Source organism: Streptococcus suis (genome assembly GCF_002960625.1).
GTDB lineage: Bacteria > Bacillota > Bacilli > Lactobacillales > Streptococcaceae > Streptococcus > Streptococcus suis_T.
In genome coordinates this window covers 1-53,605 of the sequence record NZ_POJH01000013.1, presented here as the reverse complement: position 1 = coordinate 53,605, position 53,605 = coordinate 1, and the positions used below count along the sequence as shown (strand labels likewise).

Below are 53,605 nucleotides of genomic sequence, written 5' to 3'. Positions count from 1 at the left end.
AGTAATTATAGCACTAACCTGAACGAAGTTCAGCGAACGTCTTTAGACGTCGCTGGAGAGAAACGGCTTATAGCCGGTGTACAAGCCACCCGTTTTCACGGGTGGTTATGACTGGAAAAAGATTATTTCCGTGAGCTCTTAGAACGAGTTCGTTCTATCCGTGCTAGTGAACGACGAATTTGGTTACAAATCACAGATATTTTTGCAGAGATTGCGATTGATTATGACGCTAATAGCTTGATGACTAAGCAATTCTATGCTCATGTGCAAAATAAATTTCATTATGCGATTACAGGTAAAACAGCTGCAGAAATTATTTATGAAAAGGCAGACCACACCAAAGCGAACATGGGGTTGGTAACCTGGAAGCACTCTCCTGACGGACGTATTTTGCAATCGGACGCTCTTGTGGCTAAAAATTATCTGAGCGAAAAGGAAATTCGTTCGCTGGAACGTAGTATTTCAGGCTACTTTGACTATCTGGAGCGACAAATTGAGCAAGGAAAAACTCAGACCATGCAAGATTTGGCAGATAGTATTGACCGATTTTTAGCCTTTCAAGATTATGAGCTTTTAGAGGGGCATGGTCAAATTACAAGGCAGGTAGCCAAGGAGAAAGCTCGGTCAGAATATGCAATTTTTAATAAGACCCAAAAGATAAATTCTGATTTTGAAAAATTACTAGAAGATTTATCTTCAAAATAAGTACTCGAAAGGAAAACACATGAAAATCCGTGGATTCGAACTGGTCAGCCAGTTTACTGATGAAAACTTATTGCCAAAACGTGAGACAGCCCACGCAGCAGGTTACGACCTGAAGGCTGCGGAGAGGGTCAGCTTAGAGCCAGGTGAGATTAAGCTGGTGCCAACAGGTGTCAAGGCCTATATGCAGGCTAATGAGGTTCTCTATCTCTACGACCGTTCGTCTAACCCTCGCAAGAAGGGGCTGGTTTTGATTAACTCGGTTGGGGTTATCGACGGCGATTACTATGGCAATCCAGCCAATGAAGGTCATATCTTTGCCCAGATGCGAAATATCACAGAAGAAACTGTCGTGGTGGAAGCTGGGGAACGAATCGTACAGGCTGTTTTTGCACCCTTCCTCTTGGCTGACGGCGACCAGGCCGATGGCGTTCGGACGGGCGGATTTGGTTCGACGGGGAAATAGGAGGAAATCATCATCGCTAAGAAAAAAACAACCTTTGTCTGTCAATCCTGCGAGTACCACTCGCCCAAGTATCTGGGCCGTTGTCCCAACTGTGGCTCCTGGTCTTCCTTTGTCGAGGAAGTGGAAGTCGCTGAAGTTAAGAACGAGCGGGTCAGCCTGACAGGTGAGAAGACCCGTCCGATGAAGCTCAATGAAGTGTCGTCCATTCAAGTGGCCCGCACCAAGACCAACATGGAGGAGTTTAACCGCGTCCTTGGTGGCGGCGTGGTGCCGGGCAGTCTAGTTCTCATTGGAGGCGATCCAGGGATTGGCAAGTCCACCTTGCTCCTGCAAGTATCCACTCAGCTGTCCACCATCGGCACCGTTCTCTATGTGTCGGGGGAAGAGTCTGCCCAGCAGATTAAGCTCCGTGCCGAGCGTTTGGGCGACATTGACAGCGAGTTCTATCTCTATGCGGAGACCAATATGCAGAGCATTCGGACCGAGATTGAGAAGATAAAACCAGATTTCCTGATTATCGACTCTATCCAGACCATTATGAGCCCTGACATCTCCAGCGTGCAAGGATCTGTCAGTCAGGTCCGTGAAGTGACCAATGAGCTCATGCAGATTGCCAAGACTAACAATATTGCAACCTTTATCGTCGGCCACATGACCAAGGAAGGTACTCTGGCTGGACCGCGGACCTTGGAGCATATGGTAGATACCGTTCTTTATTTTGAGGGCGAGCGGCAACACACCTTCCGTATCTTGCGGGCGGTCAAAAACCGCTTTGGCTCTACCAACGAAATCGGCATTTTTGAAATGCAGTCGCAGGGCTTGGTCGAAGTTCTCAATCCAAGTGAGGTCTTTCTGGAAGAGCGTCTGGACGGAGCGACAGGCTCTGCTATTGTCGTGACCATGGAGGGCACTCGCCCCATTCTTGCGGAAGTGCAGGCTCTGGTGACGCCGACCATGTTTGGCAATGCCAAGCGGACCACGACAGGCTTGGATTTCAACCGTGCCAGCTTGATTATGGCGGTTTTGGAAAAACGGGCAGGCCTGCTCCTCCAAAACCAAGATGCCTATCTCAAGTCAGCAGGTGGAGTCAAACTGGATGAGCCAGCTATTGACCTAGCAGTCGCAGTTGCCCTTGCCTCCAGTTACAAGGACAAGCCAACCAACCCACAAGAGTGCTTTATAGGCGAAATCGGTCTGACAGGGGAAATCCGCCGCGTCAATCGGATTGAACAACGGATTAACGAAGCCGCCAAATTAGGCTTTACCAAGGTCTATGCCCCAAAAAATTCCCTGACAGGCATCAAGGTGCCCAAGGAAATCACCGTTATCGGCGTGACTACCATTGGCGAAGTCTTGCAGAAAGTGTTTTAGCTAACTGTGTATAGCTGGATTTAAATAAAAAAGATAATAACCTTCGAAAATCAAAAGCAGACCTTGTTGACTTGATTTGATGAGTGAAAGGCTCCAGTGGAGTCTTTCAGCCTGTTACCTTGAAATAAAATAGTAACAGGGTTCTATCTGTATAAGTAGAAACGAACTACGTTCGCCTATCTCCAACCTCCAAAGGTTCCCCAAACCTTTGGAGCTAGTCTATTTTGGATTTTCATTGAGTATAAATGTGAGAGTTTGCAATGAGACTCTCATATTTTTTTATAAAAATACTTGACACTGTTGTTTTTTAGGTGTAGAATTGTGTTATAAAAATAATACAAAAAGAAGTTGAAAATGATTTGGTTTATTTTAGCTTGTTTTTGGTTTATTATGGCTATCCTGTGGTTAACAGGAACTTTTCGTAAAAAATAGGAGGCAACTATGTCAGACAATCGGATGAAATATACTATCGACAGCAATATGCAATTTCCTTTGGTGGAAATCGCCTTAGAAGCTGGTGAGTCAGCTTATATCCAGCAGGGAAGCATGGTTTACCATACACCAAGCGTGACCTTAAATACCAAGCTCAATGCCCGTGGTGGTTCTGGTTTTGGCAAGCTCATGGGGGCCATTGGTCGTTCCATGGTATCAGGTGAGTCTATGTTTATCACGCAAGCCATTTCCAATAGTGACGATGGCAAAATTGCGCTTGCGCCTTCAACGCCAGGTCAGGTTATTGCCTTGGAACTGGGTGCAGAGCAATACCGCCTCAATGATGGTGCTTTTCTTGCCCTAGATGGTTCTGCTCAATATAAGATGGAGCGCCAGAGTGTCGGTCGGGCCTTCTTTGGTGGTCAGGGTGGTCTCTTTGTGATGACGACGGAAGGAAGAGGAACTCTATTGGCAAATGCCTTCGGTTCGATTAAGAAGATTGAACTGGATGGTGGGAGCATTACCATTGATAATGCCCATGTGGTAGCCTGGAGCCGTGACCTCAACTACGATATTCACATGGAAAATGGATTCTTGCAATCGATCGGTACAGGGGAAGGCATTGTGAATACCTTCTCAGGCTACGGGGAAATCTATGTACAAAGTTTGAATATTGAAACCTTTGCCCAAGTAATCGGTAATCATATTGTTGGTGCTGGTGGCGATGGTGGCGGTGGCAGTTCCTCTCTGCTTGACGCGATTTTTTAATACTCAACCAGCTACGGCTGGTTTTTTATATGCCTGATGTTACCACTTACCCTCTCATTTTTACCACTTACTGAAATGCCCTTGCAAAATTCGAGTAAGTTGATATAATAAAACCAGAAAAAGCAAAGGAGGTCTTATGAAAGTTCGGATTGAATTAGATGACAGCTTAGAACAAGTCGAAGTGATTATCAGAAGCAGTCAGTTGGGGCCTGAGTTGGAACAAATCCAGCAAGCTTTGAGTCGCCTGAGCCGTCCTAGCCTGGTCTTTTACAAGGGCACTAGTGAGTATTTCTTGAAACTGGAAGACCTGCTCTTTTTTGAAACCGATGGGACCAAGCTGATGGGGCATACTAGAGATGACGCCTATGAAGTCAAGATGAAGCTCTATGAACTGGAAGATTGTCTCCCTGCTCATTTTTGCCGGGTTTCCAAGTCTACCATTGCCAATGCCAAAGCCATCTATTCGCTGGACAAGTCCTTTTCAGGGACTAGCCGGATTTCCTTTTATAAGACCCACAAGGAAGTCCATGTGTCGCGGCATTATTACCATTTATTAAAAGAAAAGTTACAGGAAATGAGGTAGGAAGATGAAAAAAAACGGTTTAGGGATAGCTCTGCTGGTCTTGGCGGGTCTGGTCTTGTTTCAAGACTACTTGCCAGTTATGAAGTTTCCTCTTTGGAAATTAGCGCTGGTAGTTGGATGGAGTTATCTCTTTTTCAAAGCAATGATAAAAAAACAGTTGGTCACAAGCTTTATCTGGGGAACCTTGGTCTTTATTATGCTAAACAATCATTTTGATTGGCTGGAAATTGATACCTGGACCTTGATTTTAGGTGCAATACTGGCATGTGCAGGTTTGAAGATGCTGATTAAACCTAAGATGAGCAGGAATGCCATTGACACAAAAGGTTTTGGTACAGGGGTGATTGGCGACAAGGGTAGGGAAATAGCTTTTGGTTCCTCTACTCGTTATATTCATGAGGAGAATTTTATCCAGGATAGTGTGGAGGTGGCCTTTGGCTCCAGTATGGTTTACTTTGATCAGGCGGTTATTCTGGGAGATACGGCTGAATTTCATATCGATGCGGCCTTCGCGTCAGTTGATCTGTATCTGCCTGCTAACTGGCAAGCTGTTGTACAAGTAGACAGCGCCTTGTCAACCACTAATAATTATGCATCTGAGCCAAAAGAAAAGATTCTTTTGGTAACAGGTGACCTAGCCTTCTCAAGCTTAACCATTTATTCTATATAAAGGATGAAGAGGAAAGTCTTTCCAGGCTCCTCTGTAAGATAAAAAGTCGGAATATTCTGGAAATTACTCAAAAGAAAGGGATTATCATGAAAAAGATTTTGAAAAATGCGACTTACCTCTGGGTACTGACTGCGGATATGCTGTCCAATTTTGGCGATGTGGTCTATTATCTTGCCCTGATGAACTATGTCTTGCTGGTGCCCAACAGCCGTCTGGCGCTGGCGATTGTGACCTTCTCGGAAATCTTTCCTAGCTTTATGGGCCTCTTCACAGGCTATCTGGCAGACAAGACAGTCAACAAGATTGGCACTATCAAGCTGACCCTCCTCTTTCGTGTGGCCCTCTACCTCATCCTCGGTTTCTGCATGGGCTTTGAGCCAGCCCTCTGGATTGTCGTGATGGCTGCAAGCTTCAATGTCTTTGCAGACTTCGCTGGCTTCTATGAAAATGGCCTCTATACACCTCTGGGATTGCGCGTAGCGCCCAAGGAAGAGCGGGAGCAGTACTCGGCCTTTCGCCAGACCGTGACCAGCCTCCTCAACATCGCCTCTCAGGCCCTTTCTGCCCTCTTGGTCGGCCTCCTCTCCTACCAAAACCTGGCCTTTCTCAACGCCTGCACCTTTTTGGCCGCCCTCCTCATCATGCAGCTGCTGACGCCAGCCTTTCGCAAACTCCTGATGGAGCAGCCTTTGAAAATAGCAGAGCAGCCGAGCCAGCCCAAGCCGGAAACCAAGGGGCCGGGCATTCTAGCTTCTTTCAAGCAAGCCATCGTGGAGCTGCGCAAGATCCCCGAGTTCCGACTGGTCCTGATTACCAGCCCCATAATCAACGCCTGTGGAGCGATTCTCTATCCTATTTTGGTCCTGCTGATTAGCGAAGACCCAGACCCCGTTTTCCTCAATGTTGAGACCACCCTTGCCCTGACCATTTTGATTTTCTTTGTCGGCAACATCTTGGGTTCGACCTTGGTCTTTACTCTCTTCAAAAAGACCAGCATGGTGACGCTTGAAGTGGCTGCCACTTTCTCTCTACTGGGAGTGTTTGTCGGAATGTTGTTTCATCAACTGCCAATTATTTTCTTCTTCCTTACTACAATGGGAATTAGTTCTGGAGCTAGCGGTCCCAAGTTTAATGCCAAGTTTGTCAATTCCATGCCAGAGGAGCAGTTGGCGACCATTGGTGGAGCGGTATCGACCTATTTTATGCTAGGTCAAGCTTTTACTCGACTACTGGTATCAGGTCTGGTCTTGGTATTGACTGTCAATCAGATTAGCGGACTTTTCCTAGCGGCAACAGGCTTCTTGGTCCTCTATGTCCTCTACTGGCTGGCTAGTAATCAAAAAACACCTCAAAATCAGTCTATCTAGGCTGATTTTTTCTATCTTCTTATGCTTATCTATGCTATAATGTTCTTGATTGCTACTCTTCGAAAATCAAATTCAGACGTCGTTGACTTGGCTTGATGAACTTCAGTTCTATCTTCGTCTGCATCGCCTAGTCTGATTTCGATTTTCATTGAGTATGAAAATTTTACAGGAGAGAAACATGACTAAACCAATTCGTGTGCGTTACGCACCAAGTCCAACGGGACTGTTGCATATCGGAAATGCCCGTACAGCATTGTTCAACTATCTTTTTGCCCGTCATCACGGCGGTACTTTCCTTATTCGTATCGAAGACACAGACCGCAAGCGCCATGTGGAAGACGGCGAGCGTTCTCAGCTTGAAAACCTGCGTTGGTTGGGTATTGACTGGGATGAAAGCCCAGAAACCCATGAGCAATACCGTCAATCAGAGCGTTTAGATATTTACCAAAAGTATGTTGACCAACTCTTGGCAGAAGGTAAGGCCTATAAGTCTTACGTGACAGAAGAAGAATTGGCGACAGAGCGTGAGCGCCAGGAAGCTGCGGGCGAAACACCTCGCTACATCAATGAATACCTTGGCATGTCTGAAGATGAAAAAGCAGCCTACGTTGCAGAGCGTGAGGCGGCTGGTATTGTCCCAACTGTTCGCTTGGCTGTCAATGAAGCTGGTATTTACAAGTGGAATGACATGGTTAAGGGCGAAATCGAGTTTGAAGGTGGCAACATCGGTGGCGACTGGGTTATCCAAAAACGTGACGGCTATCCAACCTATAACTTTGCCGTGGTTATTGACGATCATCTCATGGAAATCTCGCACGTTATCCGTGGGGACGATCACATTGCCAATACACCCAAGCAACTCATGGTCTATGAAGCACTTGGTTGGGAAGCGCCAGAATTTGGTCACATGACCTTGATTATCAACTCTGAGACTGGTAAAAAACTGTCCAAACGTGATACCAACACCCTTCAGTTTATCGAAGATTACCGTCGTAAAGGGTACATGCCTGAAGCTGTTTTCAACTTTATCGGTCTCTTGGGTTGGAACCCTGGTGGTGAAGAGGAAATCTTCTCCCGTGAGCAATTTATCCAACTCTTCGATGAAAATCGTCTCAGCAAGTCACCAGCAGCATTTGACCAGAAGAAAATGGACTGGATGAGCAATGAGTACATCAAAAATGCTGATCTGGAAACTATTTTCAACCTTGCTAAGCCATTCTTGGAAGAAGCGGGTCGCTTGACAGACAAGGCAGAGAAATTAGTGGAACTTTACAAGCCACAAATGTCATCTGCGGATGAAATCGTTGGTTTGACAGACCTTTTCTTCTCTGATTTCCCAGAATTGACAGACGAGGAAAAAGAAGTCATGGCAGGCGAAACGGTACCGACTGTCCTCAATGCCCTCAAGGAAAAATTGGAAGCCATGACGGACGAAGAGTTCCAACCAGATAATATCTTCCCACAAATCAAGGCTGTTCAAAAAGAAACAGGCATCAAGGGCAAAAACCTCTTCATGCCTATCCGTATCGCCGTTTCAGGCGAAATGCACGGACCAGAGTTACCAAATACCATTTACCTCCTCGGCCGTGAAAAATCTATCCAGCATATTGATAATATGTTGAAATCTTTGTAAGATAAAAAATCCCCGCTGTCCTGTGACGGTGGGGATTTGTCATAGTTTGAAACTATAGCGCTTGCATTGAAAACGGTATAACGATTTTCTGAAAAACTGTGTTATCATAAATAAATCATTACTATTTAGGAGAGTTTATGGAAAATCATAATTTTGAAAATCAAGGCACCTTTAACCGTGAAATGAACAGCCGTCATTTGCAGATGTTGTCCATCGGTGGGGTAATTGGTACAGGTTTGTTCCTGAGTTCAGGCTATACTATTGCACAGGCTGGACCATTTGGAGCTATTGCAGCTTATCTTTTTGGAGCTGTTATGGTTTATTTGGTCATGTTCTCTCTAGGGGAGCTTTCCGTAGCCATGCCAGTGACTGGGTCTTTCCATACTTATGCGACTAAGTTCATCAGTCCCGGAACAGGTTTTATGGTGGCCTGGATGTATTGGCTTTGCTGGGTAGTCGCTCTGGCATCACAGTTCGTAGGAGCAGCTCAACTCATGCAACGTTGGCTTCCTAGTGTGCCAATTTGGATTTTTGCAACGATTTTTGCGGTCATTGTCTTTGGGTTGAACACGTTGTCTGTTGGCTGGTTTGCTCGAGCAGAGGACGCACTTTCCTCTGTCAAAGTCTATGCCATTGCAGCCTTTATCGTACTCGGGACTCTTGCTATTTTTGGCGTCTTGCCTTTTGAAGGAACCAATGCAGCGCCGTTATTTAACAATATCACAAGTGACGGTTTGCTCCCTAACGGACTAGTTGGATTTATCTCGGTCATGCTATCCGTCAACTATGCCTTTTCAGGTGTGGAAATGATTGGAATTGCCGCTGGGGAAACAGACAATCCCAAGAAGGCAGTGCCGCAAGCCATTAAATCGACCATCGGTCTCTTGGTTATCTTCTTTGTTTTGACCATCGTGGTCTTAGCAGCTTTGCTTCCCATGTCAGAGGCAGGTGTGACGGAAGCACCGTTTGTGCTTGTCTTGGACAAGATTGGCTTCCCTTACGCAGCGGACATTATGAACTTCATCATTTTGACAGCTATCTTATCAGCCTCAACTTCAGGACTTTACGCTTCAAGTCGTATGCTTTGGTCCTTGGTCAATGAGGGCATGATTAGCAAGGAATTGGTAAAAATCAACAAGCATGGTGTTCCAATGCGTGGCATGATTTTGTCCATGGTTGGTGTTGTTATAGCCTTGATTGCCTCAATTTATGCAGAAGATACTATTTTCTTGGCCTTGGTTTCCATCGCTGGTTTTGCGGTTGTCATTGCTTGGTTGGCTATTCCGCTTGCACAAATCGGTTTCCGACGTGAATTTTTGAAGAATCATAGCGAAGATGAATTGGAATACAAGACGCCATTTTCACCGACTTTGCCATGGATTACAGTTGTTTTGCTGGTTATTTCCATCATCGGCATCGGTTGGGATCCTTCTCAGCGTGCAGGTCTTTACTTTGGTGTACCTTTTATGATTGGTTGTTATGTGTATCATTACATTCGCTTTAAAAAGTGGTAAGGAGAAACTCGTATGGGTCGTTTTAAGGAACTATTAGAAAATCAAGAGTTTGTCATTTTACATGGTGCTCTTGGGACGGAATTGGAATTTCGAGGTCATGATGTATCAGGTAAGCTCTGGTCTGCCAAGTATCTGTTGGAGAATCCCCAGCTAATCAAGGACATTCACAAGGATTACATTCGTGCAGGTGCGGACTTGGTTACGACATCAACCTATCAGGCGACTTTTGAAGGTTTGGCGGAAGCTGGTTTGTCACAGGCTGAGGCTGAAAAGTTGATTCGTCTGACAGTTGATTTGGCTAAGGAGGCTCGAGACGAGGTCTGGGCTGACTTGTCGGAAACTGAAAAAACAAGTCGCACTTATCCACTTATTTCAGGCGATGTTGGTCCCTATGCAGCTTATTTAGCCAATGGCGCAGAATATACAGGTGATTATGGCAACATTAGTTTGGAGGAGCTGAAGGCTTTTCACCGTCGTCGGATGGAGCTCCTCTTAGAACAGGGGGCTGAACTCTTGGCCTTGGAGACCATTCCTAATTTTCTTGAAACACAAGCCTTGGTAGAGTTGCTGGCAGAGGATTTTCCAGAGGTAGAGGCCTATATTAGCTTCACTTCACAGGACGGACAGTCGATTTCTGACGGGACAGCTATTGAGAAAATAGCAGAGCTGGTCAACAGCAGCGAGCAGATTTTGGCGGTTGGTCTCAACTGTACAGCTCCTTCTCTCTACCCAGCCTTTCTCAGTCAGTTGAGAGAGAAAACGGATAAACCATTTGTCACCTATCCAAATTCGGGTGAGGTCTATGATGGAGCCACTCAAACTTGGAAAGAAGAAGCTGACCATAGCCACAGCCTTTTGGATAATACTCTTGAATGGCACGAACTGGGTGCCAAGGTAGTTGGAGGCTGCTGTCGTACTCGACCAGCCGATATTGCCGACCTAGTGGCAGGTTTGAAATAAATGAATCCCCGCTATCCTGTGATAGCGGGGATTTGTCTGTTAGGGGAATTTAGCTTTCTAAAAACAAGCTTTCCACATAGTCCTTCTGCCTTGGAATGACTAGCTCTGTTTCCAGGAAATCTTTCAAATTTTCTTGTGGGACCCAGATGTAGTTGCTAGTTTCTTCGGCTTGGAGTTGGATAGCAGCTTTGTCCCAGTCGGTTTCAGCCCAGTAGCAGTGGAAAATGCACTGGTCATCATGGGCGACAAAGTGTGTATGGTGGCGGAGTTGGTCAGCTGACAGCTCAATGCCTGTCTCTTCGCGGACTTCGCGCAAAATGGCCTGCTCTGCTATTTCCCCAAACAAAGCTGAACCTCCTGCTGTCGCTTCATAATAGTCAGGGTAGGAGGGCTTGGTGCTGTCGCGTTTCATGAAGAGGGTGCTGCCGTCGCGGTGGCGGATGATACAATCGACGACCAGGTGGTAGAGGCCGTTGGGAATGGTTTCTCCGCGTGTGAGAGTGTGTTCGGTCAAGTGACCGTCGGCTGTGTAGGCGTTCCAGATTTCCATATTTTGCTCCTTTTCTAGATTGGTTATTCATTATAGCACATCTGTAAGTGCAAGGCAACGTGTTTTATTTTTGTACGGACAAATGTTATACTGGGGCTACTAACTCAAAGGAGAAATCAATGCAAACCATTATTCCACATCTCTGGTACGATACAGAGGCAAAAGAAGTGGTAGCTTTCTATGTAGAACTCTTCGGTGGCAATGTTGACTGGACCTACACCATTACGGATACGCCTTCGGGTGATTCGGATTTGATTCAGTTTCAACTGGGCGATATGACCTTGGCGGCTATTAGTGCGGGTCCATACTTTAAGCTCAATGAGTCCATGTCCCTCATGGTCAATGTAGCCAGCAAGGATGAAGTGACACGTTTGTACCAAGCCTTGTCAGAAGGCGGTCGTATTCTCATGCCTTTGGGAGAATATCCTTTCAGCCCTTGCTATGTCTGGTTGGAAGACCGCTTTGGTCTGTCTTGGCAACTATCTTATGCACCCGACTTGGACAAGCCTTATCAGTTTGACATCTGCCTGCTCTTCTCACAGGACCAGGTCGGTTTGGCCCAGCCTATGTTGGACTACTATAAGGACAAGCTCCCTCAGGCTAGTGTCGGTCAAGTTTCCTACTACGGCGAAGGGGAGGCTGCTGTTGAGGCTGCCAAACTGAACTATGCAGAACTTCTTGTCGGTGGACAGAAAATGATTGTTATGGACCACGGTTACGGTGGCGAAGCTACATTCAACGAAGCCTTCTCGCTCATGGTCTATGTGGATAGTCAGGACGAACTCAATTTCTATTATGACCTCCTGTCAGCAGTGCCAGAGGCGGAAATGTGCGGTTGGGTCAAGGACCAGTTTGGGATTTCTTGGCAGGTTGTACCGCGGATTTTGATGGAAGCATACGATACGGCTAGTCCAGAAACCGTCAAGGCTGTTAATGATGCCGTTCTGCAAATGCGTCGTCTGGATTTTGACCAGATTAAAGAGATTTTATCCTAAAAGGCTGACTTCGGTCAGTTTTTTTCCTTGTGAACAGTCAACAGAGAAGTTCTTTCAAATGCGACTGAGTTGGCAGATTATTCGGCCAGCAAGGGAATGCCCTTCCGCCAGGCTCATGAAATTGTCGGAAAACTGGTCTTGGAATGCAGCAAGGCAGGCTACTATTAACAAGATGTGCCTTTGGAACACTACCAAGAAATTTCTCATTTGATTGAATTGGTCATCTACACGGTCCTTCAATCAAAAACAGCAGTCCACCGTGTCAATCGCTTGGCGGGACAGTTTTTACATAAATTTATCTGCAAATGCAACAAGCAAAAGAAAATGCAGCAGTATCAAAAAGCCTCTAAAGACACGACAGATGCATGAAGAACATTTTGTTTTCAGAAATCATGTTTTCAAGGCATCGTCAGTTTTTGGAAAAAATGTGATATAAGACCTCGGAAATGAGGGATTAACTTCGCTGAAGTGTAAGTTTTTTGAAAATATTTTGAAAAAACGTATGTAACCTGAAAATAGTTACATACATTTTCTTTCTGTGTATGACCTGCCTATAAACGTGATGTTTATTGGCTTTTTTGAATTTTATGGTATAATAGAGGTAATTTTGAAAGATGGAGTGACGGTTTGAAGAAAAGCTATCGTGTCAAGCGTGAACGAGATTTTAATGACATTTTTACAAAAGGAAAGAATGTAGCCAATCGGAAGTTTGTGGTTTACTGCTTACCCAAGGACCAGGCTCATTTCCGAGTAGGCCTATCTGTCAGCAAAAAATTGGGAAACGCTGTCATGAGAAATCGCATTAAGCGAAGACTTCGCCATGTCCTGATAGAATGCCAGCAAGAGTTGGTGACGGATGACTTTGTAATCATCGCTCGTAAAGGAGTTGAAGAGCTGTCCTATCAGGAAATCAAGAAAAACCTCATCCATGTTTTGAAACTAGCTAAATTATACCAGGAAGGTGTTGCGATTGAAAAAGAATCTTAAGTGGGCTGGGCTACTGACCACAACTCTACTCGTGCTAACCGCTTGTGGAACAGGAACAGCCTCCAGTCAGTCTTCGGGCGCATGGAATGGATTGATTCATTGGTTTGCTAGCATTATTCAATTCTTGTCCATCAACGGTCAGATTGGTATCGGGATTATTCTCTTTACGATTATCATTCGGACTATCTTATTGCCTTTGTTCCAAATTCAAATGAATTCTTCGCGTAAGATGCAGGAACTTCAACCCCAGCTACGTGCTTTACAGGAAGAGTATGCTGGAAGTGATATGGATACTCGTCAGAAATTATATGAGGAAACAAGAAAACTCTATAAAGAGAACGGTGTCAGCATGACCTCATCCATGTGGCCACTCTTAATTCAGATGCCGATTTTGATAGCTCTCTATCAAGCTCTGATAACGGAGGAAGCTCTCAAGGTTGGACAGTTCCTCTGGGTAAATCTTGGTGAAGCTGACCCCTATTTTATCTTTCCAGTTTTAGCAGCAGCCTTCACCTTCTTAAGTACTTGGTTGGCCAATAAGGCAGCCATTGAGAAAAATGGTGCCATTACAGCTATGATGTACATCATGCCAGTACTGATTTTCTTCTTTGCTGTTACAGCCGCTAGTGGTGTGGCCTTGTACTGGACGGTATCTAACGCTTATCAAGTGGTTCAAACCTTGGTGTTTAATAATCCTTTTAAAATCATAGCAGAGCGTCAAGCTAAAATTGATGCTGAAAAAGAGCGTCAAGCTAAAATCAGACGGGCTCAGAAAAAGGCTCGCAAACAGAAGTAGGATGAAACGAATAGGAGAGAGAAAATGAAATTTACAGGTGCAAATGTTGAAGAAGCCATTCAAAATGGTCTAGAAGAATTGAATATTCCCCGTAAGAAGGCACATATCACTGTTGTAGCGCGTGAGAAGAAAGGTTTCTTTGGTTTTGGTAAAAAACCAGCCATCGTAGATATTGATGTCATCAACGAAACAACAGTTGTCAAAGCCAACCAAAAGGCTGTTCGAGGCGTTCCAAGTGAAATCAATGAACTCAATGAGCCAGTCAAGAGTGTTTCAGAAGCTACGATTGACCTTGGAAAAGTTGTTGCGGCAGTTAAGGAATTTGAAAAATCTGGTCAAACGCTTGATGATGAGATTAAGGCTCAGATTTTGAAGAACGAAAAAGAAGCGACAACCATTCTTGAAGAAACTGGTCGCATTGAAATTCTTTCTGACGAATTGTTAGCAAGTGTAAGTCAAACACCTACTCAAGAAGAAACAATCAGCTCAGAGCCAGTTGTCAAAGATGAATTTGCTGATTTAAATATCAAGGTGGAGCCCCAGTACGACATTGAACAGGTTGTTGCAGAGGTTTCTGCCTACATTCAAGAAATTCTGGACGATATGGATGTGGAAGCAAGTATTGAAACCAGCCATAGCCGACGTACAATCAATATCCAAGTCGACACCAATGAACCAGGACGTGTCATTGGCTATCACGGTAAAGTTTTGAAGGCCCTGCAACTCTTGGCTCAGAACTTCCTTTACAACCGTTACGAACGTAATTTCTACATTACCATCAATGTGAATGACTATGTAGAACACCGTGCAGAAGTGCTTCAAGGCTATGCGCAAAAATTGGCTGAACGTGTATTGGTTGAACAGGAAGCCTACCACACAGACCCTATGTCAAGCAGTGAACGTAAAATCATCCACCGCATTATCTCTAAGATGGACGGTTTGACAAGTTATTCAGAAGGTAGCGAACCAAACCGCTATGTAGTGGTAGATATTGAAGGACATCGCGATTAAGAAGAGGCTCAGCCTCTTTTTTTCAATGTTTTTTCTTAATCTGATTGAAAATAGAACAGAATAGCTTGACAAACCCCCAGATTTTATATAAAATAGTTTGGTATGTTTAGTAACTGATCAAAACTAGCCGGCTAAACGAATACAAGAATCTAAGAGGAGGTATTCATCGTGAAACGTACTTTTCAACCAAGTAAAATCCGTCGCGCACGTAAACACGGTTTCCGTAGCCGTATGGCAACTAAAAACGGCCGTCGCGTGTTAGCAGCTCGTCGCCGTAAGGGACGTAAAGTTCTTACAGTAGCATAAGAATACAACTAAAACCAGCAGGAACTCGAGTCTGCTGGTTTTTTCGTTGGAAAAGAACGGCTTGAAATATGGTACAATAGAACCATGATACAGATATTTGATACCCATACCCACCTCAACGTCGAGCAGTTTGACGGTAGGGTCCAAGAAGAATTAGACTTTGCCAAGGAGATGGGGGTCACCCTCCACAATGTGGTCGGTTTTGACCGAGCAACCATTGACAAGGCTAGGGAGCTTGCTGACCAGCACCCTGAAATTTATCTGACATTGGGCTGGCATCCGACAGAGGCTGGCACCTATGACGAGGAAGTAGAAAGCTACTTGCTTGAGGCTCTCAAACATCCCAAGGTCATTGCCCTAGGGGAGATTGGGCTAGATTACTACTGGATGACAGCGGACAAGGAAACCCAGGCTCGTGTTTTCAAGCGACAGATGGAGTTGGCTAAGCAGTTGGACTTACCCTTTGTGGTTCACACTCGTGATGCTTTGGAAGATACCTACCAGATCATCAAGGAAGTCGGTGTCGGACCACGCGGAGGTATCATGCATTCCTTCTCTGGCACGCTAGAGGAGGCTCAGGCCTTCATGGACCTGGGCATGCACATCTCCTTCTCGGGAGTAGTGACCTTCAAAAAAGCCGTTGAACTTCAGGAAGCGGCGCAAGCATTGTCCCTAGAAAAAATCTTGGTCGAGACGGATGCGCCCTACTTAGCGCCTGTTCCCAAGCGGGGTCGGGAAAATCGTACCGGCTATACCCGATATGTGGTGGATATGCTGGCCCAGCTTCGCAACCAGTCGGTCGAAGAAGTGGCGAGAGCGACCTACGAGAATGCAAGGAGCTTGTTCAGAATTGACACAGAAAATTAAGATACAAGAAGTCCTCGTTGTCGAGGGCAAGGATGATACAGCAAACCTAAAGCGGTTTTACGAGGTGGACACCTACGAAACCAGAGGCTCTGCCATATCAGACGATGACTTGGAACGCATCGAGAAACTCCATGACCTGCGGGGCGTTATTGTCTTTACTGACCCAGACTACAATGGAGAGCGGATTCGGAAGATGATTATGCAGGCCATTCCCACGGTCAAACACGCTTTTTTACAGCGGGACGAGGCTGCCCCCAAGTCCAAAACAAAAGGGCGATCCTTGGGTATTGAGCACGCCAGCTTTGAAGACTTGGAAAATGCCCTTGCAGGCCTGCGTGGTTACTATGATGATGAAAATCACTTTGACATCAGCAAGTCAGACCTGATGCGCCTTGGCTTGCTTATGGGTGCTGACAGCCGCAGGCGGAGGGAGTGTCTGGGGGAAAAGCTCCGCATCGGCTACTGCAATGGCAAGCAACTCCTCAAACGATTGGAATTGTTTGGGATAAGTTTGGCGGAGGTTGAAGAGGCTATGAGGGAGCATGAATAAAGCGGGAACTGTCAGCTGGTGTCTGCTTTTTTGAAAATTGCCAGCGATGTCTATTTGTGTTACAATATAGAAAACTAGGAGGTGGACTAGATTGATAACTATAAACAAAGATGCCCAAGTAAATTTTAAAACTGATTCCAGACTTTTAGAAAAAGCCAAGGAAGTATTTGCTATGAACCAGCTGGATTTGACCGCTGGTTTTAACCTCTTCTTGCAAAATATCGCTGTAAAAAATGAGTTGCCAATTCTGACAGAAGAAGAGTTGGAAAGAGAAGAGTTGTTTTTACAGTTACAGAAGGAAATTAAGGAAAATCAGCAGGCGATTGAGGCAGGTCACGGGATCAGCCTAGAAAGTGTCAAAGAGAAGTATGGAATTTGAGTCTTATTCAGTGATACTTGCGCCAGCAGTGGAGAAGGAATTGGCAGTTATTTACGCCTATTTCTCGGAACAGTTCTCAGAAGAAATTGCCAAAAGACGAATTGGGATGATTGTCGAAGCATTGGAGAGTTTGCAAATTTTTCCTGAACGTGGTTTTAACGCCGATAACCGTTTTGGTAAGCAAATAGACCCGCCACATCTAACCCGAGGCTATGTCATTGGAAAAGACTACATTGCCCTCTATAGCGTAGTGAAAAATGAAGTTCGAGTGGGTCACCTTTTTGCGACCAAGAGTGATTATGTGAAGTTGTTGAGGTGAGGGAGCATGAGTAGGACGGAACAAGTCATCCTAACCAATATGTGTATGATTACAGACGGTCAGCAGGTATTGGTCCAGAATAGGAAGTCAGAGAAGTGGCCGGGCGTCACGTTTCCGGGTGGCCATGTCGAACGTGGCGAGAGTATTATTTCCTCCGTCATTCGTGAGGTCAAAGAAGAAACGGGCTTGACTGTATTCAACCTCGAACTCTGTGGCATTCAAAACTGGACGGATCCTACTGACCACTATCGCTATTTGGTATTTTGCTATAAAACTAGCCATTTTTCAGGCTCTATCCAATCTTCAGATGAGGGCGAGGTCTTCTGGCTGGATTGTGCAGACCTGAAGAATGTTCAGCTGGCAGACGGTTTTGAATCCATGTTGGAAATCTTTGAACAGCCACAGCTGACGGAGAATTTTTTCTGGTTTGAAGACGGTGAGTGGAAGGTGGAGAATCGATAATGAAAAATAGCTGGAAATGGCAGTTACTGTGAGGGAGTTGAGTCTTATTTCAGAATTGAGTGAGATGTTAAATCTGGAGGATGGAAGATGGGATTATTTGATTTTTGGAAAAAGAATAAAGATGAGATGACAGACGTGACAACAGCTACCCAGCAGCCAGTTGCTTTTGGTGTAGAAGCGGTCTTTAACTCGCAAGATTCTGGGGAAGTCATTTTATCTGGTCAGGCTTATGGTACAATAAAGGTGGGTGATAGGCTTACTTTTGTTAAGGGCAGCCGGGAACATACTGTACTAATCAAGGGGATTGAGAAATCTCAAATTTCTATGCAAGTCTTGAACAATCAAAAAGGTAGCTTGAGAGTAGCTCTGTCTGATAAAAAGTTTGCCAAAACAGGGTTAGTCCTGTATAATGCTGTTGCTAGCGTTGACTTTAAAGAAGAAGCTTATCTCAGAGCGTTAGCTGATGGTTTTATTGGCTTTCAAGAGGCAATTTTAAAACCCGAGGATATTCAGAAAGCCAGCTTAGCTGATGTTGCTGAATTGGTAGGGCTATTTATTGATTACTGTAGAAGAAACGACAAACTTTTCTCAGCAGAGGAAATTGACGAGAATCTTCAAAAAATCAAAACATTGAAAGATATTGTCAGAGACAAACTTTTAGTAGCTGATAGGATCTATGTTCTCCAATCGACACGAACCGGAGAAGCTCACCTCCATTCTGAAACCTTCCAAAGAGAAGATGGCTCATTCCTTTGTACAGATCCGTTGATACAGATTGTAGATGAGGAACGCTACGACTATGTAATGACAAAATTAACAGAAGCTAAACGGACTGATGTGACTTTACGAAAGGTTGAAAAAGGGGAAGATGGTGAAGGAATTACCAACGCTTTAGGAACTGAATTTTACCTAAATGGAGCACTTGGAGTTTTTATTGAGTCCAAAGATACAGTAGTCTGGGCGAAAGAGTTGGTTCCAAAACCCGATTTTAGTGGAATTCCAGAAATTCAAGTACCAATTACTAACCCAGATTTGGTTCGTTGGATGTTGCTTATGGGACAAATAGGTCATCCAGAAACAGATGAAGCTAAGCAAATTTTTCAGTTGTACTATGGTTTTATGGCTAGGGAATTGATGGGTGCCAAGTTGCTAATCCCAATGAAGGGTAATCTTATCCACGATGCTGTTGATGCAGATGGGAAAACGGTATTGAAAGAGAAATCTACCATGTCCTTTCCAGTTCGTGAAGGGAAATACAAAGATGGCCGGACAACGCTTCAAGTCTTTACAGACTGGAAACGATTGCGAATGGTATTTGATGATGAATGGAATGGGATGATAACGACGGTTGATGATTTTATTGAGCAGCACGATTTTGCTATCAATGCTACACAATACCTAGATGCTGGTATGTATATTAGCAAAAGTGCCTATGATGACATGAAAAAGATATGGGGCGATAAGCCAATTGATCACATTAAACTCAAAATGAAACAGATGAATGAGAAGAAACACACATGAGAATTGCAGACAAAAACGTTACTCGTGCCGTCCTGGAACGCCACGGGTTTACCTTTAAGAAATCCTTTGGTCAAAATTTTTTGACCGATACCAATATTTTACAGAAGATTGTAGATACGGCTGAGATTGACCAGAATGTCAATGTCATCGAAATCGGTCCTGGAATCGGGGCCTTGACCGAGTTTTTGGCGGAAAATGCTGCTGAGGTTATGGCCTTTGAGATTGATGACCGCCTGATTCCGATTTTGGCGGACACCTTGGGTCGCTTTGACAATGTGACCGTGGTCAACCAAGACATCTTGAAGACCGACCTGCAGACCCAGATTCAGAATTTCAAGAATCCTGACCTGCCCATCAAGGTTGTGGCCAACCTGCCCTACTACATCACCACTCCTATCCTCATTCACCTGATTGAGAGCAAGATTCCCTTCAGCGAGTTTGTGGTCATGATGCAGCGGGAGGTGGCCGACCGCATTTCTGCCGAGCCAAACACCAAGGCCTACGGTAGCCTGTCCATTGCGGTCCAGTACTACATGACTGCCAAGGTGGCTTTCATCGTGCCTCGCACTGTCTTTGTCCCTGCACCAAATGTGGACTCCGCCATTCTCAAAATGGTCCGCCGCGAGCAACCTCTAGTGAGCGTCAAAGACGAAGATTTCTTCTTCCGGGTGTCCAAGGCCAGCTTTGTGCACCGCCGCAAGACCTTGTGGAACAACCTGACCAACCATTTCGGTAAGTCCGACGAGGTCAAGGACAAGCTGACGCAGGCGCTTGGCATGGCAGAGCTGGAAGCCAGTGTCCGTGGAGAAGCCCTTTCTATGGCTGACTTCGCACGTTTGTCTGACAGCCTCCAGGAAGTTGGTTTATAAGCAAGTGAGAGTGGGAAAGCCATCATTGGTGCCTTTCCCACTCTCATCTATTTTACCTAAAATCGTTTTCCTATTTGCCTTGTTCGTTGACAGTGGGTGGAAAGCTTGCTATACTGAAAAGTGACTAACTTTTGAAAAATATTGTCTGCAAATTGGCAGAATATTTACAAAAACAAGAGAGGGTTTCCCTCTTTTTTTATGAAGGTATCTATATGTTAAAAACTATGCTGAAAAAGCATCCCCATTTAGTAGCCCTGGGCCTATTTGTGGGCTTTTCTTTATTATTATTAGTTCCCCACTTGCTAACTAAGGGCATGGTGACAGGTGCGGACTTGATTTTCCACTACAATCGTTTCTATGATGCGGCTATGCAGATGAAGGAGGGCAATTTCTCCTATATTATCAGTTTGTATGGCTATCAGCAGTCAGGACGGATTGTCAATGCTCTCTATGGGCCTTATTTTGCCTATTTACAGGGGGTGCTAGTTCTTTTTAGTGGAACCTGGTTCCGCTATCAGATTTTATCCAATCTTCTCTTGGGAACTCTGAGTGCCACCTCTCTCTATCTCCTCATGCGTGAGGTCAAGGTCAAGTATGCTCACTCTATTTTCTTGTCAATGTTCTTTGTGACCACCTATTCCATTCAGTATTGGTGGGCAACCCAAGGATTTACCAGCTGGGGAGTGGCTCTTTTTCCGCTTTGTTTAATCCCTGCAGTCCGTTTCTTGCAGACAAAAAAAGTCCCCATTTTCCTTATGGCAGGTGCAGTAGGGATTATGTTACAGGTCCATATGCTATCGACCTTGTTCTTGGTCATTGCCTATGGCATTCTCTTTTTCATTGGTTGGTGGAAATCAGACCAAAAAATGAAGATTATTGGACAAGTAGCCCTTTCGGTAGGGATTTTTCTGCTCCTGACCATTAATATCTGGTTGCCACTGGTTTATATCAACGCGACCAACAGTTTGGTTCCTCCATTTGTAAATAAGAAATTCGTTCAAAATACTGTCACATGGCTGAAAACCGCCTTTCTCTACTATCCATATCCACTTCCTCTTTTCTTTGGAATCTATCTCTATTTCTTGGTGAAAAATTGGAAAAAACAATCGCTGGTTCTGGCTGGTCTTGCTATTACCTACGCAGTATTTTTGATTTTATCAACCAACCTTTTCCCTTGGCAATTAGTAGCTGGCAAGGGGATCGACTTAGTTGAGTTGATCCAATTTCCTTTCCGATTCTTCCTATATGCTAATGCCTTGTTATTAGGAGTGGTAGGGCTACAAGTATCTGGCTTGTCAGAAAAAATGCAGAAAATCTTTTCTGGTTTGACTGTTATTTCTTTGCTTGTTTCGGTTGGTTTCCTCTGGAATGAAAGTTATAAGGAAATCAATGGGCATTATTACAGTGATACTTTCCTGCAAAAACGAATTCATACGACCTTGTACGGGACGACGGAAGAGTTACGGGCTTCTTTCCATTCCAAAGACTTGGGTGAATTTATCCACATTGCTCAGAAATCCACGCCTGACTATGTGCCAGATTTATCAGAAAAGACTGGACATCTGACCAATGAGGAGTCGGATAATACCTATTTTACCTATCGTGACCAAGTGATTTTACCAAATCAAGATTTTGCCAAAGAAGTTGATGGAGATCAGCTGGTGGTGACTTGGACGGCGTCAGAAGCAGAAGAAACTGCGGTACCAGTTATTGTTTACCAAGACAGTCAGCTTGTTTTGAATGATACCGTTTTAGATAGGGAAGATATGATGCTTTCCGATATCGGTGTGCCAACAGTCACCAGCCAACCGGGGCAAAATACCCTAATCCTATCCTACAAGCAACAGTGGTGGTTATTGCCAGTTATCTTTATCAGTTTGACTGGATGGCTAGTCTGGTCGATGTACTACATCTTTATTTACCGAAAATCAAGCCTTTCCTAAGAGAGAAATGTTATGAAACAAATCAATCCAAAGGCAAGCAAGCAATTTATTCTGGTTATGATTATGACCATTTTACTTGCGATGGGGCGGGCCCTTTTGTTAAGCGGTGTATCTTTTCCGCTCTGGTTTATCCCCCTGCCCTTACTTGCCTATCTTATTTTTACTTTTTATATCTTGGTCCTGCTGGATAAGTACGAACAGTTTATCAAGACCAAGAGCTTTGCCAAGTATGTCGGCTATTTTCTAGGCTTTCTGTATCTTGTCAATCTAGTCTATCGGCTCAATGCCAAGAAATATCAAGCCTGGAATATTTTCCGTAATAATCTCTTTCAATTTGAGCTTCTATTGATGTTGGCTCTTCCCGTATTGTTGGCATTTTTATGGCGGAAGAAGACGGGAATTCGAGAAAAATTAAGCCAGTGGTCAGCCAATCACTTGGTACCAGATGGCTATTTGCTCTTGACCAGTTTGCTTTCTCTCAGCCCTCTAGCTATCTCTTATTGGAAAGATAGCCATTATGAGAGTTTGGTTGAGAAAGGCTCTTATGTAGAGTTCTTTAGCCAGACACCGCTGTTTGCCCCTATTCATTTTATAGGGACCTATATTTTTCTCCGCTATCTTCATAAGGCATTTGTAGAGTTTAAGGCCAATCGGACCAACGTTTACAGTATGCTCTTTATCAGCCTGGCTCTGGCTATGTTGTCGCATATCGGTTATCAGGCTTCAATGGCTGGAGGAACGGGTTCATATTTCACCCGTCACCTCTTTCCTGGAGCCATTGTCTTTCAGATTGCCTGCCTCTTTTTCCTAAACATTATCATTAGTTTGGTCATCAACCGTCAAATCCTGTCGGTTGCTGTCATTGCTGGTTTAAATGTGACCTTGATAGCGGCCAATTTCCTAAAATTCCGCTATCGTTCGGAGCCGTTGACCCCCAATGATTTCAAATGGGTCGGGAACTTGGGAATGATTCTCAGCTTTATCAGTCTGCGTGTTGTGCTCATATCCCTATTCTTTTTGGTTCTTCTGTTCTTTCTTTATCGGAAAATTCATAAGAACTACTTCCAAGGAAGGATTGTTGCTTCCATCTGGAAACGGCTGGCAGGGATTTCTGTCATTCTTTCCTTGATTTTAGGAATGGGCTGGGCTATTCGCAATGAAAAAGACCATAAGATTGCTGGCTGGATACCTATTCTTTCTCAGGTCAATAACTGGCGGAACGTAGACTGGAAGGGCTACGCCTTTGTGGCTCGTTATCGCACTCTTTCATTCCTCTGGTTGCAGCAGCTCAGCAAGACCAGTATGGAAATGCCTGAGAACTACTCTGAGAAGACCATGAAGGCTATTGTGAAGAAATATACCGCTCTGGCTGAGGAAATCAATGCAGAGCGGACAGGTCAATTGACTGACCAGACGGTTATCTACATCCTCAGCGAGAGTTTGGCTGACCCTCGTCGGATTCCAGGTGTGACTCTAAGTCAAAATGTCCTGCAAAATATTGAATACATCATGAGCCAGACTACCAGTGGCTTGATGAAGAGCGACCACTATGGTGGTGGGACTGCCAATATCGAGTTTCAGGTTTATAGTGGTTTACCACTTTACAATTATAATTCTTCTATTTCATCTGTCTATCTGGATGTGGCACCAAATATGAAGAAGTTGCCAAGTATCAGCGACCTCTATCCAGCAGAGAATCGTGTCGCTATTCACCCCTACTTCGATACTAGCTACAACCGTAATTCTATCTATAAACAGTTGGGGATTGAGCAGTTCTATACGCTCAATAGTGCCAACTATCCACTTGCAGTGACGGCTGAAGATTATCAGGGGAATTTTGTCAGTGACAAGAAGACCTATGATTTGATTTTGGAGCAGGTGCGTTCAGGAACAAATACATTTGTTTCGGCCATTACCATGCAGAACCATGTTCAGTGGAATTCCCTAGAGCCTGCAAGTATCACTGCATCTGGAGAGGGCTTCACGGCTGAGGAAAATGCCAACCTCAATAGCTATGCTCGTCTTCTATCCTTTACGGATCAGGCAACAAGGGATTTTCTAGACCAGCTTAAGACCTTGGATAAAAAGGTGACTGTTGTCTTTTACGGCGACCATCTGCCAGGTTTGTATCCAGAGTCTGCTTTCGTGACGGACCCAAGTGCGCAGTACAAGACGGATTATTTCGTTTGGAGCAATTTTGATACAGCGAAATACAATTATGAGCTAGTTAACTCTAGCGACATGAATGCACTAATGCTGGAGACGACCAATAACAAGGTCAGCCCTTACTATGCCCTCTTGACAGAAGTGCTTCATAAGGATCGTGTAGGTCAGGCTGAGCGAGATGCGAAAGTTGCAGAAGAACTCAAACTGGTCCAATATGACCTATCCACAGGAAAAGGCTACCTTTTGAAATACAAAGATTTTTTCAAAGTAGCGACTGAAACGACAGAATAAAATCACGACCAAGTCAGAATGCTGGCTTGGCTTTTTCTTTATGTGAAAAAGTACACAAACATGGGGAGTTGTGGTATAATAACGGTGTTTAATACAGATTTTTTATTGCTTTGCTTAGCAATCTATCAAACGGCGGTGGGGAAATGAAAAAGAGGAATTTTTGGCTAACCTTATCTTGTATTTTTGCAGTAGCCCTGCTAAATGTTGGCTTTCTGTACCAATATCGCTACATTATTGATGCTATTGCGGCTGGAGATAGGCAAGCCTTTGTGTCCTATTTTGTGCTGATGGGGCTAACTGTCCTTGTCATGCTGGTCTTTGAATACATTCGTCAGATTGCCAATGTCAGCTATCTCAATCAAGTAGGTTTCCAATTACAAGCGACCTTTATTGGGAAAATTTTTGATTTGCCTTTTAGGCAGTTTGTTGAACAGGGGGCAGGGGCCTATATTTCCCAGCTCAATAATGATTTGGAGACGGTGAAAGAAGATTATTACGACGCTTTCTTTACGATTTTTCAAGGTGTTTGTACCTTTGGGATTGCCAGTCTAGCCTTGCTTAGCTTGGATGGTCTGACTGCTATTTTCTTAATTCTGATTTCCTTTTTGCCAGTTGTGATTCCCTATCTATTCAAAAAGCGGAGGAGGCTCAATCAGGAGGCGATTTCGGACAGTCAGCAGGTCTATAATACAAGGGTTTCAGATGTCTTTTTGAGTTATTTGCAAGTGAAAAATAGCCGCCAAAGACAGCAAGTTTTAGATGGTCTGAACGATCGCTATCAAGCAGTCAATGACAAGGTCAATCAGGCCAATCGAACGACAGTAACCATGCGGCTCTTAGTCGGTTTTGTCTTTTATCTGACTACTCTTTCGATTATCTTTATCGGTGGTTTTCAGGTCTTTTCTGGGGCCTTGACCATCGGTGGCTTGACAGCTATTCTGACCATTTCAGAGCAGTTGGTGGATCCCATTAATAGCATTGCCGCAGCCTTTTTGGACAGGCATGCCGTTAAGGAATTGAAGCAAGAGTTTGAGTTATCTTCTTTGGGTCAAGAAACGAAGGGACAGGAACTAGCTTCAGCTTTCCAGAGTATTCAACTGGTCAAGGCTAGTTATGCTATCGGTGAGAAGCAGGTCTTTGAAGACTTGACAGTAACGTTTGAACGTGGCAAGAAGTATTTAATTCTTGGGGAAAGTGGTTCTGGCAAATCTTCCTTGGCTCTTATTTTGACCAAGAATAGCCAACTGCAAGCAGGGGATATTTACGTTGATAAAACCTCTCTTTCAGACTTGTCCTACCAAACCATTCAAGATAAGATTGCCTATCTGCCACAAGAGGGAGCCCTTTTCCATGATACTGTTCTTTACAACTTGACCATGGGACGGGAGGTTTCAGAAGATAGGCTGATGTCACTCATTAAGACCATGAACCTTGACAGTCGTTTCCCAAGTTATGCTTCTTTGAGCGAGGAAATTAGTGATGATAGCGGACTGTCTGGCGGACAAAAGCAGCGTCTGCTCTTGATTCGTGCCTTGCTGCAAGATAAGGACATCTTGTTGCTGGATGAAAGTCTGTCTGCCTTGGATCAGGAAACCTATACAGTAATTGAAGCCTACCTTACCTCTCTAGCTGATAAGACACTCATTCATATTTCCCACCGCGTGTCCGATGATGTCCTTTCTCGTTATGATGGTGTGGTACGGATTGGGGAGAGCAATTAATTTTTGTCAGATTGTTCCTATCTAGGAGGAGTTATGAAAAATATCATCTATCAATTGAAACCAGTTATTGCCATTCAGTTGGTTTTCCATATCTTATATAGTTTTACCAATGTCGTTTTGCCTGAGTTAAATAAGTATCTTTTTGACCATATTTTTCAGATGGGCTGGACAGGACTTGTCTGGCTCTTGTTGGCCTACACTTTGACCATCATTGCCAATTCAGTCTTTCAGTACATTTCCCAGGTTTATGAGTGGAAGGTGTCCCAGGGCTTCTATGTCACGGCTAAAAAAGGTCTGGCAAACAGCTTGTTATCACAGCCTTTAGCCAAATTTTCAGAGAAGAATGTCTCTGCCTATCTGTCCATTTTTGACAACGATTTGGAAACCATTGAGGAGAGTTACCTGAGTCCCCTCATGGACATTATCCGCTCTAGTTTGAGTATGCTCATCTATGCGGTTTCCCTCTTTCTCTTTGTTCATCCGCTGGTTGCGGTTGGGATTATTCTGTCGTCTGCCTTGGCGGTTTTCATTCCCAAGTGGATTTCAGGCCCTCTTTCTCAGCGTCAGCGGTCATTTTTACAGAGTTTGGAAGGCTATTTTCAGGTGGTGACTGACCTCTTTTCTGCTAAGAACCGCGTTAATAGTGAAACCTTCGGTTCCATCAGCCGTGTCCACCATCGGTCAGTAGAAGAAAGTGAAGGAGCCCGTTTTCGCTTTGGTCAATTCAAGACCCTGGCCAATGTCGTCAATGGATTTTCCATGTTTTTGGTGCAATTAACGGCTTTTGGCTTGGTCGGCTATCTCTTGCTGCAAAAAGAGTTGACCATCGGTGCTGCCATTGCAACCTTCAGCTATGTTGAAAATTTCATCTATCCTATGAAATACATCCTCTTGGATGTCAATTATATCCATTCGACCAAGGAAACAGTTGCCAATTTAGAAGACTATCTTGCTGGTCAGGTCTTGTCTGAGCAAGTGCCAAGCTATCCCAATGTGACAGCCTTGGAAGTCAGGGATGTGGCCTATCATGTGGGAGAATTAGCGGTAGTAGATTTTTCCTATCGGTTTGACAAGGGGAAAAAGTATGCCATCATTGGTCCGTCAGCCAGCGGGAAATCCACTTTTCTATGAGTGTTGGCAGGAGAACTGGCTCTGGACAAGGGAAGTATTTCCTATCTGGAAAACGATGTTTTGCATGAAATGGAAGCAGCTACCGCCTTCTATCTCAGCCAGTTTGAGCATCTTTACCATACCGATTTTGAAAGCAATGTGTCTGTTTTTGGAACCTATGAGAAGGGAAGAGATGTCATGTTTGGCTTGTTAAGGAGCCTGCCAACGAGTTTACAGGACACATTGATGACCACAAGTGATCCTAGTCTCTTGAGTGGTGGCGAGAAAAATGTCCTGTGTCTGCTTCGTGCCCTGATGAGTGGTAAGGAGATTTTGCTCTTGGATGAACCGACCTCCCATTTAGACCCTGCCCTGACTAAGCAGGTTTTGACCAACCTCTTGCAGCTGGAGGACAAACTTATCATCACCATCTTGCATGAATCAGACCCTGCCATCCTAGACATGTTTGATGTGGTTTTGGAAATGCGTGATAGGAAATTGCGTGAGAAGATATAAAAATAACCCCAAGTCATCAACTCTGACTTGGGGTTTCTCGTTTATCATGCGGAGGAAGGGATTTGAACCCTCACACCCGATGGGCACATGCGCCTGAAGCATGCGTGTCTGCCGTTCCACCACCTCCGCTTGTTTTTATTATACTATTTTTACATTGAAATGACTAGAGGAAAGTGTAAAATCTCAGAGTCTGGGTAAAAGACCATCCCACTTCATAAGGTTAGTGTCAACATCTCAGCGCAGTGGTTGATTGGCTTTAACAGTCTGGGAGACTGTTAAAGGTAGGAGATAAGATTTGCAAAGCAAATCTCAGCAGTTCGTGTTTAACACTCCAAATCTAACCATTACGACTGTTGCGAACAAAGTCCACTTCATATCCAACCTCCAACAGTCACTACTCTGACTGTTGGAGCTATGCGGGGGTGGGACTGAAACAGTCTGGGAATAGACTGTTTCAGCTCAACAACTTGAAACGTGAAATGGGTGACGCGCTCTTTTATTAAGGTTCGAGTTCTTTCCTGCTCCCTTTTTCCTAGGAAATTTGGTATAATAGGAACAAGTACACACAAAGGAGTCTTCATTGCAAGGAAGAATTATCAAGGCCTTGGCAGGTTTTTACTATGTTGAGGCGGATGGACAGATTTATCAAACCAGAGCCAGAGGAAATTTTCGTAAGAAAGGCCAAACGCCCTATGTAGGTGATTTTGTGGACTTTTCTGCGGAGGAAAACTCAGAAGGCTATATTTTAAAAATCCATGAGCGGAAGAATAGTTTGGTTCGACCTCCAATTGTCAATATCGATCAGGCGGTGGTTATCATGTCGGCCAAGGAACCTGATTTTAATGCCAATCTCTTGGATCGTTTCCTAGTTCTCCTTGAACAGAAGGACATGGATCCCATTATTTATATCTCTAAGATGGACTTGGTGGAAGATTGGGCGGAGATGGATGCCTTCAAGGCTATCTATGAGAAAATTGGCTATCCATTTGTCTATAGTTTGGAGGAATTGACGCCATTATTGCTGGATAAGGTGACGGTCTTTATGGGGCAGACAGGGGTTGGGAAATCAACTCTTCTCAATCGCATTGCACCAGAATTAGCCTTGGAAACAGGGGCGATTTCAGATAGTTTGGGGCGTGGTCGCCATACCACTCGTGCGGTCAGCTTCTACAATGTCTTCGGTGGGAAAATTGCGGATACGCCAGGTTTTTCATCCCTAGACTATGAAGTCAAGGAGGCTGAGGCTCTGACAGATTGTTTCCCAGAAATTGCGGAAGTCAGCCAGGACTGCAAATTTAGGACCTGTACCCACACACACGAGCCGGATTGTGCAGTCAAGGGAGCTGTTGTCAGCTCTGCTATTTCCCAAAGTCGCTTTGACAATTATCTCCAATTCCTCAGCGAAATCCAAAATCAGCGTGAAACCTATACCAAGGTAAGTAAGAAATTCAAATAGAAAGTTGGTACTCTATGTCACATTTTAAGATTGCACCGTCTATTTTGGCGGCAGATTATGCAAATTTTGAAAAAGAGCTCAAACGTCTAGAAAAGACAGGTGTGGAGTATGTGCACATTGATGTCATGGACGGTCATTTCGTGCCAAATATTAGCTTTGGGGCGGATGTGGTTGCGGCTATGCGTCCTCATAGCAAGCTAGTTTTCGATTGCCATCTCATGGTGTCCAATCCTGAAAATCATATTGAGACCTTTGCTCGAGCAGGTGCAGATATTTTAACCATTCACGCAGAAGCAACGGTTCACCTGCATGGAACCTTGCAGAAAATCCGTGCTGCCGGTATGAAGGTGGGCGTGGTCATCAATCCAGGTACGCCGCTTGTAACCATTGAGCCTGTGCTCAACTTGGTGGATCAGGTTCTGCTCATGACGGTCAACCCAGGTTTTGGTGGTCAGGCCTACATTCCAGAAGTGGCTGAGAAGATTGCAGATTTGGTTAAACTCCGTGAAGCTAAAGGCTTGAACTTTGACATCGAAGTGGACGGCGGAATTGACGATAAGACCATTCATTCAGCTAAAAATGCGGGTGCCAATGTCTTTGTGGCTGGTTCCTATCTCTTCAAAGGAGACTTGGATGCCAACGTTGCCAAATTGAGAGCAGCCCTTCATGATTAAGATTGCTGTCATTGCAGGCGGTTCCTTTGACTGCCTTCCTGAGCCTGCCGACCTCTATGTGGGGGTAGATGCAGGCTCTGTTCGTCTTCTGGACCATTCCCTGCCTCTTGACTGGGCTATTGGTGATTTTGACTCGGTCACGCCTGAAGAATTAGGGCGGATAAAGGCTCTAGCAGAGCGTTTTTTGCAAGCTCCTGCTGAAAAAGATGACACAGACTTGGAGCTGGCTTTAAAGGAAATCTTCAAGGCCTATCCGCAGGCCCAGGTCCGTATCTACGGAGCCTTGGGTGGTCGTATGGACCACATGATGAGCAATCTCTTTCTGGCTGCAGAGCCGGACTTGGCTGCCTTTATGGAGCAGATTGAATTGGTGGATAGGCAAAACATCATCCGTTTTCGACCAGCAGGTCGGCACCGTTTGTCACCGATTGCTGGTATGAAGTACATTTCCTTTATGCCGTCGGACCAGAGCCGCCTGACCATTCGTCATGCCAAGTACCCGCTGGATGCCAGCAATTATTTTTTCAAAAAATGCTATGCTTCTAACGAATTTATAGATAGGGACATAGACATTCAACTGGATCAGGGCTACGTGGTCCTGATCTACAGTAAGGACAGGGATTAGATGGATATTGTAGTACTTATTTTGCTGATACTGGTCTTGCTTGCCTTGGTTTTTCTTTATGGAAAATGGCAGAGCTTGGCCCTGCTTTTGCAAGATCAGGCCGAAGATACAGCAGACAACTTGTCTGACCAGCTCAGCTATCAACTAGAAAACGCAACTCTCAAACAGCAGCAAGCCATTCATCAGGAGGTAGAAAGACTCCGCACGGAGCTTTACCAACAGCTAACCGATATTCGTCAAGAGCTGAATAAGAGCCACTTGGAAACGCGAGATGCCACCGACCGCCGTTTGCAAGCTATTCAGGAGTCCAATGAAAAACGTCTGGAAGAAATGCGGCAGACGGTTGAGGAAAAGCTGGAGAAAACCCTGCAAACCCGCCTACAAGCCTCCTTTGAAACGGTGTCCAAGCAGTTGGAATCGGTCAATCGTGGTCTGGGCGAAATGCAGACGGTGGCGCGTGATGTGGGTAGTCTTAACAAGGTCCTGTCTGGCACTAAAACCCGTGGCATCATGGGCGAATTGCAGCTGGGACAGATTATCGAGGATATTTTGACACCTAGCCAATATGAGCGAGAGTTTGCCACGGTTTCAGGCTCTAGTGAGCGCGTGGAGTATGCGGTCAAGCTACCAGGACGGACTGAAGGCGACTATATCTACTTGCCAATCGATTCCAAGTTTCCGCTGGCGGATTACTACCGCTTGGAGGATGCTTATGAAAGTGGGGACAAGGACCAGATTGACCTCCATCGGAAAAATCTCTTGGCTGCTATTAAACGCTTTGCCAAGGACATTCAGAGCAAGTACCTCAATCCGCCTGAAACGACTAACTTTGGTGTGCTCTTTCTGCCAACCGAAGGACTTTATTCAGAAGTGGTTCGCAATCCCATTTTCTTTGATGACCTACGCCGTCAGGAAAATATCGTGGTAGCAGGACCGACCACCCTTTCTGCCTTGCTCAATTCCCTCTCCGTCGGCTTTAAGACCCTCAACATTCAACGGTCGGCCGATGATATTTCCAAGGTCTTGGGCAATGTCAAGCTGGAATTTGGCAAGTTTTCTGACCTCTTGCTTAAGGCCCAGAAACAGCTCAATCAAGCCAGCAGCAATATTGACAAACTCTTAACCACTCGCACCAACGCCATCGAGCGTAGTCTTCGTACCATTGACCTGTACGAAGATGACCAAACCAAGGGACTGCTTGGCCTGTCCCCATTAGATGAGGAAGATAATGAAAATTAACCAAATGAAAAAAGATGAATTCTTCGAAGGATTCTATCTGATCAAGACTGCTGAAGTTCGTCAAACACGAGCTGGCAAAGACTACCTAGCTCTGACCTTCCAAGACGATACGGGCGAGATTGAAGGCAAGGTCTGGGATGCCCAACCAGGGAAAATCAAAGACTTTACTGCTGGAACTGTTGTTCACATGCAGGGACGCCGTGAGGTTTACAACAACACCCCCCAGGTCAATCAACTGGTTCTTCGTTTGCCAAAGGCAGGCGAGCCAAATGATCCTGCTGATTTCAAGGAAAAACCACCTGTTGATGTCAAGGACACCAAGGAATACTTGAGCCAGATGATTTTCCGCATCGAAAATGCCACTTGGCAGCGGATTGTCCGTGCCCTTTACAGCAAGTACGACAAGGAATTCTATTCCTATCCAGCAGCCAAGACCAATCACCACGCCTTCTATTCAGGTTTGTCCTTCCATACAGCGACCATGGTCCGTTTGGCTGATAAAATTGGTGACATTTATCCTCAGCTCAACAAGAGCCTGCTTTTCGCAGGGATTATGCTGCATGACCTAGCCAAGGTGATTGAACTGACAGGTCCTGATAACACAGGCTACACTGTCCGTGGCAATCTGATTGGGCACATTTCCTTGATTGATGAAGAGATTACTAAGGTCTTGATGGAATTGGGCATCGATGACAGTCTGGAGGAAGTGACTGTTCTGCGCCATGTCATCCTCAGCCACCATGGCTTACTGGAGTATGGAAGCCCTGTCCGTCCGCAGATTATGGAGGCGGAGATCCTCCACATGATTGACAACATCGATGCGGAAATGATGATGATGCTATCGGCCTTGGACAAGGTCGGCCCAGGCGAGATGACCAACCGTATCTTTGCCATGGACAACCGCGCCTTCTATAAGCCTAATATCGACTAATGGTAGTTAGGATAGTGTCTCGACAGCCCCTCACCAAAGGCTGGTCCACGGACCAAAAGTACAAGGTCCAACTAGAAGATGGCCGCTTTGGTCTTTTGAGAATAGCAGAGCGGCCAGCCTATGAGGCTAAGCGATTAGAATTTCAATTAGTTGAAAACCTGTTTGGTCTAGGTTTGCCTGTGGCAGAGCCACTAAGTTTTTGGGCGGATGACTTGTCAGTCTATACCCTTTATGAATGGGTGGAAGGTCAGGAGATGAATGAAGTGGCTTCTAGCCTGTCTGATTCTGTCTTATATGAACTGGGCTGTCAGTCAGGTCAGTTCTTGCGAACCTTACATGCCCTGCCTATTGACCAAAACCAACGGGACTGGAACAACTACTATCAGTCCAAGATTGACAGTAAGTTAGAAGCCTATCGTACATGTAGTCATTCCTATCCAAATGGTCAAGCCATGATAGACTTTGTCCAGGCCAACCGTCACTTGCTTGAAGGGCGACCGATTGCCTACCATCATGGAGATTTTCATACAGGGAATTTTCTACTGGGAAGAGGTGGAAAGCTAAAAATTTTAGACTTTGATCGCTATGATATAGGAGATCCCTGGGAAGAATTCAATCGGTTGATTTTCACGGCAGATTTGTCTCCAGCCTTTGCGCGTGGTCAGGTAGATGCCTATTTTGACGGCGCTATTCCAGAGGAATTTTGGAGGCTTTTAGCCCTTTATCTGACCGTGAATAGTCTGGGTGCTCTTTCTTGGGCGGAGCAGGTGGATCCCCTCCAAATCCCTTTGATGAAAGAACAGGCTGATGCTGTTTGGACTTGGTATCAAGGCTATAGCAGGCTTCAACCATCATGGTATTTGTGAAAAATGAACAAAATACGAAAAAAGCGGACTTTTTAAAATAAAAAAGTTCGCTTTTTATAGTTTATAGATGGAATGTATACTGAACAAGGGAGTCGTCATATATTGTGGTATAATTAGAGAGCATGACGTTTTGGAAGAAGATTCTCTATGAGTGGGACAATCAAATCAATCGTGTTGAAGAGTTTTATACAGTGATGGGAAATGGAAATAGAGAAAATGGAAAAGAGAACGTAAAATATCTCATGGAGAACCCTACAATCGGAGGTAATTTTATCAAATATGGGGTTAGTCTAGATATTATTTTCGGAAAAGAAAGTGATGCTGATGATAAAGCTTTAAAAGATTTTTATGATTACCTAAATAGAGGAGAGAAGCAAAATGTCGGTACTTAAAAAAATAATGATTGGTCTTTTTACAATCATACTCATAGTGATGGGGTTTATCAGCTATAGTCGCTATCAAAGTGCACAAGAGCTAAAAACGGCATTTAAAAATGACGATAAGATTCAAGTTTTCTATCACCTAATGGTTTCGGAGAGATATGCGAAAGTTATCCGCCAAGCTGGTTTTACGATTCCACCGGATAGCGCTATTCGATTTGATGGAGCTATTGACCCCTTGGAAATCGAGGGGGATTTGCAGTTAAAAATTCATCCACCAGGTGAAGCCGATGAGGAACTTAGTATTTCATTTTCAGTGGAAAAGAACGATGCTACTATTGAAGCGTTTTTTGTCATGGATAGGCAACTGAATTTGCTCCGTAGCTATTATCAGATAATGGAACAAAATGAGAGGAAAAACTTAACACTTCACGAATCAGAAGAAAAGCGTCTTTTGAGTATTGTCCAAAAAGAAATCAATGGTTTTTTGGACACGATGGAGGAGACTTTGTATAATCAGTGAGTTATGCTTGTTGAGATGTCCATAAAGATATACTGTGTGATATTTCCGAATAAATGGTAATCTTATGAGGAGAAGAAATCAATGTTAAATAATCTGCGAAAACATAAAAAAATCATGGTCCCTATTCTTGTAATGTTCACCGTAGTCATTTCCTTTTTTGGTTACCGACTGTATTGTTACGGTGATTTTAAGCGAACCTATGAGAGCGGAGCTTCTACCTATGAACAATTTTATTCTCTGACAAGATATGACAGATTTTTTGGGAAACAATATGTGGACGATGTAAAGAAAGCGGGCTACGACCTAGATGATTACAATTTGAAGATGATGGATCGAATTCCTGCAATAACTTCTAAAAAGTTAGGGATAAAATTTATTCCAGAAGAGATACATATCACTGTCAGTTTTAACTATGAATTGAATGGCAGACAGATTAATGTATTCCAGCAACTTAACAAGGATATGAATCGGGATGGTAAAGGCAGCTACTATTTACAGGATGAAAACGGTAATCTGATTGAGAGTGTAGAGTTGACAGAAGCTGAGGAGCAAGAGTTGACAGAAATCGCTATTGCGGAGCTGGAAGATCTACTGGCAGATGTCTACCACTCCATGTATCCTGAGGAGAAGTAAGTAATGTTGAGTAAGAAAAGCCGAGTGACTGTCCTCATAGTATTGACTTTGGTGCTATCGTTTTTCGGTTACCGTCAGTATTGTTACGGTGATTTTAAGCGAACCTATGAGAGCGGAGCTTCTACCTATGAACAATTTTATTCTCTGACAAGATATGACAGATTTTTTGGGAAACAATATGTGGACGATGTAAAGAAAGCGGGCTACGACCTAGATGATTACAATTTGAAGATGATGGACCGAATTCCTGCATTAATATCTAAAAAGTTAGGGATAAAATTTATTCCAGAAGAGATACATATTACTGTCAGCTTTAACTATGAATTGAATGGCAGACGGATTAGTGTCTTCCAACAACTTGATAAAAATATGAGACGAAATGGAGCTGGTGGTTATGATCTGATAGATGAAAATGGAAATGATATAGAGAGAATAGAGCTGACAGAAGCTGAGGAGCAAGAGTTGACAGAAGTTGCTATAGCGGAGCTAGAAGAACTACTGGCAGATGTCTACCACTCCATGTACCCTGAGGAGAAGTAAGCAATGTTGAATAAGCTACGAAAACATAAAAAAATCATGTTCCCTATTCTTGTAATGTTCACCGTAGTCATTTCCTTTTTTGGCTACAGAGAGTATGATTATGGAGCTTTCAAGAGAGCTTATGAGAATGGTACGGTCTACGAGCAGTTGGAGGTCATAACGGGTTATGGCAGAATAATTGGTGGAAAACGCTATGTCGATGCAGTGCGAAATGCGGGTTACGAGATTGATGAGTATAATTTGAGGATGAACGATAACATCACCAGTTTAACTACCAAAAAAATAGAAATAAAAGTTATTCCGTTAAACAATAGAGTTGACCTTCATTATAGCTACATTTTGAATGAACAACCATTAGGTGTCAGTCAAATACTTAATGAAAAAATGGAGTTGGATAGAGATGGAATATACTATCTCCTTGATGAATCTGGACAGGATAAGGAAAGAATTCAATTGAGTGAGGATGAGCAAGAGCAACTAAGGGAAGTCGCTGAGAATGAACTCAAAGCCATGTTAAAAGATATCTATGATTCCATGTACCCTGAAGGGAAGTAAGCAATAGGCGGAGCGCGTGGATCCCCTCCAAATCACCTTGATGAAAGAACAGGCTGATGCTGTTTGGACTTGGTATCAAGGCTATAGCAGGCTTCAACCATCATGGTATTTGTGAAAAATGAACAAAATACGAAAAAGACGGACTTTTTAAAATAAAAAAGTTCGCTTTTTGCATAGATTGTGCTATAATAGGAAAAAGCCAAAAAGGAGAACGATATGAAATTAAGAAGAAGTGAACGAATGGTTGTTATCTCTAACTACCTCATCAATCACCCTTACGAATTAACAAGCTTGAATACCTTTGCGGAAAAGTATGAGTCTGCTAAGTCTTCGATTTCAGAAGATATTGCAATTATTAAAAAAGCCTTTGAAGAAAGTTCGATTGGTCAGATTGAAACCATTACTGGTGCCAGTGGAGGTGTTGTGTTCACACCTTCCATTTCTAAGGAAGAGTCCATCGAGATTGCCCAGGCTCTTCGTGACCAGATGGCTGAAAGTAACCGAATTTTGCCAGGTGGTTATATTTACTCATCTGACCTTCTTTCAACACCTCATGTCTTGAAAAACGTTGGTCGTATTATTGCCAATGCTTTCAAGGAAGAAAAAATTGATGCTGTCATGACAGTTGCAACAAAGGGTGTTCCCTTGGCCAATGCCGTTGCCAATGTACTCAATGTTCCATTTGTTATTGTTCGTCGTGACCTTAAGATTACAGAGGGTTCAACCGTTTCTGTTAACTATGTGTCAGGATCTAGCGACCGCATTGAGAAAATGTTCCTATCCAAGCGTAGCTTGAAGGCAGGAAGTCGTGTCTTGATTGTCGATGATTTCTTGAAAAACGGTGGTACCATCAATGGTATGATCAGCCTACTCTCTGAGTTTGATTCAACTTTAGTAGGTGTAGCCGTCTTTGCGGAAAACCAAAAAGGCGACCGCAACGTAGCCAACTACAAATCGCTTCTAGCCGTGACCGACATCAATGTCAAAGAAAATCGCGTGGACGTTGAGTTGGGTAATATTTTTGAGTAACTTTTACTGGTCAGCACTTCAAGAGATGTATGCTGCTCCCCTATTTAGATTATACGTGCATAAAAAAAGCTGAGTATTCAGCTTTTTTTGGTGGCTTCAAACTCATATCTGGGTAACATTTTTTAAATATGCCATCTTATCTAGAATTTTGGTATAATAGTAGAGCAGGATGATTTGATAAGGATGAGAAAAGATGAAAAAAACAGTATGGAATGCCTCTTTAGAAGAGAGTATGGGGTTGGTAACGGATCGGTACATTCAGACTTCAATGGAGGACATAGAGAAAAATGGTTATGGAAAGAAAATAATAGGTTTTTTGACTGTTAATCTCTTCATGTATTTAACAACATTTATAGGTAGATATATTAATTCACAAATCATATTAACTCTATTTAAAAGTACGGAGGTATTAGTAAGTATTCCCTTCTTTCTAGGGCTACTTGTTACATTTTTGTATTTCATTTCCTTGAAAAAAATCCATCAAAAACGAGTCTTGTCTTACTATTATTTTAATAAGTATATGTTTTTGTTTACATTTCTATTCTATTGCCAAATAGAAATATTACTAGTTATTTTTTCTACAATGATACTTGGTGAGTTCTTGTCAATATTCATCTATTCGGTGGATTTCATGATTGCCCTTCTTGAAAGATATCAATGGTTTAGTAAGACTTCGTACAATAGTTTGTATGGTAATGTAGATTTCAGTAACCCACTAGAAAGATATGTGGAGCTTTTTGTTGCTCATTCTAGAAAATTTGGTTGGCTCGTTCTTACTCCAGTTTTTCTGTATAGGATATTTTTTCCGGCGGAGAAAATTTGTATAGAAATGATTTAATAAGAACGGTTAGCATCCTTTCGTTTCCTATTATTGGATTGGTGGGTTTATATTTTGTTATCGCACTTGGTGCAAGTCAGATAAAAGGCTATTATATCAGTAAATATATGGAAGACTATCGTATTCTCTCAGGATATAGCATTGAAGACTGGTATGGTAAAAAGTCTAAGCGATATAAGGAAAGTTTGGGGAAGTGATAAATATAAGCAGGAAACATTAAAATTAGTAGCAAAAAGTGTATTTAACTAAGAGCTAAGACTATTTGCTATTGGTTAAGGAGAAAACATGAAAAAAACAGTATGGAATGCCTCTTTAGAAGAGAGTATGAATCTTGTAACAGATAAATACATCAAAACTTCTATGGATGATGTGAATCAACATGGACATAAGAAGAAAATTTTAGGTTTTTTTACGATGGTTCTTTTCATCGGGCTACTCAGTTTAATTGGAAGCTATATTGATAAGGAATCTGGAGTATTGTTGTTTTTAAAAGCTGAACTATTATTTCGAATCCCATTAGTACTAAGTTTGTTGTTTTTATTCTGTTATCTGATGGAATTGAGAAAAGTCAAGGAGTATAGAGTTCTATCCTACTATATTTTTAATAGGTATATGTTTTTGGTGATGAGTTGTTTTATTTTACAATTTTGGCTGATATGTGCTGTAGGATTTGCGATTCTATGGGGTTCAGTTCTGTCAATTATCGTCAATGTGAACTGCACCCCAAAAGTTAGACACAAAATCTAACGATTGGGGTGTTTTTCTTATGAAATTAAGTTATGAAGATAAACTAGAAATATATGAGCTGAGAAAGAGTGGCGTGTCGTGGGTCAACCTTAGCCAGATATACAAGGTCACTATTGCCAATCTCACCTACATGATAAAACTCATGGATCGATATGGCGTGGAAATCGTTGAAAAAGGTAAAAATAGGTACTATTCACCTGAATTAAAGCAAGAAATAATGGATAAGGTCTTGATTCATGGGTGTTCTCAACTCTCAGTTTCCCTTGATTATGCCTTGCCAAATCGAGGAATGCTTCCCAATTGGATAGCACAATACAAGAAAAACGGGTATACTATTCTTGAAAAAACAAGAGGGAGACCGAGTAAGATGGGACGTAAACGCAAGAAAACCTGGGAAGAGATGACGGAATTAGAGCGCCTTCAAGAGGAAAATGAACGTCTTCGAACTGAGGTGGCCTTCCTAAAAAAGTTGAGAGAACTTCGCTTGAGGGACGAAATACTAGTGCGCGAACAGCAGAAACAATTAGAGATATGGTCCAAGGAGGATTCCGACTAGACCTCCTACTTGCGACAGCTAAAATGCCTCGCTCAACTTATTATTATCAAGTCAAGCAACTGGATAAACCCGACAAGAACAAAGCAATTAAGGCTGAAATTCAAGCCATTTATGATGACCATAAAGGTAATTACGGCTATCGTCGGATTTATTTAGAACTCAGAAATCGAGGTTTCTTCATCAACCACAAAAAGGTGCAGCGTTTGATGACAGTAATGGGCTTAGCGGCTCGTATTCGTCGTAAGCGCAAGTATGCTTCTTACAAAGGTGAGGTGGGTAAGAAGGCTGATAATCTGATTAAACGCCAGTTTGAGGGATCTAAGCCTTATGAAAAATGTTATACCGATGTGACGGAGTTTGCTTTGCCTGAAGGGAAACTCTACTTATCGCCTGTTCTTGACGGCTATAATAGTGAGATTATTGATTTTACCCTGTCTCGGTCACCTGACTTGAAACAGGTTCAAACCATGCTTGCGAAGGCTTTTTCAGCAGATTTATACAGTGGGACTATTCTCCACAGCGATCAAGGTTGGCAATACCAGCACCAGTCTTACCATTACTTTTTGGAAACAAAAGGCATTCGACCATCCATGTCCCGCAAAGGGAATAGCCCAGATAATGGGATGATGGAGTCTTTCTTTGGCGTTTTGAAAACAGAAATGTTTTACGGATTTGAAAAGAGTTTCAAGTCTCTGGATCAACTGGAGAAAGCTATCACTGATTATATTTTTTACTACAACAACAAACGAATCAAAGCAAAATTAAAAGGACTTAGTCCTGTCCAATACAGAACTAAATCCTTTCAATAATTATTTGTCCAACTTTTTGGGGTCAGTACAATGTCGGTATTTTTAGTATAGTGGTATCAGAACGTCTTATTTCGTTTGTAAAGAAAACAGAAGGAGTATTGTATCAAGGACAACCATCAAACAACATCTTGTACAAATTCCTGGAAAAATTTGTTGCTTTTTCAAAAAGATATGGTGGTGGTTTAGTTGTTCTTCTCCTTGTTAGTCGTTTTGTATTTAAAAATAGCTTTCAAAGTGCAAGTGGAGAAGACATTTACCATAATGATTTTTTACGCTCCCTGGCGATGACATTTAGTGTTTTTTTTCCTATCCTCCCGTTTTATTTCTCTGTAGCTATTGCTACTAGTTGTATAGAGGGATATTACTTGGAGAAATATTCCGAAGATTACCGTCAACTATCTGGTTATTCTGTAGAAGACTGGTATGGTAAAAAGTCCAAGCGATATAAGGAAAGTTTGGGGAAGTGATAAATATAAGCAGGAAATATTAAAATTAGTAGCAAAAAGTGTATTGAACTAAGAGCTAAGACTATTTGCTATTGGTTGAGGAGAAAACATGAAAAAAACACTTTTAGATGCAAGCTTTGAAGAGAGCTTAAATCTATATGATGATCCATCTTATAAAAAATTTGGGAAACCAAATTTTGAATCAGCGCAAGAGACTGAGAAATATAGAGGAACCTTTAAAGGAAATTGGAATACTTTCTGGTGGAGTCTTCTTCTTATTTTTGGTGTCAATTATTTATTTGCTGTCATATCTAATATGATCTATCATCTCCCAAGTGAAAAAACATCCATTACCGGTTCTCCAATCAATTTTTTTCCGTATTGGATCTTTTATCTCTTGGCATTTCTATGGTTACTGATCGTTATTTTGGGAAAAAGATTCAAATTCAAGTTTATTCTAACTTATCGTACTCAGTTTCATATTTTTGTAACCTATTTTATTTGGTTATTGATTGAATTTAATTTACTTTTATTGAATGTATTTTATGGAACCCTCGGTATATTAGGGGTTGGCGTGATTTATTTTTCTCAAGCTGTTATTATTGGCAATCTGTTCAATCATAAAATTAAAAGTCTTAGTCAGTTGCTGTATGGTCAATTTTTGCCATCACGATTAGACAGAGCTTTCAGTTTTCTGGCACGGTATTTTTGGATTGTAGTGATTATTTTAACCGTTTTAAAATGGATACTAGAAGGTTGGAAGGGCATGGATGGATTAGGTGTTTTAGGAACCCTGTCTATATGGTTTATTACCAATATAGGAATTTTGACCTTGCAAATCTATCTTTTTCTTCCGTTCTTTCTTCAGGGCTATTATAAATGGAAATATCCTGAAGAATATCGTGAGTGGGAAGGGAAAACAAAGGAAGAATGGTATTAGAAATGGAGAAATTATTGATGAAGAAATATTTACCAATTGGCTCAGTGGTTCAGCTCAAGAATGGGAATAGGAAAATTATGATTATTAATCGGTTCCCACTTTTTAGAAGAGAGAATGAAGTTGGCTATGATACTATTAAGGATGAAGCTTATAAATTAGTCGATCTAGGTGAGCAATTAGTAGAAAATACAGGAAAAGCAATAGAGTCGGCTTGGAATGATCTGAAATCGGTTGGTCAGAATGTATCTTATTATTTCAACTCAAATTCGAAAATGCTTGCGTCCTGGTTTGGAGGGTAAGCATGGAGCAAAAAAAGCAAATAGTATCAGATATAATAGATACTACAAAAAAGTGGAACATTTTCACAATTATTTTCCTATTTCCAATTATGATAGCAATGTTTATTTTTGCTTCGTATTATTTGCCGACATTTGGTAAAATGTTTGCTTATTCGAACACATCCTTTGCTGCTCCACTTAGCAAGTTTGAAACTTTATTGCAAATTCCTACTCAGGTGTTAGTTTTGATTTTTCTGGTGGGTTGGATTAATTATTTTAGAATCTATTTTATTTCAAGAAATGATAGACCAAAAGCTTACTTGGAAAATTTGCTTGTATTGTCTATTTTGTCCGGTATCGTTTATTATTCATTCATATTCGGATTGCAGTATTTTGTAACAATAGTTTTTCTAAGGATAGTATATTGGGGAATATTTGTTGGCTCTTTGGTTTATATATTATTTTTAATAGTTTCAAGCAAAAACGACGAAAACAACTTTATAAATGCAATCCAAGTTAATAAATTGATTAAGTATATACCTTTTGTATATCTAGTGAATTTGGGGTTAACATTTATTGGAGCAGATATCGATGGATTAGTTGCCAAATTTTTCATGTCAGCCATTATGTTGGCTCCAATTTTCATTATTATATTTTTTACGAACTGGTTTCGAACGACATTACATCAGTATAGAATTGTTACTGAAATCCAGAAAAACCAAGAATACTATCGTCAAGAGTTTGACTACTCCATCGAAGCTTGGTATGGCAAGAAGTCAAAGAAGTATAAGGAATCCTTGAAAGAAAATGTTTAATAGGTTGTAGATGATTGAATTGCCCAGCTAGTTTTAGCTGGGTCTTTTTGGTATAATGGAGTGGTAGAAATGATTCTTCATGGAAGGTTCTTCTGCCTGTCTATTCTAGCTGTAAAGCTCTGCTTTGGGTTGTTTTTGCGATTAGCTGGATTTATAGGCTGTTTAAGGAGGTGTGGTTATCTGCTCTGCTATTTTCCAAAAATATCGTAGTCGAAAGGGTGCCACGGGTTCTGGTAAGTCAGAGGTCATCCAGTCTTATATCTTAAGCCTTGCGGTTAATTTCCATCCGCATGATGTTGCCTTTCTCCTCATCGACTATAAGGGTGGGGTCATGGCCAACCTCTTCAAGGACCTGCCTCACTTGCTTGGGACTATTACCAACTTGGATGGCGCCCAGTCCATGCGGGCCCTAGTGTCCATCAATGCGGAGCTGAAGCGTCGTCAACGTCTCTTTGCGACCCACGATGTCAATCATATCAATCAATACCAGAAGAAGTACAAGCTGGGTGAGGTGAGTGAGCCTATGCCCCATCTCTTCTTGATCTCCGACGAGTTTGCGGAGCTCAAGACCAACCAACCTGACTTCATGAAGGAGCTGGTCTCAACCGCTCGTATCGGTCGGAGTTTGGGTATTCACCTGATCTTAGCCACTCAGAAGCCATCTGGTGTGGTGGATGACCAGATCTGGTCCAACTCCCGCTTCAAGCTGGCGCTCAAGGTGGCAGATCGGAGCGACTCCATGGAGATGCTTAAGACGCCAGATGCGGCAGAGATTACCCAGGTGGGTCGTGGCTACCTCCAAGTTGGAAACAATGAAGTGTATGAACTCTTCCAGTCTGCCTGGTCTGGGGCTGATTACCAGCCAGATAAGGATGAGCAGGGGATTGAGGACCATACCATCTATGCCATCAATGACATCGGTCAATATGAGATTCTTGATGAGTTACCTCCATTATCAAGACTAACAAATCAAGTTGAAAATTCCCAAAGAAATAGAATAGGAGAGTAGGGTGCAAAAAGAAAAAATGACAGTAGAAGAGTTTTTACAACTGAAGAAGGATGCTCAGGTATCCTTGATTCTATATATTGTTTTTGGACTTGTCTTGTTTTCCAGTATGTTTTACATAACAGCGATTGGTGCGAGTACAGAAATGTACAGTTCTATAGGGATTACAGTATTTTTATCTGTGGGCATGACAGCTTTTAGACCCTATTTTTTACCCAAAAATATCTTAGAGCAAAAACAACCTGAGCTGAAGCAGTATTCGACAGAGGGTTACTCAGCTTCTAGTGCCTTTCTAAAAAGGGTTTTTCTAGTTTATTCGGTTGCGATTATTGTGGTTGTTTTCGGTTTTGCCTCTGCCTACGCAACTCGGGTTGAGACCATCCTTCCCGATGATACCTTACCAAGTCTGGAACAGAAGTCTATTATTGAATTAGAGCTTGAGGAAGATCAATGACAAAGCAAGAATTACTGAATTTTGTGGAAGCTCACCAATCTGAAATAGGGGCATTTACTATTATGCCAGGAAGAAAATTTGGAGGGCAATTTACTCTCGGCTATTATTTTGATGAGGAGTCACAAAAGTATAAATTTTATGAAGTAAGTGAGCGTCAAGATTTTAAAATAAGGGCTGAATTTAATACGGAATCTGAAGCAATAGATAGACTATATCGAAAAATAGTTTTTCGTTTTAATTTAACTGCTCCATCTATTTATAATTAATACGGAATCTATCGACTCTCTCGGCGTTGTAGACGGTCATCTTGAACTATTACTAGCAGATGGGAACGAATGGCTTCCTGACACTGAACAAGACCACTTGCTCAAACTCCAAGAAAAGTTGAACAACTACATTCACTTTATCGAAAGTAAGCAGTATGTGGACAGCTATGGGGATGACTTTACAGAAAAAGTTATCAATCTGACTTTTCAGTATGCCCCATCGGATAACGGTCTGGCTTTCCTAGTACAGGTTCAAAAAGTTCTACAGCCGACAGATATTCGTTTGAAGGTTGTTGTGCCAGAGTAGAGTTTTAATTCCAGACAGGATTACCTTGTCTGGATTTTTTGGTTAGTGGAAGCATAAAAAAATTCACTGGCTTAGTCCAGTGAAATAGGGATATAGAACTCTAAGGGTGCAGCTATTTATTTCATACTTCTCACTACTTTCTCAAAACTCTCCGACCTTGCTTCTACACTGATTTCTTCGAGTGTCAGCGGATGCGTTAAGCTGAGTTTTTGGGCGTGGAGCATGAGGCGGGGGGCAGCTACTCGACTGTAAAGAGGGTCACCGATTAGGGCATGGCCGTGGTGGGCTAGGTGGACCCGAATCTGATGTGTCCGCCCTGTCTGGAGGCGACAGGTAACCAAACTATTTTTGCCAAGGGTCTTCAAGAGGCGGACCTGGGTCAAAGCAGTCTGTCCCTTGCGGTTGTCGACCACCCGCTTTCTGCGGTCGTGTCGGTCCCGTCCGATTTTATCAGTGATAGTCCAGTCTGTCTTTCTTAGCTGCCCTTGGCAGAGGGCGAGGTAGTCACGGTAGATGACCTTGTCCTCCAAAAGCCGATTGAGAATGGGCAGGATAAAGGGATTTTTGGCAAAGAGAATGGCTCCACTGGTTTCCATATCGAGCCTGTGGACCACATAGCAGGTCTGACCGACATAGGCAGATACATGGTTGAGCAGGGCGATTTCATTGGGCTCATTGCCGTGGGTTTTCATACCTTCGGGCTTGTTGACGATAATCAAATGCTCATCTTGATAGAGTTCCTCAACCAAGTCTGCCAGCCCCAGAGGGATGCTTTTTTCTGGATAATCTTCCTGGTCAAAGGTCAATTCGAGCAGGTCGCCTGCTGCAATGGTGCTCTGCCAGTTAATCAGCTCACCGTTGACACGGACGTGTTTCTTGGTGCGGAGGAAGTGGCGGATTTTTCTGGGAATGAGAAAATAATCTTCCAAGACTTCCTTGACAGTCAGCTGCGGAAAGGCTTGGGGAATGCGAATATCAACTTTCATCTTATAGGCTGGTCGAGTGCTTGGGTTGCACTTTTTCATTTGGATTGAGGTAGTTCATAGCATTGTTGACGGCGGTTGGGGCTTCGCCCAGTCCAGTTGCAATCAGGTCAACCTTGCCCTCGTAGAAGCAACAGTCTCCGATAGCATAGATACCAGGGACAGAGGTTTCTTGCTTGCTGTTGACAACGATGCGGTGGCGATTGAGTTCCAGTCCCCATTCTTTCAGCGTGCCGACAGATGATTTGAAGCCGTAGTTGACAAAGAGGTGGTCGAAAGACAGGCTGAGCTTGTCCTCGCTCTTCACCTTGTCAAAATGAATGCTAGAAGCTCTGCCATTTTCCCCAGAGAGCCCTTTAGGGACAAAAGGTGTGTGGATGTTGACGCTGGACTGCTTGAGCTCCTCCACGCTGTGCTCGAGGGCTCGGAAGTTGTCGCGACGGTGGACGATGTGAGTGGTCTTGGCGATTTTTTCAAAGGCCAGGGACCAGTCGACCGCAGAATCACCGCCACCCAAGACGACGATGTCCTTGCCGGCATACTGCTGGATGTTGGACACATGGTAGTGGACGTTGTCAAAGCTGTCGGCACCGTCAATCTCCAGCGGACGTGGCTTGAAGGCCCCGCCACCCATAGCGATAATTAGGGTCTTGGTCTGGTGGCTACCTTTGGTGGTTGTTAGGGTAATGGTTTCCCCAGGTTCGATAGCAGTCAGGGTCTCATTGAGGCAGATGGTGGTGTCAAATGGTGCCAGCTGGGCAAGAAGGTTGTCGGTCAACTCTTGTCCTGTCAGGCTGGGAAAGGCTGGAATGTCCAGAATAGCCTTCTCAGGATAGAGAATGGCAGGTTGGCCACCCAGTTGGGGAAGGGAGTCAATGATTTTGACCTTGGCTTGACGGAGGTGGGCGTAGAAGGCGGCAAAGAGACCGACTGGTCCGCCACCGATGATGGTAATGTCATATACTTGTGTCATGGGAATCCTCTTCTTTGTTCAGAATGACCCTATTTTATCATATTTTTGGAAAAAATTCCCCCTCACTCTCTGCTGTCACAAGGGGCAAGGGGGGCTTTTTCTTAGGGAAATGTGTAAAATGTAGTATAATGGAAAAAATTCACATAGAAAGGAAGAGACGATGGACCAGGATTTACAAGAAACCATCCAGTTAAAGGGATTAGATGAAAAAGAAAAAATGGATAAACCAGACCAGTCTGGACAAGACAGTCTAGGACAAGAGGGATTTTCCCGTCGTAGCCGTCGGGGAAGTGGCAAGTCTTTAGAAAAAAATAAGAAGAAATCCCGCATACCAGAGCCTATCCGCAAGTTCTGGCGTCGCTACCAGCTAACCAAGATTTTGATGATTGTGATTGGGGTCATGGTGTTGACCGTTGGTGGCTATCTCTTCTTCCTAGCCAAGACAGCTAATGTTGGGGATTTACAGGAAGCACTTAAGGCTACCACCATTATCTACGATAAGGACGGAGCAGAGGTCGGCACCCTATCTGGTCAAAAAGGTACCTATGTGGAGCTGGATGCGATTTCGGATCATATGGAAAATGCCGTCATCGCGACGGAAGATAGGAGTTTTTATAAAAACTCAGGAATTAACTATCAGCGAACTATTCTAGCAGTCTTGACCTTGGGGCGTTCAGGTGGTGGTTCAACCATTACGCAGCAGTTAGCCAAGAATGCCTTTTTGACCCAGGACCAAACTATCAGCCGTAAGGCTAGAGAATATTTCCTTGCCCTTGAAATCAATAAAAAATACAGCAAACAGGAAATTCTGACCATGTACCTCAACAATGCTTACTTTGGCAATGGGGTTTGGGGAGTTGAAGATGCTAGTCAAAAGTATTTTGGTATTTCTGCTAGTGACTTGACGATCGAGCAATCTGCTGTTTTAGCAGGGATGCTTAAGGGTCCAGAAATTTATAATCCCTATTATTCCTTAGAAAATGCAATCAATCGCCGAGATACCGTCTTGCAAAATATGGTCAACGCTGGCTATATTGATCAGGCAACTGCCGATGCAGGTTTTCAAGTCGATTTAGCGAGCCAGTTAGCAGATACCTTTACTGGTAAACAAGATAACTATTCTTATCCATCTTACTTTGATGCGGTTATTGCTGAAGCGATTGATCGCTATGGCCTTAAAGAATCAGATATCATCAATAACGGCTATCGAATATATACCGAAATGGACCAAAATTCTCAAGCGAGTATGCAGGTTATCTTCAATGATGAAACTATGTTCCCGACTTCAAGTTATGATGGAACCTCGGCTCAAGCTGCAAGTGTAGCTTTGGATCCTGCAACTGGCGGGGTTCGAGCCTTGGTTGGGCGCGTGAATAGTTCGGAAGATGCTGTGTTTCGAACATTCAACTTTGCGACCCAAGCTAAGCGTAGTCCCGGTTCAACTATTAAGCCCCTTGTTGCCTATGCGCCAGCGGTAGCAGCGGGTTGGGCAATTGATACACCATTGGATAACCATACAGAAACCTATGGGGATTATACCTTACACAACTATGACTATTCAACTTCGGATACCATTCCAATGTACCAAGCTTTAGCTTTATCTTACAATCTGCCAGTTGCATATATTGTAAATACCTTTGGGATTGACAAAGCTTTTGAATTTGGTCAAAAGTTTGGTCTTGATATGGAAAATGTTGAAAAGGTACTTGGTGCGTCAATCGGATCAGGTGTGGAAACGAACCCCTTGCAAATGGCTCAGGCCTATAGTGCTTTTGCGAATGATGGTGTAATGAAGGATGCTCATCTAATTACACGTATTGAAACAGCGAGTGGAAAGGTATTGGCTCAGCATCGCGAGACAAGTACAAAAGTAATTGACCGCTCGGTTGCAGATAAAATGACCTCTATGATGCTTGGGACCTATACGAATGGTTTAGGTGTATCTGCAGATGCGACGAATTACTATCTTGCAGGAAAAACGGGAACAACCGAAACAAGTTTTGATGTAAATCTTGTTAATGACCAGTGGTATATTGCTTATACACCTGATTTGGTTATCAGTCAATGGGTTGGTTTTGAACAGACGGATGAGAATCATTACATTGATAGCAGTGGCTACTGGATGGCTCCAACAGTCTTCCGCACAGTAGCTGATGCGATTTTGCCAAATACAGCAGGGACTTCCTTCGATGTGGAGAATGCCTATGTTCAAAATGGAATTGTGGAAGTAGCAGAGGAACCAGCAGCACAGCCTGAGGTTGGCATTAGCCAGGAGCAGGTACAGGAGATTTCCGATCAAGCTCGTAATCTGATTGAGCAAACCAAGCAAAATCTGATTGATGCCCAGTTGCCAGAGAGGGCTAAATCTCTTTGGGATACGGTTACAACTTGGTTTGAGGAGTTGTCAAATCCTTAGAAACATGATAAAATGAGAGAGATGGAGGGCTTTATGGCACTAAAAAAAGCAAGCCTAGCCTGTACTGTTTGTGGTTCTCGCAACTATTCGATTAGTCTGTCGAGTAATCCCAAGCCAACACGGTTAGAAGTAAATAAATTTTGTAAACATTGTGGACAATACACCGTTCACAAGGAAACCAGATAGGAGTAGCGCGTGAAATTTTTGAAAGATATTTTCCAGATTTTAAAAAAGACCGCCTGGCCAACTCGTAAGCAGAGCTGGAAGGACTTTGCCTCTGTTGTACAATACACAGCATTTTTCGTGGCAATTGTTTATCTCTTTGACTTGATTTTGTCACGTGGTATCATGAGTTTAATCAATCTTTTCTAGAAAACACTTGCCATTTGTAAAATGGAAGTGATATAATAAAGAAAAGCGAAAGCCTTCGGGCTTTTTTTAGCGTCTAAAAATGCAGTGGTTCCATAGAAAGGAAGTTAAAATGTACGATAGTTTTGATAAGGGCTGGTTTGTTTTGCAAACTTATTCAGGATATGAGAACAAGGTCAAGGAGAACTTGCTCCAACGCGCCCACACTTACAATATGTTAGAAAATATCCTTCGTGTAGAAATTCCTACTCAGACCGTTCAAGTTGAGAAAAATGGTGAGGTTAAGGAAGTAGAAGAAAACCGTTTCCCTGGTTATGTATTGGTGGAAATGGTTATGACCGATGAAGCTTGGTTTGTAGTGCGTAACACGCCAAACGTTACAGGTTTCGTGGGTTCACACGGTAACCGCTCAAAACCAACACCGCTCTTGGAAGAAGAAATCCGTCAAATCTTGGTATCTATGGGTCAAACTGTGCAAGAATTTGATATTGATGTCAAAGTTGGCGATACAGTTCGTATCATTGACGGGGCCTTCACAGACTACACAGGTAAAATCACAGAAATCGACAACAACAAGGTCAAAATGGTTATCTCTATGTTTGGTAATGATACCATTGCTGAAGTTAACTTGAGCCAGATTGCTGAGTTGTAATTCATTCATGCTCCCTCTAGGTGCTAGCCTGGGGGAGTTTTTTGCTAGTTTGAAAAATATTTGTTAAAAACAAGTGTATAATATAATTAAAGATAAGGAAAGGAGATAAGCCAATGACAGAGCGAGAGCTTAAGAAGATTGCTAAGAAGCAAGGTGTTAGTAAAACTGACTTTGGCAAAGGGTCTCACGAGGTTTGGAAACATCCAGACGGACGGACAGTGACGATACCTAAACCCAAAGAGAAGGATTACAGACCTGGTACACTGAACAATATTCTCAAAGTCTTGCATGGGGAGTGAGGGCACTCCTCCCTGTACCCCTAAAGGGGTTGCTCTGATCATTGGCTTAATCTATCACTATGAAATATAATTATTTAGCATTGTTTGAAGCAGATAAGGAAAATGGTGGCTACAGCATTTCTTTCCCTGATTTCCCTGGAGCATTTAGCGAAGCTGACAATCTAAGCGAAGCTATTTTCAACGCTCGTGAAGTTCTTGAAATCTATACCGTCATGTTTGAAGATGAGGGTAAAGAATTTCCTAAACCATCATCATTCAAAGCACTTGCAAGCAACCTAGCAAGCGATGATGATGTGATTCAGGCTATCTCTGTTGATACCGAACTTGTCCGTGAGCGTGAACGCTCTAAAATCGTCAATAAGACCGTCACACTACCAAGCTGGCTTGTGGAAGTTGGCAAAGAAAACAAAGTCAACTTTAGTCAATTGTTGCAAAAAGCAATCCGTGAGGAATTGCAGGTATAGTAAGGCTCTCTGTGATAGCAGAGAGTTTTTCTCTTGTTCAAAAAGATATTCGTCCGAAATTATTTTCAAACTTAACCGAATTTAACCGAATGAAAAATCAAAAAAAGCCCGAAAAATCGGGCTTTTGACTTGTATAAATTCGGATAAAATCCTATAATAAAGGCGGTAGACGGATTTGAACCGACGATCAAGCTTTTGCAGAGCCGTGCCTTACCACTTGGCTATACCGCCATAACAAAGAATATTGTACCTTAAATAGTGAAATTGGTCAAGTGGAAAAATAAACATTTACAGATAATGTGTCCGGTAAAGGGCAGTGAAAATTGGAAATGCTAGTCGGAGCAACTATCGGTATGGTCAAGAATAGCCATACCTTTCGTTCCCAATCTATTTTTCATTTGGAGGTTATTATGAAAAAATATCTAGCTCTAGCACTGGTTTGTGCAGCGACCTTATCAGCTTGTAGCAAGTCAAATGTCCAGACGAAACAATCATCTAGCTCGTCATCCACTCAGCAAAGTTCGACTAGTTCATCAACGAAACAACAAAGTTCAACTAGTTCGAGCCAAGTCAAGAAGGATGATAAGGAACTGTATCAGTCCGTCTTTTCGGATTACCAGACAATCATTGACTTTGCGAATAGTGCAGACAAAGAAAATGTAGAAAAAATGATGGCTGTCCTACAAGGTTTACAGCTTCCGATGAATTCTTGGGTTATGGAAAGTGCGGTAAAAACTGTTCCCCATTTAAGATATGCCTTTTATGATCTTAATCAGGATGGTCAGAATGAACTGTTTATCGGATCTGAAAATACAGATGGGTCAGTATTTGTAACGGGATTCTACGCGATTATTGATAGTCAAATTTCTTTGTTAGCAGAAAATTTTGTAGCTGGAGTTGGTGGTGCGAGAAGCGCCCTTGTCTTGTTCCAGAGTGGAGAATATGTTAGTTATGGATGGAGTTCAGGGACAGGAGATGCCGTAGGTACGCTTAATAAGTTAGATGCAAATGGTCAATTGATTGAGGGAGTCGAGCAAGATTTTCATATGAGAGATGAACTTGTTTCTGTTTTTGGAAAGACAGAGTCAGAAATTCTAGATCCTAATCAATTTGACTGGGAAGATTTTGAGTTTGATAGAGCGGAAACGGAAACCAGCAGTTCAGATCAAACAGATAGTGTCCAGTCCATGAATTTGGAACAAATCCAAGCTGGAAATTTTGCTAGTCTAGAAGGAGAATGGGTCAATGCGCGTGGTAATCGGATTGAGATTGATAGTCAAGGAAATGTGGCTGTAAATGGCGAGGGCAATACCGTCTTTGTTGATGTACAAAATGCCAAGTTTGAAGGTGAAGTTCTTTTAGCAGGAATTACCAATCCAAATGCTATGTCTTCACCTACCATACCAACTTTGCTGATTCCAAAAGGGGTACAGAATACTTATGGATTTTTAGAAGGGCATAGCGATCAGACGGACACTAGCAAGGATAGGATTTTTACTACCCAGAGTGTTGCAACGACAGAAAGCTTTAGCCAAGGTGTCTTTTATCGAGTAGATGATTAGTTAAAATGGGAGAGATAAAATGAAAAAGAAAAGATTTATTTCATGCTTACTTTTGGGAGCCAGTGTCTGCTTACTAGCTGCCTGTGGTGGGCAGAAACAAGTAACAACCTCGACTTCTGTATCGACGTCATCCTCTAGCTCGTCAAGCACCAGTTCCACTACATCAACCACAACTACCTCTACCTCTACTTCTACATCAAGTAGTTCAAGTAGTCAGGTCGGTCCTTGGGATGCTAGCAAGGCAGAGGCATTGAGGACGTTTGTGATTGACCAATGGGGGCCATCATTCTCGCCTCCCCAATACTATGTATCTTATGGGCCAAGTCGTCAAGGTAACTTTTTTGGTGTGACCTTGCCCTCAGGTATTCTCAGTGGCCCGGAGCAACAAATGACGCCAGATTTTCTAGGAGAGACTCCTGATTTAGTTTGGAGTGAAACTGGACAAGTGGCAGCAGGAAAAACAGCAGTAGTTGGGATCTATTCGGATATTGAAAATACAAAATTCCCAAGTGCCCACCTCTATCTCTTTACCATTAAAGATGGTCAGGTGATTGCTTGGATTACCGAGCAAAATCAGGGTAATCCAGAGAAGCGTTTGTATTTCCGACCGACTAAAAACCAGGAATTACAAGCCTTCTTTGAAAACTTGGTTCTCGGTGAAAGTTCAGCAGTGGCAACTGAAACTAGCTCGGCAACTGTTCCTAATACGTCTGTAGATACCAAGAATTTGACCGTCGAGCAGGCAGCTAATTGGGCCAAGGCACATGCTGCGACAAGATATGGCACACCATTTACTAAAGATGATTTTCTAGCACAGGTGGTTACAAATGTTCAGTCATCCGATGGATTGGTTTACATTGAGGTTAGAGAAGACCACAGCAGTCCAAATATGAAAGGGACAGATCCCAATGTTGCTCCATCAGCTGGTTTTTATAGAATAAATGCCAGTGGACAGTTAGAAAGAATGGATGTTGTGGCAGGGTCTTATTCTGTTGTTGCAGAAACATACTTTGAATAGAAAAAGTGCCGATTTTTGGGTAAATTCTCAAAGTAAGTTCTAGTTCCCGTCCATCTAGAAGTTACTCTGAGAAAACTGCATAAAACCAACAGAATTTAGTCTCAGACTAAGTTCTGTTTTTGCCTAAAATG

At 43.0% G+C, this 53,605-nt stretch carries 57 protein-coding genes, 2 tRNA genes and 4 pseudogenes; 58 read left to right on the top strand and 5 right to left on the bottom strand.

From position 1 onward, the window contains the following. Nucleotides 1-117: 117 nt before the first annotated feature. From rhuM to mmuM, 10 genes and pseudogenes are all read left to right on the top strand, one after another. A pseudogene (gene rhuM / locus C1G49_RS01560) lies at nt 118-705 on the top strand (RhuM family protein); the annotation flags it as partial. A 19-nt stretch (nt 706-724) separates the two neighbouring features. Beyond that, nucleotides 725-1,168: a dUTP diphosphatase gene (locus C1G49_RS01555; protein ID WP_024388517.1), complete on the top strand. Its 444-nt coding sequence runs from the start codon at nt 725-727 to the stop codon at nt 1,166-1,168. A 6-nt stretch (nt 1,169-1,174) separates the two neighbouring features. Further along, nucleotides 1,175-2,539, top strand: coding sequence for a DNA repair protein RadA (radA, locus tag C1G49_RS01550; protein ID WP_105124345.1), 1,365 nt, complete (start codon nt 1,175-1,177; stop codon nt 2,537-2,539). A 441-nt stretch (nt 2,540-2,980) separates the two neighbouring features. Continuing rightward, on the top strand, nt 2,981-3,739 hold the full coding sequence (locus tag C1G49_RS01545) for a TIGR00266 family protein (protein WP_105113414.1): 759 nt from the start codon (nt 2,981-2,983) through the stop codon (nt 3,737-3,739). A 136-nt stretch (nt 3,740-3,875) separates the two neighbouring features. Next, entirely contained in the window at nt 3,876-4,322 is a 447-nt protein-coding gene (locus C1G49_RS01540) for a LytTR family DNA-binding domain-containing protein (protein ID WP_105124344.1), read from the top strand. A gap of 4 nt (nt 4,323-4,326) precedes the next feature. Further along, nucleotides 4,327-4,992, top strand: coding sequence for a hypothetical protein (locus tag C1G49_RS01535; RefSeq protein ID WP_105124343.1), 666 nt, complete (start codon nt 4,327-4,329; stop codon nt 4,990-4,992). An 86-nt stretch (nt 4,993-5,078) separates the two neighbouring features. Then, complete coding sequence (locus C1G49_RS01530; RefSeq protein WP_105124342.1) at nt 5,079-6,359, top strand: MFS transporter; 1,281 nt, start codon at nt 5,079-5,081, stop codon at nt 6,357-6,359. A 178-nt stretch (nt 6,360-6,537) separates the two neighbouring features. After that, nucleotides 6,538-7,992: a glutamate--tRNA ligase gene (gene gltX / locus C1G49_RS01520; RefSeq protein ID WP_105124340.1), complete on the top strand. Its 1,455-nt coding sequence runs from the start codon at nt 6,538-6,540 to the stop codon at nt 7,990-7,992. 137 nt (nt 7,993-8,129) lie between these two features. Continuing rightward, entirely contained in the window at nt 8,130-9,506 is a 1,377-nt protein-coding gene (locus C1G49_RS01515; protein WP_105124339.1) for an amino acid permease, read from the top strand. 12 nt (nt 9,507-9,518) lie between these two features. Further along, nucleotides 9,519-10,466: a homocysteine S-methyltransferase gene (gene mmuM / locus C1G49_RS01510; protein ID WP_105124338.1), complete on the top strand. Its 948-nt coding sequence runs from the start codon at nt 9,519-9,521 to the stop codon at nt 10,464-10,466. 49 nt (nt 10,467-10,515) lie between these two features. On the opposite strand, the gene C1G49_RS01505 is transcribed toward mmuM, so the two are convergent. After that, nucleotides 10,516-11,016 carry an NUDIX hydrolase gene (locus tag C1G49_RS01505; RefSeq protein WP_105124337.1) on the bottom strand — a complete coding sequence of 167 codons (501 nt, stop codon included), beginning with the start codon at nt 11,014-11,016 and terminating at the stop codon, nt 10,516-10,518. 119 nt (nt 11,017-11,135) lie between these two features. On the opposite strand from C1G49_RS01505, the gene C1G49_RS01500 reads away from it, so the two are divergent. The 18 genes and pseudogenes from C1G49_RS01500 (at nt 11,136) to C1G49_RS11245 (ending at nt 27,825) form a co-directional block, all read left to right on the top strand. Next, nucleotides 11,136-12,011, top strand: coding sequence for a VOC family protein (locus C1G49_RS01500; RefSeq protein ID WP_105124336.1), 876 nt, complete (start codon nt 11,136-11,138; stop codon nt 12,009-12,011). A gap of 33 nt (nt 12,012-12,044) precedes the next feature. Next, nucleotides 12,045-12,380 (top strand): annotated as a pseudogene (locus C1G49_RS01490) (hypothetical protein); the annotation flags it as partial. A gap of 258 nt (nt 12,381-12,638) precedes the next feature. Further along, complete coding sequence (gene rnpA / locus C1G49_RS01485) at nt 12,639-12,998, top strand: ribonuclease P protein component (RefSeq protein ID WP_105117249.1); 360 nt, start codon at nt 12,639-12,641, stop codon at nt 12,996-12,998. Next, entirely contained in the window at nt 12,982-13,794 is an 813-nt protein-coding gene (locus C1G49_RS01480; protein ID WP_105124333.1) for a membrane protein insertase YidC, read from the top strand. The genes rnpA and C1G49_RS01480 overlap by 17 nt, the downstream gene beginning before the upstream one ends. 24 nt (nt 13,795-13,818) lie before the next feature. Beyond that, entirely contained in the window at nt 13,819-14,805 is a 987-nt protein-coding gene (jag, locus tag C1G49_RS01475; RefSeq protein ID WP_105117251.1) for an RNA-binding cell elongation regulator Jag/EloR, read from the top strand. Between the two features lie 168 nt (nt 14,806-14,973). Then, nucleotides 14,974-15,111, top strand: a complete 138-nt coding sequence (gene rpmH, locus C1G49_RS01470) for a 50S ribosomal protein L34 (RefSeq protein ID WP_002939016.1) — start codon at nt 14,974-14,976, stop codon at nt 15,109-15,111. An 84-nt stretch (nt 15,112-15,195) separates the two neighbouring features. Then, nucleotides 15,196-15,978, top strand: a complete 783-nt coding sequence (locus C1G49_RS01465) for a TatD family hydrolase (RefSeq protein WP_105124332.1) — start codon at nt 15,196-15,198, stop codon at nt 15,976-15,978. Next, nucleotides 15,962-16,528 carry a ribonuclease M5 gene (gene rnmV, locus C1G49_RS01460; protein WP_105124351.1) on the top strand — a complete coding sequence of 189 codons (567 nt, stop codon included), beginning with the start codon at nt 15,962-15,964 and terminating at the stop codon, nt 16,526-16,528. Before C1G49_RS01465 ends, rnmV begins: the two co-directional genes overlap by 17 nt. 91 nt (nt 16,529-16,619) lie before the next feature. Then, nucleotides 16,620-16,907, top strand: a complete 288-nt coding sequence (locus tag C1G49_RS01455; RefSeq protein WP_105124331.1) for a toxin-antitoxin system antitoxin subunit — start codon at nt 16,620-16,622, stop codon at nt 16,905-16,907. Then, nucleotides 16,897-17,226 (top strand): type II toxin-antitoxin system RelE/ParE family toxin, encoded by a 330-nt coding sequence (locus C1G49_RS01450; protein WP_105124330.1) that lies wholly within the window; start codon nt 16,897-16,899, stop codon nt 17,224-17,226. The genes C1G49_RS01455 and C1G49_RS01450 overlap by 11 nt, the downstream gene beginning before the upstream one ends. 6 nt (nt 17,227-17,232) lie before the next feature. After that, complete coding sequence (locus C1G49_RS01445; RefSeq protein WP_105124329.1) at nt 17,233-17,688, top strand: 8-oxo-dGTP diphosphatase; 456 nt, start codon at nt 17,233-17,235, stop codon at nt 17,686-17,688. 87 nt (nt 17,689-17,775) lie between these two features. Next, complete coding sequence (locus C1G49_RS01440; RefSeq protein WP_105124328.1) at nt 17,776-19,209, top strand: SseB family protein; 1,434 nt, start codon at nt 17,776-17,778, stop codon at nt 19,207-19,209. Next, nucleotides 19,206-20,078: a 16S rRNA (adenine(1518)-N(6)/adenine(1519)-N(6))-dimethyltransferase RsmA gene (gene rsmA / locus C1G49_RS01435; protein WP_105124327.1), complete on the top strand. Its 873-nt coding sequence runs from the start codon at nt 19,206-19,208 to the stop codon at nt 20,076-20,078. Before C1G49_RS01440 ends, rsmA begins: the two co-directional genes overlap by 4 nt. Nucleotides 20,079-20,290: 212 nt before the next feature. Continuing rightward, nucleotides 20,291-22,021, top strand: coding sequence for a hypothetical protein (locus tag C1G49_RS01430; RefSeq protein WP_105124350.1), 1,731 nt, complete (start codon nt 20,291-20,293; stop codon nt 22,019-22,021). A 12-nt stretch (nt 22,022-22,033) separates the two neighbouring features. Continuing rightward, nucleotides 22,034-24,478 (top strand): LTA synthase family protein, encoded by a 2,445-nt coding sequence (locus tag C1G49_RS01425; protein WP_105124326.1) that lies wholly within the window; start codon nt 22,034-22,036, stop codon nt 24,476-24,478. 143 nt (nt 24,479-24,621) lie between these two features. Next, a complete protein-coding gene (locus C1G49_RS01420) occupies nt 24,622-26,199 on the top strand; it encodes an ATP-binding cassette domain-containing protein (RefSeq protein ID WP_105124325.1) in 1,578 nt (525 codons plus the stop codon). Nucleotides 26,200-26,232: 33 nt separating this feature from the next. Continuing rightward, complete coding sequence (locus C1G49_RS01415; RefSeq protein ID WP_238595827.1) at nt 26,233-27,330, top strand: ABC transporter transmembrane domain-containing protein; 1,098 nt, start codon at nt 26,233-26,235, stop codon at nt 27,328-27,330. A gap of 3 nt (nt 27,331-27,333) precedes the next feature. Beyond that, entirely contained in the window at nt 27,334-27,825 is a 492-nt protein-coding gene (locus C1G49_RS11245) for an ATP-binding cassette domain-containing protein (protein ID WP_238595826.1), read from the top strand. A gap of 47 nt (nt 27,826-27,872) precedes the next feature. Here C1G49_RS11245 and C1G49_RS01410 read toward each other — a convergent pair. After that, nucleotides 27,873-27,954 (bottom strand) — tRNA-Leu (locus C1G49_RS01410). A 451-nt stretch (nt 27,955-28,405) separates the two neighbouring features. Between C1G49_RS01410 and rsgA the strand changes: the two genes are divergently transcribed. The 22 genes and pseudogenes from rsgA (at nt 28,406) to C1G49_RS11480 (ending at nt 44,738) form a co-directional block, all read left to right on the top strand. Further along, the gene (gene rsgA / locus C1G49_RS01400; protein WP_105124323.1) at nt 28,406-29,281 is read left to right on the top strand and encodes a ribosome small subunit-dependent GTPase A; all 876 of its coding nucleotides are present in this window, start codon (nt 28,406-28,408) and stop codon (nt 29,279-29,281) included. A 14-nt stretch (nt 29,282-29,295) separates the two neighbouring features. Then, the gene (gene rpe / locus C1G49_RS01395; protein WP_105124322.1) at nt 29,296-29,955 is read left to right on the top strand and encodes a ribulose-phosphate 3-epimerase; all 660 of its coding nucleotides are present in this window, start codon (nt 29,296-29,298) and stop codon (nt 29,953-29,955) included. Next, nucleotides 29,948-30,580 (top strand): thiamine diphosphokinase, encoded by a 633-nt coding sequence (locus tag C1G49_RS01390; RefSeq protein WP_105124321.1) that lies wholly within the window; start codon nt 29,948-29,950, stop codon nt 30,578-30,580. Before rpe ends, C1G49_RS01390 begins: the two co-directional genes overlap by 8 nt. Beyond that, on the top strand, nt 30,581-31,819 hold the full coding sequence (locus C1G49_RS01385; protein ID WP_105124320.1) for a DNA recombination protein RmuC: 1,239 nt from the start codon (nt 30,581-30,583) through the stop codon (nt 31,817-31,819). It begins immediately after the preceding gene. Then, a complete protein-coding gene (locus C1G49_RS01380) occupies nt 31,809-32,750 on the top strand; it encodes a 3'-5' exoribonuclease YhaM family protein (protein ID WP_044669574.1) in 942 nt (313 codons plus the stop codon). The genes C1G49_RS01385 and C1G49_RS01380 overlap by 11 nt, the downstream gene beginning before the upstream one ends. 14 nt (nt 32,751-32,764) lie before the next feature. Next, complete coding sequence (locus C1G49_RS01375; RefSeq protein WP_238595825.1) at nt 32,765-33,616, top strand: aminoglycoside phosphotransferase family protein; 852 nt, start codon at nt 32,765-32,767, stop codon at nt 33,614-33,616. Nucleotides 33,617-33,738: 122 nt separating this feature from the next. Then, the gene (locus tag C1G49_RS01370) at nt 33,739-34,008 is read left to right on the top strand and encodes a hypothetical protein (protein WP_105116957.1); all 270 of its coding nucleotides are present in this window, start codon (nt 33,739-33,741) and stop codon (nt 34,006-34,008) included. Further along, on the top strand, nt 33,995-34,519 hold the full coding sequence (locus C1G49_RS01365) for a thiol-disulfide isomerase (RefSeq protein ID WP_105124318.1): 525 nt from the start codon (nt 33,995-33,997) through the stop codon (nt 34,517-34,519). Before C1G49_RS01370 ends, C1G49_RS01365 begins: the two co-directional genes overlap by 14 nt. A gap of 81 nt (nt 34,520-34,600) precedes the next feature. Further along, nucleotides 34,601-35,152, top strand: coding sequence for a hypothetical protein (locus C1G49_RS01360; RefSeq protein ID WP_105114324.1), 552 nt, complete (start codon nt 34,601-34,603; stop codon nt 35,150-35,152). 3 nt (nt 35,153-35,155) lie between these two features. Then, the gene (locus tag C1G49_RS01355) at nt 35,156-35,692 is read left to right on the top strand and encodes a hypothetical protein (RefSeq protein WP_105124317.1); all 537 of its coding nucleotides are present in this window, start codon (nt 35,156-35,158) and stop codon (nt 35,690-35,692) included. Between the two features lie 3 nt (nt 35,693-35,695). Then, complete coding sequence (locus C1G49_RS01350) at nt 35,696-36,247, top strand: hypothetical protein (RefSeq protein WP_238595824.1); 552 nt, start codon at nt 35,696-35,698, stop codon at nt 36,245-36,247. Between the two features lie 216 nt (nt 36,248-36,463). Further along, on the top strand, nt 36,464-37,276 hold the full coding sequence (purR, locus tag C1G49_RS01345; protein ID WP_105124316.1) for a pur operon repressor: 813 nt from the start codon (nt 36,464-36,466) through the stop codon (nt 37,274-37,276). 193 nt (nt 37,277-37,469) lie between these two features. Next, entirely contained in the window at nt 37,470-38,114 is a 645-nt protein-coding gene (locus C1G49_RS01340) for a hypothetical protein (protein ID WP_238595823.1), read from the top strand. 285 nt (nt 38,115-38,399) lie between these two features. Then, the gene (locus C1G49_RS01335) at nt 38,400-38,861 is read left to right on the top strand and encodes a hypothetical protein (protein ID WP_105124315.1); all 462 of its coding nucleotides are present in this window, start codon (nt 38,400-38,402) and stop codon (nt 38,859-38,861) included. A gap of 19 nt (nt 38,862-38,880) precedes the next feature. Further along, nucleotides 38,881-40,226 (top strand): IS3 family transposase gene (locus tag C1G49_RS01330; RefSeq protein WP_193433990.1). Its coding sequence is split into 2 segments (ribosomal slippage): nt 38,881-39,322 and nt 39,322-40,226, totalling 1,347 coding nucleotides; the frame shifts between segments, so codons are not numbered across the junction. A 98-nt stretch (nt 40,227-40,324) separates the two neighbouring features. Then, the gene (locus C1G49_RS01325; protein ID WP_105124314.1) at nt 40,325-40,693 is read left to right on the top strand and encodes a hypothetical protein; all 369 of its coding nucleotides are present in this window, start codon (nt 40,325-40,327) and stop codon (nt 40,691-40,693) included. Nucleotides 40,694-40,781: 88 nt separating this feature from the next. Continuing rightward, nucleotides 40,782-41,612, top strand: a complete 831-nt coding sequence (locus C1G49_RS01320; protein WP_105114327.1) for a hypothetical protein — start codon at nt 40,782-40,784, stop codon at nt 41,610-41,612. Continuing rightward, entirely contained in the window at nt 41,603-41,911 is a 309-nt protein-coding gene (locus C1G49_RS01315) for a DUF4176 domain-containing protein (RefSeq protein WP_238595822.1), read from the top strand. The genes C1G49_RS01320 and C1G49_RS01315 overlap by 10 nt, the downstream gene beginning before the upstream one ends. A gap of 2 nt (nt 41,912-41,913) precedes the next feature. Further along, complete coding sequence (locus C1G49_RS01310; protein ID WP_105124313.1) at nt 41,914-42,705, top strand: hypothetical protein; 792 nt, start codon at nt 41,914-41,916, stop codon at nt 42,703-42,705. A gap of 217 nt (nt 42,706-42,922) precedes the next feature. Further along, a pseudogene (locus tag C1G49_RS01305) lies at nt 42,923-43,675 on the top strand (FtsK/SpoIIIE domain-containing protein); the annotation flags it as partial. Between the two features lie 40 nt (nt 43,676-43,715). Beyond that, complete coding sequence (locus tag C1G49_RS01300; RefSeq protein WP_105124312.1) at nt 43,716-44,165, top strand: hypothetical protein; 450 nt, start codon at nt 43,716-43,718, stop codon at nt 44,163-44,165. Then, nucleotides 44,162-44,738 (top strand): annotated as a pseudogene (locus C1G49_RS11480) (DUF6572 domain-containing protein). The gene C1G49_RS01300 and the pseudogene C1G49_RS11480 overlap by 4 nt, the downstream one beginning before the upstream one ends. 116 nt (nt 44,739-44,854) lie before the next feature. Here C1G49_RS11480 and C1G49_RS01285 read toward each other — a convergent pair. Both C1G49_RS01285 and C1G49_RS01280 read right to left on the bottom strand, forming a co-directional pair. Beyond that, nucleotides 44,855-45,724 (bottom strand): RluA family pseudouridine synthase, encoded by an 870-nt coding sequence (locus C1G49_RS01285; RefSeq protein ID WP_105124310.1) that lies wholly within the window; start codon nt 45,722-45,724, stop codon nt 44,855-44,857. Between the two features lies 1 nt (nt 45,725). Continuing rightward, nucleotides 45,726-46,694: an NAD(P)/FAD-dependent oxidoreductase gene (locus C1G49_RS01280; RefSeq protein WP_105124309.1), complete on the bottom strand. Its 969-nt coding sequence runs from the start codon at nt 46,692-46,694 to the stop codon at nt 45,726-45,728. A gap of 217 nt (nt 46,695-46,911) precedes the next feature. Between C1G49_RS01280 and pbp2a the strand changes: the two genes are divergently transcribed. The 6 genes from pbp2a to C1G49_RS01250 all read left to right on the top strand — a co-directional run bounded on the left by pbp2a (nt 46,912) and on the right by C1G49_RS01250 (nt 50,894). After that, nucleotides 46,912-49,110: a penicillin-binding protein PBP2A gene (pbp2a, locus tag C1G49_RS01275; protein ID WP_105124346.1), complete on the top strand. Its 2,199-nt coding sequence runs from the start codon at nt 46,912-46,914 to the stop codon at nt 49,108-49,110. A gap of 33 nt (nt 49,111-49,143) precedes the next feature. Beyond that, complete coding sequence (gene rpmG, locus C1G49_RS01270; protein ID WP_002940258.1) at nt 49,144-49,296, top strand: 50S ribosomal protein L33; 153 nt, start codon at nt 49,144-49,146, stop codon at nt 49,294-49,296. Between the two features lie 9 nt (nt 49,297-49,305). Further along, nucleotides 49,306-49,482 carry a preprotein translocase subunit SecE gene (secE, locus tag C1G49_RS01265; RefSeq protein WP_105124308.1) on the top strand — a complete coding sequence of 59 codons (177 nt, stop codon included), beginning with the start codon at nt 49,306-49,308 and terminating at the stop codon, nt 49,480-49,482. Nucleotides 49,483-49,591: 109 nt separating this feature from the next. Next, a complete protein-coding gene (gene nusG / locus C1G49_RS01260; protein ID WP_002940254.1) occupies nt 49,592-50,131 on the top strand; it encodes a transcription termination/antitermination protein NusG in 540 nt (179 codons plus the stop codon). A gap of 113 nt (nt 50,132-50,244) precedes the next feature. Then, a complete protein-coding gene (locus C1G49_RS01255; protein WP_105124307.1) occupies nt 50,245-50,430 on the top strand; it encodes a type II toxin-antitoxin system HicA family toxin in 186 nt (61 codons plus the stop codon). A gap of 59 nt (nt 50,431-50,489) precedes the next feature. After that, a complete protein-coding gene (locus C1G49_RS01250) occupies nt 50,490-50,894 on the top strand; it encodes a type II toxin-antitoxin system HicB family antitoxin (RefSeq protein WP_044673951.1) in 405 nt (134 codons plus the stop codon). 160 nt (nt 50,895-51,054) lie between these two features. Here C1G49_RS01250 and C1G49_RS01245 read toward each other — a convergent pair. After that, nucleotides 51,055-51,125 (bottom strand) — tRNA-Cys (locus C1G49_RS01245). 179 nt (nt 51,126-51,304) lie between these two features. Here C1G49_RS01245 and C1G49_RS01240 point away from each other — a divergent pair. Further along, the gene (locus C1G49_RS01240) at nt 51,305-52,456 is read left to right on the top strand and encodes a DUF6287 domain-containing protein (RefSeq protein WP_153048212.1); all 1,152 of its coding nucleotides are present in this window, start codon (nt 51,305-51,307) and stop codon (nt 52,454-52,456) included. A gap of 19 nt (nt 52,457-52,475) precedes the next feature. Then, complete coding sequence (locus C1G49_RS01235) at nt 52,476-53,474, top strand: DUF4767 domain-containing protein (protein WP_105124305.1); 999 nt, start codon at nt 52,476-52,478, stop codon at nt 53,472-53,474. Nucleotides 53,475-53,605: the final 131 nt, after the last annotated feature.

Excerpts from the sequence above, each read along its gene's own strand:
- C1G49_RS01555 (WP_024388517.1), top strand. The coding sequence starts at position 725 with ATGAAAATCCGTGGATTCGAACTGGTCAGCCAGTTTACTGATGAAAAC.
- C1G49_RS01545 (WP_105113414.1), top strand. The coding sequence starts at position 2,981 with ATGTCAGACAATCGGATGAAATATACTATCGACAGCAATATGCAATTT.
- C1G49_RS01540 (WP_105124344.1), top strand. The coding sequence starts at position 3,876 with ATGAAAGTTCGGATTGAATTAGATGACAGCTTAGAACAAGTCGAAGTG.
- C1G49_RS01535 (WP_105124343.1), top strand. The coding sequence starts at position 4,327 with ATGAAAAAAAACGGTTTAGGGATAGCTCTGCTGGTCTTGGCGGGTCTG.
- C1G49_RS01530 (WP_105124342.1), top strand. The coding sequence starts at position 5,079 with ATGAAAAAGATTTTGAAAAATGCGACTTACCTCTGGGTACTGACTGCG.
- gltX (WP_105124340.1), top strand. The coding sequence starts at position 6,538 with ATGACTAAACCAATTCGTGTGCGTTACGCACCAAGTCCAACGGGACTG.
- C1G49_RS01515 (WP_105124339.1), top strand. The coding sequence starts at position 8,130 with ATGGAAAATCATAATTTTGAAAATCAAGGCACCTTTAACCGTGAAATG.
- mmuM (WP_105124338.1), top strand. The coding sequence starts at position 9,519 with ATGGGTCGTTTTAAGGAACTATTAGAAAATCAAGAGTTTGTCATTTTA.
- C1G49_RS01505 (WP_105124337.1), bottom strand. The coding sequence starts at position 11,016 with ATGGAAATCTGGAACGCCTACACAGCCGACGGTCACTTGACCGAACAC.
- C1G49_RS01500 (WP_105124336.1), top strand. The coding sequence starts at position 11,136 with ATGCAAACCATTATTCCACATCTCTGGTACGATACAGAGGCAAAAGAA.
- jag (WP_105117251.1), top strand. The coding sequence starts at position 13,819 with ATGAAATTTACAGGTGCAAATGTTGAAGAAGCCATTCAAAATGGTCTA.
- C1G49_RS01465 (WP_105124332.1), top strand. The coding sequence starts at position 15,196 with ATGATACAGATATTTGATACCCATACCCACCTCAACGTCGAGCAGTTT.
- C1G49_RS01450 (WP_105124330.1), top strand. The coding sequence starts at position 16,897 with ATGGAATTTGAGTCTTATTCAGTGATACTTGCGCCAGCAGTGGAGAAG.
- C1G49_RS01445 (WP_105124329.1), top strand. The coding sequence starts at position 17,233 with ATGAGTAGGACGGAACAAGTCATCCTAACCAATATGTGTATGATTACA.
- C1G49_RS01440 (WP_105124328.1), top strand. The coding sequence starts at position 17,776 with ATGGGATTATTTGATTTTTGGAAAAAGAATAAAGATGAGATGACAGAC.
- rsmA (WP_105124327.1), top strand. The coding sequence starts at position 19,206 with ATGAGAATTGCAGACAAAAACGTTACTCGTGCCGTCCTGGAACGCCAC.
- C1G49_RS01430 (WP_105124350.1), top strand. The coding sequence starts at position 20,291 with ATGTTAAAAACTATGCTGAAAAAGCATCCCCATTTAGTAGCCCTGGGC.
- C1G49_RS01425 (WP_105124326.1), top strand. The coding sequence starts at position 22,034 with ATGAAACAAATCAATCCAAAGGCAAGCAAGCAATTTATTCTGGTTATG.
- C1G49_RS01420 (WP_105124325.1), top strand. The coding sequence starts at position 24,622 with ATGAAAAAGAGGAATTTTTGGCTAACCTTATCTTGTATTTTTGCAGTA.
- C1G49_RS01415 (WP_238595827.1), top strand. The coding sequence starts at position 26,233 with ATGAAAAATATCATCTATCAATTGAAACCAGTTATTGCCATTCAGTTG.
- rpe (WP_105124322.1), top strand. The coding sequence starts at position 29,296 with ATGTCACATTTTAAGATTGCACCGTCTATTTTGGCGGCAGATTATGCA.
- C1G49_RS01390 (WP_105124321.1), top strand. The coding sequence starts at position 29,948 with ATGATTAAGATTGCTGTCATTGCAGGCGGTTCCTTTGACTGCCTTCCT.
- C1G49_RS01385 (WP_105124320.1), top strand. The coding sequence starts at position 30,581 with ATGGATATTGTAGTACTTATTTTGCTGATACTGGTCTTGCTTGCCTTG.
- C1G49_RS01380 (WP_044669574.1), top strand. The coding sequence starts at position 31,809 with ATGAAAATTAACCAAATGAAAAAAGATGAATTCTTCGAAGGATTCTAT.
- C1G49_RS01370 (WP_105116957.1), top strand. The coding sequence starts at position 33,739 with ATGACGTTTTGGAAGAAGATTCTCTATGAGTGGGACAATCAAATCAAT.
- C1G49_RS01365 (WP_105124318.1), top strand. The coding sequence starts at position 33,995 with ATGTCGGTACTTAAAAAAATAATGATTGGTCTTTTTACAATCATACTC.
- C1G49_RS01360 (WP_105114324.1), top strand. The coding sequence starts at position 34,601 with ATGTTAAATAATCTGCGAAAACATAAAAAAATCATGGTCCCTATTCTT.
- C1G49_RS01355 (WP_105124317.1), top strand. The coding sequence starts at position 35,156 with ATGTTGAGTAAGAAAAGCCGAGTGACTGTCCTCATAGTATTGACTTTG.
- C1G49_RS01350 (WP_238595824.1), top strand. The coding sequence starts at position 35,696 with ATGTTGAATAAGCTACGAAAACATAAAAAAATCATGTTCCCTATTCTT.
- purR (WP_105124316.1), top strand. The coding sequence starts at position 36,464 with ATGAAATTAAGAAGAAGTGAACGAATGGTTGTTATCTCTAACTACCTC.
- C1G49_RS01340 (WP_238595823.1), top strand. The coding sequence starts at position 37,470 with ATGAAAAAAACAGTATGGAATGCCTCTTTAGAAGAGAGTATGGGGTTG.
- C1G49_RS01335 (WP_105124315.1), top strand. The coding sequence starts at position 38,400 with ATGAAAAAAACAGTATGGAATGCCTCTTTAGAAGAGAGTATGAATCTT.
- C1G49_RS01320 (WP_105114327.1), top strand. The coding sequence starts at position 40,782 with ATGAAAAAAACACTTTTAGATGCAAGCTTTGAAGAGAGCTTAAATCTA.
- C1G49_RS01315 (WP_238595822.1), top strand. The coding sequence starts at position 41,603 with ATGGTATTAGAAATGGAGAAATTATTGATGAAGAAATATTTACCAATT.
- C1G49_RS01310 (WP_105124313.1), top strand. The coding sequence starts at position 41,914 with ATGGAGCAAAAAAAGCAAATAGTATCAGATATAATAGATACTACAAAA.
- C1G49_RS01285 (WP_105124310.1), bottom strand. The coding sequence starts at position 45,724 with ATGAAAGTTGATATTCGCATTCCCCAAGCCTTTCCGCAGCTGACTGTC.
- C1G49_RS01280 (WP_105124309.1), bottom strand. The coding sequence starts at position 46,694 with ATGACACAAGTATATGACATTACCATCATCGGTGGCGGACCAGTCGGT.
- pbp2a (WP_105124346.1), top strand. The coding sequence starts at position 46,912 with ATGGATAAACCAGACCAGTCTGGACAAGACAGTCTAGGACAAGAGGGA.
- rpmG (WP_002940258.1), top strand. The coding sequence starts at position 49,144 with ATGGCACTAAAAAAAGCAAGCCTAGCCTGTACTGTTTGTGGTTCTCGC.
- nusG (WP_002940254.1), top strand. The coding sequence starts at position 49,592 with ATGTACGATAGTTTTGATAAGGGCTGGTTTGTTTTGCAAACTTATTCA.
- C1G49_RS01255 (WP_105124307.1), top strand. The coding sequence starts at position 50,245 with ATGACAGAGCGAGAGCTTAAGAAGATTGCTAAGAAGCAAGGTGTTAGT.
- C1G49_RS01250 (WP_044673951.1), top strand. The coding sequence starts at position 50,490 with ATGAAATATAATTATTTAGCATTGTTTGAAGCAGATAAGGAAAATGGT.
- C1G49_RS01240 (WP_153048212.1), top strand. The coding sequence starts at position 51,305 with ATGAAAAAATATCTAGCTCTAGCACTGGTTTGTGCAGCGACCTTATCA.
- C1G49_RS01235 (WP_105124305.1), top strand. The coding sequence starts at position 52,476 with ATGAAAAAGAAAAGATTTATTTCATGCTTACTTTTGGGAGCCAGTGTC.